We start from the raw sequence: 57,671 nt of genomic DNA on the forward strand, positions 1-57,671 counted from the left end.
AAGAAGCTTCCAGTAATCGTACTGCTTGAGGGCTGGGGTGCGGCAGGAAAAGGAAGTGTGCTTGGAAAGTTAATTAAGAATATAGATCCACGTTTTTTCAAGGTTGCAGTTATGGACGAACCGACAGAGGAGGAGAAAAGAAAGCCGTTCCTTTACAGACATTTTGTAAAAATTCCAGAGGCAGGAAAGTTCGTGTTTATGGACAGCGGCTGGATGTCAGAGGTTACAAGCCAGAAGTTAAGCGGCGAGCTTTCAGAGGAAGAATATAAGAAGAGGATAGAGAGTATTAAAAGATTTGAACGACAGCTTACGGATAATGGATATCTCCTGCTTAAGTTCTTCTTTAATATTGATAAGAAGGAGCAGAAGAAGCGATTAAAGAAGTTAGTGGAAGATAAGAATACAGCATGGAGAGTAAGTAAGCACGACAGATGGCAGAATAAGCATTATGATGAATGTATGGAAGTGTATGACCAGTTTCTGTGTGATACCAATCATTCGACAGCACCCTGGTATATAGTAGATGCGAAGGATAAGAAGTGGGCACAGTTACAGATACTAGAGACTATAGTACAGGGCATTGACACAGCATTTGCCAACAGTGCACTGTCAGTTCCGCTTCTTCAGAATGCATTCCCATTAAAGCCAATAAGCAGGTTAGATGAGGTTAGCCTTGATAAAAGCCTTACAGATGAGGAATACGAAAGGCTTCTTGACCTTTATCAGAAGCGTTTAAAGGAGCTTCATAATGAATTATATAGAAAGAAGATACCAGTTATAATTGCATATGAAGGCTGGGACGCGGCAGGAAAAGGCGGAAATATCAAGAGAATAACAGAAGCACTTGACCCAAGAGGTTATGAAGTGCACCCAATAGCAAGTCCTGAACCACACGAGAAATCAAGACATTACCTTTGGAGATTCTGGAACCGGCTTCCAAAGACAGGACACGTTGCAATATTTGACAGGACCTGGTATGGACGGGTTATGGTTGAACGTCTTGAGGGTTTTTGCAGTAAGAATGACTGGCAGAGAGCCTATGTTGAGATTAATGAATTTGAGAAAGAACTTTCCGACTGGGGAGCAATTATTGTAAAGTTCTGGGTTCAGATAGATAAGGATACACAGCTTGCCAGATTTAAGGAAAGAGAGAATACACCAGAGAAACGTTGGAAAATCACTGATGAGGACTGGCGTAACAGGGAGAAGTGGGACAGCTATGAGGAAGCCGTTAATGAGATGTTAGAAAAGACTAACACGTCATATGCTCCGTGGCACATACTTGAGTCTAACGATAAGAAGTATGCAAGAATAAAAGCACTTAAGACAGTAATTGAGGCAATTGAAAAGTATGAAGCTAAATAAGAAAAGATTATAACAGGCATATTAATAGCAGTATTAGTATGTATAATAGCAGGAAGTGCAATGTATGTTAATGATTGTTATCACACAGATACAGATAACTGCACAGCATATATACGATTGTATTTCTTGTAAATAATTCACTTTTTGATAGTTAATATAATTAAGTAAAAGTTAATATAATTGTAAGATTATAATGTTGACATACAATATATTGTGTGTTATTTTATCAGTGTTAAATAAATATACGAATTAATTAAAGGCAAAGGCGCCGTTACAACGAAAGTTGTTCGAGCCTTTGCCTTTTTGATTTGTAAAAAACGTATATGTGCCATACCAATGACACAGGAATGGAGGATTATTATGAAGTTAAAGGATACAGGATTGACAGCACAGGATATTAAGGACAAGGTTAACAAGTATATGATTGAAACTTATGAGCGTTTCGATTTTCTTGCTGAAACCGCAAAAGATATGTATCTTTATGATGAGAATAAGACACCATATCTTGACTTTTACGCAGGTATTGCAGTTAATAATGCAGGAAGCTGTAATGAAAAGGTTGTTGCCGCAGTTAAGGATCAGGTTGAGGACATAATGCATACATTTAATTATCCTTATACAATTCCACAGGCATTACTTGCTGAGAAGGTATGTAAGACAATTGGTATGGATAAAATATTTTACCAGAACTCAGGTACAGAGGCCAATGAGGCAATGATTAAGATGGCTCGTAAGTATGGTGTTGAAAAATACGGACCAAACCGTTATCATATAGTAACAGCTAAGGACGGTTTCCACGGAAGAACATTCGGTGCTATGTCTGCAACAGGTCAGCCAGGCAATGCTTGTCAGGTAGGTTTCGGACCTATGACTTATGGATTTTCATATGCACCATACAATGATCTTAAGGCATTTGAAGATGCCTGCACAGAGAATACAATCGCTATAATGATTGAACCTGTACAGGGCGAGGGCGGTGTACACCCGGCAACTAAGGAATTTATGACAGGTCTTAGAAAGTTCTGTGATGAACACGATATGCTTCTTCTTATCGATGAGGTTCAGACAGGCTGGTGCAGAACAGGTGCAGTAATGTCATATATGAATTATGGCATTAAGCCAGATATTGTATCTATGGCAAAAGGTCTTGGCGGTGGTATGCCAATAGGTGCTATATGTGCAACAGAAGAAGTATCAAAGGCATTTACAGCAGGTTCACACGGAACAACATTTGGTGGACATCCTGTATCATGCGCAGCAGCTTTAGCAGAGGTTAATGAGCTTCTTGACAGAAATCTTGCTGACAATGCCAAGAAAATGGGTGATTACTTCAGTGCAAAGTTAGAGAAGCTTCCACACGTTAAGGAAGTAAGACATCAGGGACTTCTTGTTGGTGTGGAATTCGATGATACAATAAGCGGCGTAGATGTAAAGCACGGTTGTTTTGACAGAAAGCTTCTTATAACAGCTATCGGATCACATATAATCCGTATGGTACCACCTCTTATTCTTACAGAGGCAGACTGCGATAAAGCATATGAAATCATCAAGGAAACAGTAGAAAGCCTTAGCACAAAATAGGCACAGATTAATATAACAGCCACAATTATATAATTGTAATTGTGGCTGTTAATAGTAATTACTTGAAAGAATGGAGAATGATAATGGAAAATGTAATTACACAGGAAAGCAATAAAGCTATAGAATTTAATTACTACCTTCCAGTTAATATTGTATTTGGTTCAGGAAAAGTTAATAAGGCCGGCGAACTTGCTAAGCCTTATGGCAAAAAGGCTCTTATTGTAACAGGAAAAAGCAGTGCCAAGAAGTCGGGGCTTTATGATAAGGTTAATGACAGCTTAAAGAAGGCAGGGCTTGAAACAGAGCTTTTTGATAAGGTATCTCAAAATCCCCTTACAACAACAGCCGGTGAAGGAGCAGCTTACGCTAAAGAAAAAGGCTGTGATGTTGTAGTTGCAATAGGCGGCGGAAGCATAATGGACTGTGCTAAGGCAATAGCATTTCTTGCAGTAAATGACGGCGATGTAAGTGATTATATATTTGGAAAGAAGTCAGGTGATAAGGCACTTCCATTAATACTTATACCAACAACATGCGGTACAGGTTCAGAAGGCAACGGATTTGCAGTTCTTACCAATCCTGATAATGGTGATAAAAAGTCACTTAGATGTAATGCAATTGTTGCCAAAGTATCAATTGTAGACCCTGAATGTATGATGACAATGCCTAAATCAGTGCTTGCTTCTGTAGGCTTTGATGCTCTGTGTCATTGTATGGAAGCATATACTTCAAGGATTGCACAGCCATTTACAGATGCACTTAGTCTTTATGCAATAGGGCTTATAGCTGGTAATCTGGTAAATGTATACAGTGATAATGCAGGTAAAGATGGCTGGGAGAAGATAACACTTGCCAGCACAATAGGCGGAATAGTTATTAATACAGCAGGAGTTACTCTTGCACACGGAATGGAACACCCTGCAAGCGGACTTCGTGATATCGTACACGGAAAAGGTCTTGCGGCTCTTACTCCGGCAATTATTGAAGCATCTTATACTGGCAATGAAAGCAAATTTGCTGATATTGCAAAGTTATTTGGCGGTAAGGAAGCTAAGGATCTGGCCTTGAAGATAAGAGAGCTTCTTAAGAGTATTAATCTTAATTGTACACTTTCAGATTTAGGAATAGAAGAAAAGGATATTCCTTGGATGGCAGAGAACTGTATGAAGGTATCTGCTGCAAGTGTTGCGAATAATCCAGTTGTATTCACGCAGGAACAGATAGCAGATATTTATAAGAAAGCATTATAAGGATATTACAATAAATAATATTGAGTATGTAATCTAAACGGATATTGTACAGCTATAACTGGATAGAATTTGTTATCCCCCACCGGTACAAAAGCTTATAGGTGGGGGATTTCTTATTTTTCTAATTTTATTGTTTTCTTGTATTATTATATTAATTCATAAGCGATTCTTTCAGAACCGTCTTTAACATATATAATTCCACACTTTTTAAAGCCATTTTTCTCTATAACGTGCTGCATAATTTTATTGTCGTGGTGAGTATCTATTCTTAAGTGAGGTATCTGGTCCTTGCAGTAATTAACAGCAATTTCAAGTACGCCGTGAATAGTTCCGTCACCAGCAATTCTGTGAATTGTGCCGTAAGGTTCATCAGACAGCCAGTGTCCATTGTCAATTACCTGATAAGTGGAATCATCACCAATATGGAAATAAAATACTGCGTGAACCTCGCCATCTGTTTCAATTACATACATTTCTTGCTTTGCAATGTCATTGTCGATTGTTTCCTCAGAAGGATTGTTATTCTTCCACTGGTTAGGATTGCCGTGTTCAGCCATAAATTGTCTTGCGTAAGCGTAGATTTCCATAATGCGTGTTTTATCATTGACCGTAGCTTTTCTTATAGTTGTCAGCATAGTTAAACCTCATTTCCTGTATTATTTTATGAAAGTTTCATATCGCCATCTTTTACCCAGCCTAATTTCTTTAAGAACATATTAATAAGTGGACATATAACTGCTGGAAGTACGAATGATATAAGTATAAGTCCAGCCCAGTCCATAGCGGTAATAGAGGCTTTAGTCCCTGCTGCCACATCATTTACCCAGCCGGAATATACACCAATCTGTCCGACAAGACCACAAGTTCCCATACCGGAAGATACGGCAGTTCCATTCATATTAAGCTTGAAGATACAGGTTGCAAGAGGTCCGGTAATTGCTGATGTTATAATAGGGGCTATCCATATTTTAGGATTCTTGATTATGTTGCCCATCTGTAACATAGAAGTTCCTATTCCCTGCGATACAAGTCCGCCCCAGCGGTTTTCCTTAAATGACATTACAGCAAAGCCAACCATCTGTGCACAACATCCAGCCACGGCAGCACCGCCTGCAAGACCAGTAAGTCCAAATGCGGCACATATTGCAGCAGATGATATTGGAAGTGTAAGTGCAATACCGACTAATACTGATACAGCAATACCCATAAGGAAAGGCTGTAAGTTAGTTGCAAGCATTATAAGTTCGCCGATTTTCATTGCAGCTTTTCCAAGGGCAGGTGCAATAAGTGCGGCAACGCCTATTCCAACACCTATAGTTATTAGAGGTGTTACAAGTATATCTACTTTGGTTTCCTTTGAAATCATCTTGCCAGCCTCGGCGGCAATAATTGCTACAAAATATACAGCCAGAGGTCCGCCGGCACCGCCAAGTGCATTGGAGGCAAAACCAACTGTTATAAGCGAGAACAGTACAAGAGGTGGGCATTTGAGTGCATAACCGATTGCAACAGCCATAGCAGGACCACTCATAGCAGAGGCAAGTCCTCCGACAGTATAACTAACGCCGCTTACAGTAGCAACAGTGTCTGTAAGGAAGCCAAGATGAAGCTGTGTACCGAGCGTATTAAGTATTGTTCCGATAAGAAGAGAGCAGAACAGACCCTGTGCCATAGCACCAAGTGCATCAATTCCGTATCTTTTTACAGATACTTCAATGTCTTTTTTCTTTAGAAATGCTTTTAATTTGTCTTTCATTGATTAACTCCTTGTTATTTTATATTTGTATTTTTAATAATACTAATAAGTGATTAATTATATAAAATAATAACTATATAATTCATGCCATATAAATTTATTGTATTTAATTACTATATTTATTAATAATATAAGTTATAAACTTCTCCGCACTGTCGGTTGTATAACTGCCTTTTTTCCATACTATGCCTATATTCTGGTTAATAACAGGACTTATAGGAATTCCTGTAGTACCAGAAAGATTTTTTTGCAGTGATGAATAAAGAAATGCACCACCAAGATTATTACATATAAAGTTCCTTATTGTATATAGCTGGCTTGCATGAAGAATGACATTCGGATTCACTCCAGCCCGCTTAAATGCGGTATCAAGTGTTTCATTCTGTACGGAGTCAGTATTATACATAATAAGAGGTTCGTTCTTAATCATCTCAATTGTCACCTCGTGGCATTTGGCAAGCGGGTGGCTTTTGGACACACAGAATACTATTTTGTCATTCATAACAGTGAAAGAATTAAGTTTGTCTATCTCATAAAAGTGCATATTAACAAGGGCAAGGTCAAGCTTGCCTTCCTGAACCATATTAGCAGCCCTTATAGAACCATATTCAAATAATTCAAATGATATATCTGGATATAATTCTTTAAAATCTGTTATTAACTGCGGAAAGAATATTGTGCTTAATAGCGGTGGTATTCCAATCTTTACAGTTGCTTTGCACTGTCCTAAGTCGTATAGCTGTTCTAAAGTATTATTATATTGTTCTAAAAGCACAACTGCCTTCTGGTAGAATAATTCCCCTTCTTTAGTAAGGGTTAAATGGTTCTTGGTCCTGTTAAACAGATTAATGGAAAACTCTTTCTCTAATTCTTTGATTGCACTTGATATGGCAGGCTGAGTCACATAAAGCTCAGCTGCTGCCTTTGTTATGCTGTGAAGTCTTGTAACAGCACAGAAATATTGTAACTGTACGATTTTCATAGAATTTTGCTCCTGTTAAATGTATTAATAAGCTCATATAGCTCATATAAGGTAATATTTATTTATAGTGTATACAGAACACATTTGTTAAGTATATATAAAATTATAATTAATTTGTTAAATATTATAGCATATATTTGGTGGTTTTGTCTAAAATTGGTTAAAAGTTATAAATTTTACTTATGAAAGTATTTCTTTTTGTAAATTTACAACAAGAAAATGTCTTTATATAATAAAATCAAGCAAAGGAAATAGAAAAGCCGGTAATAATATTTCTTAAGTAAATATATAGTAAATGGAGGAATTTTGATGAGTCACGCAACAATAACGTTAATATTTTTGTTGTTTGCAATCATAATGTTCATATGGGAGAAACTTCCACTTGGAGTAACATCAATGATAGTCTGCGTGGGGCTGGTTATCACAGGGGTTCTTGATTGGAAAACAGCTTTTTCAGGATTTATAGACAGTAATGTAATATTATTTGTAGCAATGTTTATAGTAGGTGGAGCATTATTTGAAACAGGAATGGCTAATAAGATAGGTGGAGTTGTAACACATTTTGCTAAGTCAGAGAAACAGCTCATAATTGCAATTATGGTAATTGTAGGTGTTATGAGCGGGGTGTTATCAAACACTGGAACAGCAGCAGTTCTTATTCCGGTAGTAATCGGAATAGCAGCAAAGTCAGGTTATTCAAGGTCTAAACTTTTAATGCCGCTTGTATTTGCAGCTGCTATGGGAGGTAATCTCTCACTTATAGGTGCACCGGGTAATCTTATCGCACAGTCAACTATGCAGGAGATTGGCAAGTCGTTTGGATTTTTCGATTATGCCAAGGTAGGCGTTCCAATATTAATAGCTGGAATAATATTCTTCGCATTAGTAGGATACAAATTATTACCAGATACAAAGCCAAGTGAGGACTCAGGTTATGGTAATAAGACAGATTTCAGTGATGTTCAAAAATGGAAGCAGTGGTTATCGCTTATAATACTTATCCTTACATTACTGGGGATGATATTTGAGGACAAGATTGGAATAAAGCTTTGCATAACAGGATGTATCGGAGCTTTAGCATTGATAGTAACTGGTGTAATATCAGAAAAGCAGGCATTAAAGTCAATTGATTTAAAGACAATATTCTTATTCGGTGGAACACTTTCATTAGCATCTGCACTTTCCAAATCAGGTGCAGGTGAGATGATAGCCAATAAGGTAATAGGACTTTTAGGAGATAATCCATCGCCATACCTTTTAACATTTGTAGTATTTATGCTCTGCTGTGTATTAACTAACTTTATGAGTAACACAGCAACAACAGCACTTATGGCTCCTATATGTTTATCAATTGCCACAGGAATAGGTGCTGACCCAAGTGCAGTGCTTATGGCTTGTGTAATCGGCGGCTCTTGTGCATATGCAACACCTATTGGAATGCCAGCTAACACAATGGTAATAGGTGCAGGAGGTTATACATTTAAAGATTATGCCAAGGCAGGAATACCACTTATAGTAGTATCAACAATAGTAAGTATGATATTACTCCCAATTATGTATCCATTCTTCCCTTAAGCTTAGCAGACTAAGCCAGATATTAAACAGATTAAGCCAGGTATTAAGCAGGCTAATCCAGATGTTAAGCAAATTAAGCTGAGTATAATAATCAGGCTTAAAACAAGAGAAGATTGATAAATAAAACATAAAAGATAAAACAGACTAATTAAACTAACAAAATATTTTACAGGAATTTGAAGGAGGAATTAATATGTCAAAAGAAGCACAGGTAAAACAGCTTACAGATTATATGGCAAAGTTTATTGCCTATACAGCTAAGAAATTACCAGATGATGTAATTGCGAAGCTTGAGGAGTTAAGAGATAAGGAAGATAGTCCATTATCGAAGACAATCTACAATACAATGTTTGAGAATCAGAAGTTAGCAGTAGAGCTTAACCGCCCAAGCTGTCAGGATACAGGTGTATTACAGTTCTGGGTAAAATGTGGAACTAAGTTCCCACTTATTGATGAACTTGAGGGACTTCTTAAAGAAGCAGTTGTACAGGCAACATTTGAAGCACCATTAAGACATAACAGTGTAGAAACATTTGATGAATATAACACAGGTAAGAATGTTGGTAAGGGAACACCTACAGTATTCTGGGATATTGTTCCTAACAGTGACCAGTGCGAAATCTATACATATATGGCTGGCGGCGGCTGTACACTTCCAGGCAAGGCTATGGTACTTATGCCAGGTGAAGGTTACGAGGGCGTTACTAAATTCGTATTAGATGTAATGACAAGCTATGGACTTAATGCATGTCCTCCACTTTTAGTTGGTGTTGGTGTTGCAACTTCTGTAGAAACAGCAGCATTACTTTCAAAGAAAGCACTTATGAGACCAATTGGCTCACATAATGACAATGAGAGAGCTGCCAAAATGGAAAGACTTCTTGAAGATGGAATTAACTCTATAGGCTTAGGACCTCAGGGTATGGGCGGAAAATATTCTGTTATGGGTGTTAATATTGAAAATACAGCCCGCCACCCATCAGCAATAGGTGTAGCCGTTAATGTTGGCTGCTGGAGCCATAGAAGAGGCCATATTATCTTTGATAAAGACCTTAATTATACAATTACAACACATTCGGAGGTGACTTTATAATGGTAGAGATGAGAAATGGTAAAAAGGTACTTATTACTCCTGTATCAGCAGAGGATTTAAAGGATATTAAAGTTGGTGACATCGTATATCTTGATGGCAGTATGACAACCTGCCGTGATGTTGCACACAGAAGATTGGTGGAAGAAGGAAGAGAACTTCCTGTAGATGTAAGAAATAATGCTATATTCCACGCAGGTCCAATTATCAGACCATTAGAGAATGACAAGTTCGAGATGGTATCTGTAGGACCAACAACAAGTATGAGAATGGAGAAGTTCGAGTACGAATTTGTTAAGCTTACAGGAGTAAGAGTTATTATTGGAAAAGGAGGTATGAAAGAGAACACAGAGAGAGCCTGCAAAGAATTCGGTGCTATTCATTGTGTATTTCCAGCAGGAAATGCAGTTGTGGCAGCTACAGAAGTAGAAGAAATTGTAAGAGCAGAATGGCGTGACTTAGGAATGCCTGAAACACTCTGGAACTGCCGGGTTAAGGAATTTGGCCCACTTATCGTATCAATAGATACACAGGGCAACAATATGTTCGAGGAGAACAAAGTTATATTCAACCAGAAAAAGGATAAAGCTATAGAGGAAATCTCTAAGCAGGTTGGATTTATTAAATAATTAAAATGCTAATGCAAACAACTAAACGTTAGCATAGACTGACATTACATTAAACCAAACCTAATATTTTAACAAGCAAAGGGCTGCCGCATAATAATATTGGAATAGCTTCCTGTATACATAAGTAGGAAGAAGTTCAATTTAGTGCGGCAGTCCTTGTTTAATATAAGCTGATAACTGAAGGTGAAACAGTCTTTGACGGTTAAGTATGTGCCTGATAAGTAATATAGACATTTATAAATAATCTTGATAAGATACAAAGAAAACATTACTGGAAAGGTTAAGGGATAATGGCAGTAATAAATATATTAGAAGATGATGAAGTTATAAGAGGACAGTTATCACAGCTTCTGCGTGATAAAGGGTATGAGGTTATAGAAAGTGCTGATATCAGTAGTTTTAATAAAATTGATAGTGAGAATACAGACTTATACCTTTTAGATGTGTATTTACCAGACGGAGATGGATTTAGTGTATGCGAAAAGCTTCGCAGTGAAGGCTGTGTGACACCGGTTATATTCTTAACTTCGTGCGATGATGAGGACAGCATAACAAAAGGACTTGATATAGGTGGTGACGATTATATAACGAAACCTTTCAGGGTATCTGAGCTTTTATCAAGAATAAGTGCCAACTTAAGAAGACAGGCTATGCTTGATAAGAGTATTTCCAATATGGATAAAAGCAATTCTAATATATATACATTAGGTTCACTTGTTATAAATTTTGATAATCTTACAATAAAGAAAGCTGGGAAGGATATACAGTTATCACCTACAGAATTTGCATTATTAGAGATACTTGTATGTAACCGCTGCCTTATTGTGAGAAGAGAAGTATTTTTTCAGAAATTATGGGACAGGACGGGAACATTTGTTGAGGATAATACTTTGACAGTAACAGTGAGCAGGTTAAAGACCAAGCTTGGGAAAATGGATAATTCGGACAAGAATTATATAGATACTATAAGGGGAGTGGGATACAGATGGAGAGAGCGATAAAAAAGAGATTATATGTGTATACAATAGGTATGTTTCTTGCAACTGTGGTAGTAGTATCAGTTATCACAATATATTATGAATACAGGGTAAGATATATGGCAACAACCCTGTATGGTGTCAATAAAGAAGCAGGCAAACAGCTTCTGTACATATTATTTTATGGAAGACAAGGTCACACGGGCACAGCAGATTATTCGGCTATATTGCAGGAGGCAGGTTATACAAGAAATGGTGCGTGGTATATGTTCTTATATGGCGGAGAATATATTCCATTTGCTGTAATTATTGGAATTATGGTTATACTGCTTACCTTTGCAATATATAATATTGTAAAAATCGGACATAATGATGTGTATTCATATATGAATAAATTAAAGGAAGATAATGAGAACATATCAAAAGAACTTGGTGCGTACAGAACATATATGGAGAAGCGTAACAGACAGTTACAGGATTTTACAGAAAATATAGCACATCAGATAAAGACACCGCTTACAGCGTTAAGCCTGTCGCTTGATATGATGGAGGAACAGCTTAACGTCAATATGTCACAGTTACAGATTAATTCCGATATATCAGGGGAAAAGTCAGAAGTGGAGACTGGAAAAGGGTTTACAGATACAGGTCTGTCCAATAATGAAAAGCTTATTAATAATCTGAATGAATGTTTCAGGCAGACATACAGGATAAGGGATTTTATCACAAGGCTGTTGAAATTAAGCCGAATGGAGTCGGGGAAGATTGTATTAACAGAAGATGATATTAATGTTAATGAATTTATTAATGAAGTCATATCAGAAGTGCCTGTTGTTAATAATTGTAATATAACTTCATATTGTAATGATGAATATTACTTTATTAATGCAGATGAGGAGTGGCTGTTGGAAGCATTTATTAATATAGTACAGAATTGCAGTGAAGAAGCAGAAAATGTGGATATAAATGCCGTATGCAATGCTGATAAGTGCATTATAACAATAAAAGATGATGGAAATGGAATTGCTAAGGATAAGCTTGATAATATATTTAACAGGTTCGAGAGTGGAAAAAGCTATAATTCCCTGCATACAGGAATAGGCCTTAATCTTTCAAAGCTTATAATTGAGGCACATCACGGAAGCGTAAGTGTCAATAATAATGAAGACGGCAGGGGAGTAAGCTTCAGGATAATTATACCTAAATATAATATGAAAAGAAAAGCAAAATAATAACTATACCAATATAATAACGATTGTAAGATTGCTGTAAGATTCATAGGGTATTCTAGTTATAACCTAAAAGAAAGGAGTGGCTGGTATTAATATCAGAGTAATGACGTGAATATTCTAAAAATAACATTTAAAAGCGTAAAAAGAAGATACAGGCAGATTATAAGAGCTGCACTTACAACATTATTTGCAGTATTTTTTGTAACAGCAGTTCTTATATTTCAGGAAAATATGTATCAGTGGCAGATGCAGTCCAATAAAGACAGATTTGGCGACTGGTTTATTATGGATATAGGAAGCAGGCAGCCAGATAGTAATCTTACAGACCACATTTATATTGAACAGCCGGTAAAGGTGTCAAGAAGCGTTAATGTTCTTAACGATGACTGGCAGAGTACAGGCTTTTATGTAGGAAGCTTTTCATCAGAGTTTCTTGCACAGTCACATATAAAGCTTGATGAAGGAAGACAGCCAGAAAATAGTGGTGAGATAGCAATGGACTGGAACACCCTTCTGACACTCGGTTATAACGGTGAGATTGGTGAGAGCATTAATCTTAAATATTGTGACAATAACAGCATAGGCAACAAAGAGAAAAGAAACACAAAGACTTATACACTTGTTGGTATATACAGAAATTATACTAATATATGGAATAATGGAAAGCAGATACCATCGGTAGTTGTAGTGGACAGTGAATTATCACAATTTAATTATGATACACGTTCGGTTTTCTTATATCCTATAAAGCCTTCAATAAAGACTGATGACTACAAAGCAGTATTTGACTCTATAAAGGAAAAGACATCAAAGAGTTATACATACAATTCAGGTGTATATGATTATAAGCCTTGGGGTTCAACAAGCATATATATTTATATGTATTTAATAGTTATGGCAATAGGAATAACAGCACTTTCTTACCAGCTTATTGAGTATAAGAATACAAGAAAGGCATCTTATAAGAAATATGCTTCCTTAGGTGCAGACAGTTCACAGCTTAGAAGAATGTATATTATTGAAAATGCTTTGATAATAGTTCCAGCAGCATTGATAGGAATAATTACAGCATTTTTGGCTGGAGGAATTGTAGGAGGCATACTTGAAGGAAAGGCAGGATTTTCATTTTATACAATTAATGTTTCTATTGTGTTAAAAAGTATTGCTTCTGTTGTAATAGCAGTTGTAGTTGAGGAGATAGTAGGACTGTTATCTAATGTTATGGATACAGTTAAAGAGAAGCGTCTTAAGGCAGGAAGCAAAAAGCAGATAGTTAATATTGAGGTTCGTAATAAGAATACATCAGGCAGAAAATCCAACCTTAAGGTATCTAATGTAAGCCGTGTAATTACAAGCAGGCTTATGAAGCGTGATGGTGTAGGAATGATAATAGGTGTAAGATTATTTTCACTGTTTATCTGTGTTGTACTTGTATTCAGTGTTTTGAAGATAACTACATCATTTGATAAATATAAGAAAAATAATTCACTTCCTGATATATATGGATATCTGGACGTACCATCATCTAATTATAGAACTGATATGATATATATATCTTACCTTAAAGATTTTGATAACTATCCAGCTAAGTCGTTAAATATGGACGAATTTACACAGGTTGATCTTATCAATAAAGAATACAACAGCAGGAACAGATATAATATTCCGTATGATGAATTACGCCAGTTGATATTAGACAATGGTATGACAGCATTATTTACATCTATACCATATAATTCACCAGATAGAATTATAAAGTCTAATTGTGCAATAATGAATTCGCCTTTGGCTAAAGATGGTAATAATAGCCTTATAGAAGGTGTGTCATCTGATGTTATAGATGGTTTAAATGAAATACCGGGTATAGTTTCAATTGATTATTCTATATTTGAGTCAGAAAGAACGTGGTACTGGGATAACCAGGACTATCATAAGATGGGAATTGACAAGATTATAGCTGCACAGAAGGCTTCATCTATAGCTAAAACTATGAAAGATCCGACTTATGGAAGCCGGTATTTATTTGCGACAGAATATGTAAATCCAACAAAGCAAATATATGATATAGCCAGCAAATATATTGATAAATCCAATATTAATTATGATGACTTTGCAAGTGGAAAACAGGTTATAGTATTTATACAGGATAACTGTGAGGGTGATTATGATGATACATTAAAAGCTGGTGATACATTATATTATAATTATTATAATGTTCCATTTGGACAGTGTAATAAAGGAGGGTATATTACATCAAGCAATGCAGTATATCCATATGATATTCCATTTTTCAATAAATATAATAATAGTGGAAAAATAGATTTACAGGTAGAACTGAAAGATGACGATAATCCTAATACAGCAAGTACAACATATAGTTTCACACAGACTGATTTAGAGGTAGAAACGATGTTTGGTGCCTGTGTAGCACCTCAGGTGGCAGCAGTTATTAAAGTTACAGATGAAGTTAAGGAAGATTTTAATGGTATAATGCCAGATTATGGTTATTATACAGCACTTGCAAGTACGCAACTTGCTAAGCAGGTGGTTGATAACCAGAAAGATCTTATGCTAAGAATTACGGGAGAAGGACTGACAGACGGAATAGATTTTGAATTACAGTATAATCAGATAAAGATAGATTACGACCTGTCATCAACATTTTCTGCTACTAACAACAAAGTTGCACTTTATCTTAAGAGTAATAATATAACTTATAAGTCAAATGTTGACAGCAAGAATGTATATAGAACGCAGCTTGTCAATAATATACTGCAATATGGAATAACTATAATGGCGGTAATAATTATCCAGCTTCTTATAATGGCAATAATTATAAGAAACAGGATAGAAAGCAGACACGGCAAGTTCATTCTCTTTAGAAAAATGGGGATGACAAGAGGGAAATTACTTGGAATATGTATGTGTGAAGCACTTAGGGAATCACTGTGGTGCATAGTAACACTTCCGCTTATGCTTATATTGGAAGTGCTGATATATTCAAGTAATATAAGGAAATTATAGTTATATAGGCACAGGCAGCTTATAAATATATATTTGATTAGGTAATATTAAAAATAATTATATATGGAATTACATATATGCAATTAGAGATATAGAAATGGAGGATAAGTATGGAGGCTATATTACAGGCTAAAGAGATATCCAAGACATATCATACAGGAAGTGTAGATGTTCCTGCATTAAAGCAGTGTTCCCTTGAATTCGGGAAAGGCGAATTTACAGCTATTATAGGAAAGAGTGGTTCGGGAAAATCTACATTATTAAGAATACTTGGAAGTATGGATACACCAGATACAGGCAGTATATTAATAAAAGGCGAGGACATAACACATATGAAGGACAAGAAGCTGTCAGGTTTCAGAAGAAGAAATATAGGCTTTATATATCAGGATTACAGCCTGTTTCCAGAATTTACATCATATGAAAATATAGTTATGCCAATTCTACTTGATGGAAAAAAGCCAGATGATGCAAAGGTTGATGAGATATTATCAGAATTAGAGATAAGCCATTGCAAGAATAAATATCCATCAGAAATGTCAGGTGGAGAACAGCAGAGAGTGGCAATTGCCAGAGCACTTATTACAAGTCCGGCGGTTATATTTGCTGATGAGCCTACAGGAAATCTTGATGCGGGAAGTGCAGAAACAGTTGCAAAGATGTTATCAAAAGCAAGTCAGAAATACGAGCAGACAATAATAATGGTAACACACGACAGACAGATGGCTGATTACGCAGACAGGATAATTACTATTTCAGATGGACAGATACAGTAATATTACATAGCAATAATAAATTGTGGCAGTATATTTCAAGCTATAGCTCATATAGGATTGTGAATTGCTGTTGTATGATTTGCTATTGATTATATATTATAAGTATATTTCACAATGGTATGAAAATAAGTGCTTAGTGTTAATCTATTCGGGGGAATGATAGATAACGCTAAGCACTTTATTTTAAGTGTTAGAGATTAATATACTTAAATATTTTCGTATCGTGGAAGTTCAACTATTATGGCTTCGTGGTGGACAGCCGGGAGAAACTTATCCATAACTTCGCTTGTCTTTAACTTAAGGCTTGAAGTATTGATACAAGGGTGACAGCCAAGAGAAGCTTCTTCAAGTACTTCCTTGTCAATAAGTAACTGGACGTGGTTGTCAGTATCATTCATAAGCCCCATAATAGATACTGAACCCGGTGTTATATCAAGATATTCTTTCATATATTCCTCATCGGCGAATGAAAGTCGTGCAGAGTTAATCTGCTGGCTTAAATCTTTAGTCTTAAATACTTTATCTCCCGGCATCATAAGAAGATAGAATTGTGTTTTCTGTCGGTTGCATAAGAAAAGGTTCTTGCATATAAGTGTGCCAAGAATTTTATCAATATCGTTGCATACTTCCATTGTTGTTGCTGGTTCGTGGTCGGTTCTGTAATATTCCATTCCTAACTGGTCAAGTAAATCATATACTCTGATTTCTTTATCAAGTCTGTCAGCTTCATTGGCTGGTCTGCCTTTTATTAGTTCCATAGTGTTCTTGTAGTCCTTTCTTATGATTATAGTGTATATAATTGATTATAATGTATATAATAATTTATTTTAGTATATTGATTTATTGTGGGGAATGCAAGTTATATAGTGAGGTATTAGTTGTCTGCAATATAATATAGAGTATGGTGTTTGATGTAGATAAGGTTAAAAATAATACATTGTTATAACAATGTATTGACAAAACAACAGGAAAGGCATATTCTAATATTAGAGTAAATTTATAATTTGAAAGGGATGGTAATTATGGCTAATACTAATGTGACTATGAGAATAGACGAGAATTTAAAAAGTCAGTTGCAGGAGTTAGTATCAAATCTTGGAATGGATATGACAACATTTTTTACTATGGCGGCTAAACAGGCAGTAAGAGAGCAGGCTTTACCATTTCACCCGGATATGAATGTTGGGAGATATAGCGATAAAGCATATCAAATGGCAATGGCAAATACTAATTATAATGCTGATGGTAAAGCTGTAATAGCATCAGATGATGAATGGGTAGAAGAAACTGAATGGGATGATATGTTTGAGCAAATGAAAAAAGAAAGAGAGGCAGAATGAGAAAAGGAGAAGTATGGTTTGTAGAATTTCCGTTGGAGGAAGATGCGAGTAGAATAATAAATAGACCAGTTATTGTACTTGATGAAAATGTATTAGGGGTATTATCAGTGAAGATAACTAAACATAAAGTAAGAAAGGAAGACCCTTATGATATTCCAATTATATATTGGAGTGAAGCAGGGCTGAGATTAGCTTCAACTGCTAGAGTATCAAAGGTTACAGTGCTTAATAAAGACAGCTTTATATTTAAAATAGGAAATCTTCACAATGATGATATGGATAGAATAGAAGCTATGTATAGCAAATTTCTTGAAGATAATAATATTATATAAAATATAATAAAACCAGCCATATGATGTCATTTCCCATAAAAGAGGCAGGGGATATCATATGGCTGGTTTTATAAAGTTAAACAATGAAGAATATTAATACATTTGATTAACAGATGTATCGTAAGTTAATATCTGATTACTGGAAATCACATATGTCAATCATAGCCTCAAGCATTTCCTTTTCTTCTGGCTTTTTCTTAGTAAGTCTTGCGGCGGCTACGATAGGCATCCACTTATCAACGTAACGCTTATCAGTAGAAGTCTTCTCACAGAACATTGATATGTACTTATCGGCAAGTGCTTCATCGTTCAGTTTAAGTGTAAGGTAAGTATTAGCCGCATCGGCAGAAGCATTACCTTTAGTAGCGTGTACCCAGTCAACAGCAGTAATTGCAATTATCTGGTTGTTGTCATCAGTCTGTACTATAATATTTTCTGGACAATAATCACCGTGGCATAATTTAGTATGATAAGGAAGCTCTGAAAGTCTTGAGTCCAGCTCATATTTCGTGTCAGCAGGAATATTAAGCTCATTAATCTGTCGCTCAAGCTTACTTTTCATATCGACTAAAAGAGGGTTGCTGTGCTTATTAATAGCTATCTGGTAGTCAACCATAGCCTCTATGTAAGCATCTGCATTTTCAGGGTGTTTAGCTAACAGCTCTTTTAAAGTTTCTCCTTTGGCATATTCGCTTGTGATAGTCCATTTGCCATCTACTACAGATACATTAAGAAGTCGTGGTATATCAAGTCCTGTATCTTCAACTCTTGCAGTGTTAAGTGCTTCATATAATACATCGGATTTGCTGTAAGATAGTGCAAATACTTTCTCAGCCTTATCCTTATCAACGTATACAGATTTTAGAGTTCCTTTATATATACATTTTTTCATAATAACCTCCATTCCTGCCCATTACTATGTAGGCATTCAAGTTCATACGCAGATGTCAATTCTGCGAGAGGGCAATCTTTATAAAGATTGCCACATATCCATTCATATCTTTATATAACGGGACAAGTGGTATTGTACATATAACAAGCCCGTTGTGTCTGTCAGTGAGAATAATGTTATCTGACATTGACAATATATTATCATAATAATATATATATAATTTATATTGATTATTTATATTACTTAGTCTTTATATCCTCTGGATTAACCTCTTTTCCATAGTAAGCCTTAAGATACATAGCCTTTATCTCACTCATAAGAGGATATCTTGGGTTAGCACCTGTGCACTGGTCATCAAATGCATTTTCAACCATCTCATCAAGTGTAGCAAGGAAGTCTTTTTCATCAACTCCGTAGTCTTTGATAGTCTTCTTAATTCCAACCTTATCCTTAAGCTCCTCAATAGCCTTTAAGAAGTTCTCAAACTTCTCATCATCGTTCTTGCCGGCAATACCAAGGAAGTTAGCACATTCAACATATCTTTCCTTGCAGTGAGGATAAGCATACTGTGAGAATGTTCCCATCTTAGCTGGAACTTCTGCGGCATTAAAGCGCATTACATCTGTAATAAGAAGTGCGTTAGCAATGCCGTGAGGTATATGGTGGTAAGCACCAAGCTTGTGAGCCATAGAGTGGCATACACCAAGGAATGCGTTGGCAAATGCCATACCAGCCATAGTAGAAGCGGTAGCCATCTGTTCTCTTGCCTTGGCATCGTGAGGTCCATTCTCATATGCCGCTGGAAGATATTCAAATATATTCTTCATAGCCTTAAGTGCAAGACCATCAGTATAATCTGTAGCCATAATAGAAGCATATGCTTCAAGAGCATGTGTTAATGCATCTATACCAGAAGCGGCTGTAAGTCCCTTAGGCTGGTCCATACACATATCAGCATCAATAATAGCCATCTTAGGAAGTAGTTCATAGTCAGCAAGAGGATACTTTATGCCAGTCTTTTCATCAGTGATAACTGCGAAAGGTGTAACCTCTGAACCAGTACCAGAAGAAGTAGGAATAGCTATAAAGTAGGCTTTTTCGCCCATCTTAGGGAATGTGTAGATACGTTTTCTTATATCCATAAATCTCATAGCCATATCCATAAAGTCAACTTCAGGATGTTCGTACATAACCCACATAATCTTGGCAGCATCCATAGCAGAACCACCACCGATAGCAATGATACAGTCAGGCTCAAAGCTGTTGATAGCCTTAGTTCCTTCAATAGCACATTCTAATGTAGGGTCTGGTGCAACATTGAAGAAGGTTGTGTGTGTTATGCCAAGTTCATCAAGCTTGTCGGTAACGCACTTAGTGTAGCCATTCTTATATAAGAACTGGTCTGTAACAATAAATGCTTTCTTCTTGCCTAATACAGTCTTTACCTCGTTAAGTGCAACAGGAAGGCAGCCTTTCTTAAAGTATACCTTTTCAGGTGCTCTGAACCACAGCATATTTTCTCTCCTCTCAGCAACAGTCTTAATATTAATAAGGTGCTTTACGCCTACATTTTCAGATACAGAGTTACCGCCCCACGAACCACAGCCAAGTGTAAGAGAAGGTGCTAACTTAAAGTTATAAAGGTCACCGATACCGCCTTGTGAAGAAGGTGTATTAATAAGAATACGGCAGGTCTTCATAGCTTCCTCGAACTTAGCAAGCTTGTAGTTTTCAGTTGCAGAATTAATATATATAGAAGAAGTATGACCAAATCCGCCATCAGCTATTAGACGCTCAGCTTTACTTATGGCATCATCAAAATCCTTTGCCTTATACATAGCAAGAACAGGAGATAACTTCTCGTGTGCGAATTCTTCTGAAAGGTCAACAGAAGTAACTTCGCCAATGAGAATTTTGGTGGTTTCAGGTACTTCTATGCCGGAAAGCTTTCCGATATTATAAGCACTCTGGCCAACTATCTTGGCATTTAACGAGCCATTGATAATGATAGTCTTTCTTACTTTATCAAGCTCAGTCTTATTAAGGAAGTGACAGCCGCGTTTAGTGAATTCCTCTTTAACCTGCTTATATATAGATGAGTCAACGATTACTGACTGCTCAGAAGCACATATCATACCATTATCAAATGTCTTAGAATGGATAATAGAGTTGACGGCAAGTATAACATCGGCAGTACTGTCGATAATAGCTGGAGTGTTACCAGCACCTACGCCAAGTGCAGGCTTTCCAGATGAATAAGCTGCCTTAACCATACCAGGACCACCAGTTGCAAGTATAATGTCGGCTTCTTTCATAAGAGTGTTGGTAAGTTCAAGGCTTGGAACATCAACCCAGCCGATTATACCCTCTGGAGCACCGGCAGCAACAGCAGCCTCAAGTACAACCTTAGCAGCAGCTATTGTGCTTTCCTTAGCACGGGGATGTGGGCTTATGATAATGCCGTTACGTGTCTTTAATGAAATAAGAGTCTTGAATATAGCAGTAGAAGTTGGATTAGTTGTAGGAATAACAGCGGCAACAACACCGATAGGCTCTGCGATCTTCTTAATGCCATAGGCTTTATCTTCCTCAATAACACCGCAGGTCTTTGTATCGCGGTATGCGTTGTAAATGTATTCAGCGGCATAGTGATTTTTGATTACCTTGTCTTCAACAATTCCCATACCAGTTTCTTTAACAGCCATCTTGGCAAGAGGTATTCTTGCTTTATTAGCGGCAAGGGCGGCAGCAGTAAATATCTTGTCAACCTGTTCCTGTGAATATGTTGAGAAGATACGCTGTGCCTCTTTTACAGAGCTTATAAGCTCTTCAAGAGACTGGATGTTGTCAACTACTAAAGATTTTTCTTTGCTCATAATTAGTTCCCCTTTTCTTAGATAATCATACATATACTTTGTTAGTGATGTATAGTGTTACACGAAGTAACTATCTTAATAAAAATAAGATTGATAATTAATTAACAATCATTATGGTCACACTTTAACACTTATATATGCAGATGTCAATAAATTATTGCCGTTTTATAGAAAGTTTAGAAGTTAATAATTTATCAGTTCCCAATTTAGATATGGATAATCAGGTATTTGAAGTCTGAAGGCTGAAAATATAAGTTGACAGTGCAAAAATTGATGTTACAATAGTTGCAGATACAACAATTGGAGGTGCATTTTAATGCTTAAAAGAATATTTTCTTATATGAAACAGTATAAGAAATATGCCTGTCTGGCACTTTTATGTATTGCTGTTGAGGCAGTGCTTGAACTTATGGTGCCTATGATTATGGCTGATTTAATTGATAATGGTGTTGCTAATGGCGACACAGCTTATATTTATACTAAGGGCTTGCAGATGGCAGGATGTGCGGTTCTGGCACTTATCCTTGGCATTGGAAGTGCAAGATTTTCAGCACTTGCAGGACAGGGACTTGGCGCTAATATAAGGCAGGCAGAATATGAGAAATTACAATCATATTCATTTGCCAATATAGACCATTTCAGGGTTTCTTCGCTGGTTACTCGTCTGACAAGTGATGTTACGAATATACAGAATTCGGTATCAACAGGTATGAGACCATTAGGCAGAAGCCCGGTTATGCTTATATTTGCATCGTCAGTAGCATTTACAATTAACAGAACACTTGCATTCGTGTTTTTCGTGGCACTGCCTATACTTGCCGTGCTTCTCATAATTATTATTATGAATGTCCGTCCACTTTATGGACGTATGCAGAATGCAATAGATTTAGTCAACAGAAGCATTCAGGAAAATCTTACTGCGATAAGAGTAGTTAAAGCATATGTAAGAGGTGATTACGAGGTTGCTAAGTTTGAGGAAGTTAATGCTAATCTTAAGAAAGAGTCAGAGAAAGCATTCGGTATAGCAGTTCTTAATATGCCAGCTATGCAGTTTGTTATGTATGGAACGATTATATCAATTCTCTTTATCGGCGGACATCTTATTAATGCAGGACAGTTAAAGATTGGTGAGCTTACAAGCTTTTTAAGTTATGTTCTTCTTATACTTAATTCACTTATGATGATGTCAAATGTATTTCTTATGATGACACGTTCTTTAGCCTCAGCTTCAAGAATTGTCGAAGTTCTTGATGAAAAAATAGACATAACAGATGAACAGGCAGAGGATATAAGTGTTAAAAAGGGTTCAATTGAGTTTGACCACGTATGGTTTAAATACAAGAAAGAGGCAAAAGAATATGTTCTTTCTGATGTTTCATTTAATATAGAAGCAGGACAGACTATTGGAATAATAGGACAGACGGGTTCAGCCAAGACAACGCTTGTATCACTTATTCCAAGATTATACGATGCAACCAAAGGAACGGTGAGAATAGACGGAATAGATGTAAAAAAATATCCTATGAGACATTTAAGGGATGCTATTGCAGTTGTATTGCAGAAGAACACTTTATTCTCAGGCTCACTGCTTTCTAACCTCTACTGGGGTAATGAGAATGCTTCTATGGAGGAGATAAATGAAGCCTGCCATATTGCCTGTGTAGATGAATTCTTAGACAGACTTCCACAGGGGTATGATACTGATATGGGACAGGGCGGTGTCAATGTATCAGGTGGACAGAAGCAGAGAATATGTATTGCGAGAGCTATATTAAAAAAGCCAAAGGTGCTTATTCTTGATGACTCAACAAGTGCGGTAGATACAGCGACAGAAGCTAAGATAAGAGAGGGGCTTGCTAAGAAGCTTCCTGATATGACCAAGATTGTAATAGCACAGAGAATATCTTCGGTAAAGCACGCTGACCAGATTATCATACTGGACAGGGGAAAGGTAGCTGCGATAGGCACACACGAAACACTTCTTGCCAATAACAGGATTTATCAGGAAATATATGAATCACAGAAGGAAGGGGTGGATTTATAATGGCTAAATATGTTGGATATAAAAGACCTAAAGATACCAAGAAGACATTGAAACAGTTATTCGTATATCTTGGACATTATAAATGGATGCTTATATTAGTAGCATTTCTTGTATTCATAAGTGCAGGAGCTAATGTTACAGGAACATATCTTATTAAGCCTGTTGTCAATAGATTTATTGTTCCGGGCAATATGACAGGACTTTTAAAGGCTGTTATAGCTATGGGCGTAATGTATGCGTGTGGAGCATTATCAACACTTGGATATAACCGCATTATGGTGAAAATGTCACAGAAGGTTATACAGGATATAAGAAATGATTTATTTAAGCATACACAGAAGCTTCCATTAAAATATTTCGATGCACATACACACGGCGAACTTATGAGCCGTTTTACTAATGATGTTGATACAGTTCAGGAAGCTATGAATAACAGTTTTGCTATGATAATACAGAGTTTTATTATGCTGTTTGGTACACTTACGATGATGATGGTATTAAGCATACGTCTTTCTATGATAGTTGTCGTATTTCTTATTATAATGTTCTTCTTTATCAAATTTAACAGTAAGCACAGTAAGAAATATTTTAACAGACAGCAGGAAGAGCTTGGTAAAATCAATGGATTCGTTCAGGAGATGATGGCTGGACAGAAGGTTGAGAAGGTATTTAACCACGAGGAAAAGGATTACGGGAAATTCTGTGAAATGAATGAAAATTTCAGAAAAGAGTCAACTAATGCACTGGCATTTGCTGGAATGATGATTCCTACAATAGTAAGTCTTTCTTATCTTAATTATGCAATATCAGCCTGTGTTGGCGGTATATTTACATTAAAGGGACTTATGGATTTAGGTACGCTTTCGGCTTATCTTGTATATGTAAGACAAAGTGCAATGCCACTTAACCAGTTCACACAACAGGTTAATTTCCTGCTTTCAGCCTTATCAGGTGCAGAGCGTATATTTGATATGATGAACGAAGAACCTGAGGTTGATGAAGGCAGTGTTACATTATGTAATGTTACGAAAAATGAGGCCGGGGAACTTATGGAAGCTTCAGTTAATACAGGCATATACGCATGGAAGGTTCCAGTAGCGAAAGATAAAGCAGGCTATCTTGTTGAGTTAAAGGGAGATGTGCGATTTAAAGATGTTGTGTTTGGATATGTAAAAGAAAAGACTATTCTTAATGATGTAACTTTATATGCAAAGCCGGGACAGAAGATAGCATTTGTAGGCTCAACCGGTGCAGGAAAGACAACAATAGTTAATCTTATTAACAGATTTTATGATATCCAGTCAGGAACAATAACTTATGACGGAATAGACATTAAGGATATAAGTAAAGATGATTTAAGAAGGTCAATGGCAATGGTTATACAGGAAACACATCTGTTTACAGGAACTATTGCGGACAATATACGATATGGAAAGCTTGATGCAACAGATGAGGAAGTAAGGGAGGCAGCTGTAATAGCTAATGCAGATTCATTTATAAGAAGGCTTCCAGATGGTTATGATACAATGCTTTATTCCGATGGAAGCAATCTTTCACAGGGACAGCGCCAGCTTCTTGCCATTGCGAGGGCAGCAGTAGCCAAGCCTCCTGTACTTATTCTTGATGAGGCGACAAGCTCAGTAGATACAAGAACAGAAAGACTTATCGAGAATGGTATGGATGCAATAATGGAAGGCAGAACAGTATTCGTTATTGCACACAGATTGTCAACTGTAAGAAATTCCAAGGCGATTATGGTACTTGAGAAAGGACAGATTATTGAGCGTGGAAGCCACGATGAGCTGATAGAGCAGAAAGGAAGATATTATCAGCTCTATACGGGACAGTTCGAGCTTGAATAAATCGGACATTAATATAGCTTGAATTATTGTAATTTGAAATAAATAAATAAAAAGAATATAATCAAAATATAAAAAAATAGTTAAAGAGGTGTTGGTATTGAATAATCTGATTGAGTTTTTGAAGCAGGAAGGTGTTTCTGCACAGCTTGTAGAAGAAGTCCGGCATTATTCAGAAGAACATACTGTAGATGAAGCATTAAAAAAACGTATTCCTGTACCACATTTTCATTATTATGGCAATAAGGTATGGGAAGAGGCTCTTGCAGTGCTTCTGTGTGGCAGAAATCTTTTGCTGGCAGGAGAGAAGGCAACGGGAAAAAATGTGCTTGCACAGAATCTTGCAGCAGTTTTTGAACGTCCGGCATGGGATATTTCCTTCCATGTTAATATGGATGCGGCTGCGCTGATAGGTTCTGATACATTTCACGATGGCAGGGTTACATTCAGACCCGGACCGGTGTATTGCTGTGCACAAAGTGGCGGCTTTGGGATTCTCGATGAAATCAATATGGCAAGGAATGAAGCACTTGCAGTCTTACATTCTGTACTTGATTTCAGACGTGTAATTGATGTTCCAGGATATGACAGGATAGAGGTTGCAGATGATACACGTTTTATTGCTACGATGAATTATAATTATGCAGGTACAAGGGAATTAAATGAGGCACTTGCCTCAAGATTTGTAGTTATACAGATGCCGCCACTGGCAAAGGAAGATCTTGAGAGACTGTTAAAGGATCAGTTCCCTTCACTGGTTACTAAGTATAACAAACAGTTTGCACTTTTATTTAATGAACTTCAGAAAAAATGTGAAAATGGTGAACTTACAGAGAAAGCTTTGGATCTGCGTGGATTAATTGATGCTGTAAGTCTTATAAAAAAGGGTATTCCAATCAGGGATGCATTGGATCTTGGAATTACCAATAAGATATTTGACAGCTATGAAAAAGAGCTTATACGTGATGTCATAGCTTCAAGGTTTCCTTTAAAGCTGCATAATACGGAGGTGTTTGAATAATGCGTACCATTTCTTATACTGCTAAGGAAAGACGGGCTGCTAATCAGGTATGGAATGCGGCGGAACGCTATAATTTTGATCCATTGTTTCTGGCTGTTGAAACAGGGGATTTAGATTCAGATTTATATATGAATCTTATAATTGGACTGGCATATAAGTATTATGGTGAAAAGGCAATCAGCACTTTATTTGGTTATTGGAACGGAGATATCAGTCAGGCTATGCTGGATGATCTGACATGGCTTTATCTGGAACATGTACTGTATACAGAGGAAGCATTAAAACGTCCGTCTATGACTGATTTACGGGTTTATTATGGAAAGGCTTTTTTTGCAGGTGAATATAAGCTGTCGAGGCAGGAGTGGATGAGTAAAAACCGGCTTGTATATAATATGCAGTCAGCCAGATGGAGCAGTGTGTCAGGGAAAAAGAAGGTTCTGCTGACACCAAATGAACAAAAGCTGTATGCAGAACTGACACCACAGATAATGCCTGAAACAGACCGGTTGATAGATGCTGTGCTGGCAATTTATCGCAAATTTAATCTTTTTGATGGCGTAAAACATGAAAAAAAAGCGTTGCGACTGCATTTTACAGGGGCATTTGCCCGGATAATGACAAGAATAATGCCTGTCAGCTCTGTAAGAAATAATAATGTAATGGTTATGCGTTCTTCTGAGGCGGACAATATGACTGGTGAAGCAGCTTACAGTAAAAAGAAAGATAATATAACATATAAGAAAGAAAATGATGACTGCTCTTATATTGAGAATTGTTTTGGAAGATCTGTTATATCAGAGCAGACTCTTATTAAAATAGAAAAAGAACTGTGTACAGGCAGTCATACAGGATGCCATTTATGGTTTACAGATGGAAAATATATAACAAAGAAAAATATACCGAAGGAATTTCTTCATTTAAGAGAACAGTCACAGCTGCAGGTTGAAAGAAATCATTCATATTATAATAAAAATGTACGGCTTTATGATAGTCTTATTGCACATATAGTCGAACAAATCCGTAATAGCGAATATATAAGTCAGAAGACAGATGTAATATCAGGTCAGAGAGGAAGGCTTGATACAACCAAAGTATGGCGTGCAGAATATATAGAAGATAACAGGATTTTTCACACATATGAAGATGATAATCAACCGTCCTTTACAGTGGATCTGCTTCTTGATGCATCTGCTTCAAGGCTTCAGTATCAGGAAATGCTTGCTGCGCAGGGAGTAATTATTTCCAAAAGCCTCGTGAAATGTAATATACCGGTCAGGGTAACAAGATTTTGCAGTGTTAGAGGATATACAGTTTTTCATATATTGAAGTCTTTTAGGGATAAGAAGTGCGACAATATTTTCAATTATTATGCTGCCGGTTGGAATCGTGATGGTCTTGCTTTTCGGGGAATTGGTAAAATCCTTGATATGAACCCGGGGGTGGCTGACAGGCATCTTGTGATTATTTTAACAGATGCTGCGCCTAATGACAGCCAGCGTATTCTGCCATCACAGGACAGCCCGTTTGGACATGATTATAGCGACGATATTTCTGTTAATGATGCAGCCGAAGAGGTACGTGCACTGCGTGCTAAAGGAATACATGTATCAGCCGTTTTTATGGGAAATGATGCGGCGGCCAATAGCGCAGAAAAGATTTATGGAAAAGAATTTACAAGAATACGTCGTATTGATGAGCTGGCAAAGGCGGCAGGAAGACTTATACAAAAAGAGATTCAGTCGTTGACAAGATAATTGCAAATGTGTATGTGATTAGGAATGGAGATAATAGGGTGTTGGTATTTTATATTTTTATATAATTGTGAAAATGTATATATACATAAAATGACAACTAATATAAAATAAAAAAACAAAAGAAATGGAGAATGTAATGTACTGTAAAAATTGCGGAATGAAACTGGAGAATGGGACTAAGTTCTGCGGCGGATGTGGAATGCCAGTCGATAATGAGATTTTTGAATGAAAAAATACTTGATTATATGGAGAGGACAATAATTAAGAAAAGAGGGTCATTATGAAAAGTAAGCAGAATGTAAGACATTACCTGTTTGACGTGGAAATGCTAAGACGAAGATTATTAAGACCATATTTTATAGAACTTGGACTGACAGTTGGACAGGGGCAGCCACGCATATTATATGAGTTAAGAAAATGTGATGGAATGAGCCAGAAAGAATTGTCAGATGCCTGCCTTATAGAGGTGACTACGATGTCAAGAACGCTTGACAGATTAGAGAGTATGGGACTTATTAAAAGACAGAATAATCCAGAGTGCAGGCGTTCGTGGATTATATCTTTAACAGAAGAAGGAAAGGAAAAAGCTGACAGGGTATCTGATATATTTGATATGGCTGAGGAAGTGTTCCGCAAAGGTATAGGCGAAGAAGAGCTTAACAGTATGTGTGCAACGCTTGAAAAGATAGAGAATAATCTTAATGAAGCTATAGAGGAGCAAAGCACGGAGGGGAATAATTAACAGGTAATAGTATCTGATAATAGTATTCAATTATATTATTTTCAAATTATATTGCAAAGTAGTATTATTTGTATTACAATAACTAATACAAATAATACTACTTTTTTATTTGCCTTATTAATAAGATTGTGAAAAGGTTATATTTGTTTAATGTAAGGTTCATAAGATATCGGTTAGGTCAATTCTATGTTGTGAATATTGTGTCAGGAAAGGAGTTAATACAATGATTATTGAATTAGATATGAATAGCAGTACACCTATATATGTCCAGCTTCGTAATCAGATTGTAATGGGAATTGGACGTGGTGAATTAAAGCTTGGCGAGAGCCTGCCAACGGTAAGACAGCTTGCACAGTATATTGGAGTTAATACAATGACAGTGAATAAAGCGTACCAGATATTAAAGACAGAAGGATATATTAAAATTGACCGCAGGCACGGAGCAATAGTATCAGATAATATTGATATGGATATTGTATTCAGGGAAAAGCTTGAAAATGAACTTGAATTATTATTAGCAGAAGCAGCTATCAATGGAATGGATAAGAACGATTTTCTTAGTATGTGCAATGAAATATATTCAAAAATCAAAGTGTCAGGTGACAGTGAACCAAAGACAACATAAATACAAAAGTAAAAGCATTTTGGTGATTGGACGGGGAGGATAATATTATGGAAATAGCATTGTTTATGATAGCTTTAGTAACCAATATATTTACAATTTTAATTCTGAGATTTGGATTTATAGGCAATTATGAATATAAGCAGGGAATGATTCTTGGTGTTCATATACCACAGGAGAATATTGGTGATGAAGAAGTAGTAAGCCTTATGGAAAAGGCAAAGCGTAATTATAAAATATTCCAGAATGTTAATGTGGTTCTTGGTATAGTGATATGTTTTGTGAATTTTCTTAATATGATAATATTTGTGCTTATCTGGTGTGTGTGGCTGATTGGTTATGCTGTAGGCATAGAATTACTGATTATTATGCCACATAGGAAAATGTATGATATAAAGATTAAGAATAAATGGGTTATAGAAAGCCAGAAAAGGATATATGCAGATACTTCCCTGTCAGCGGGCAGAGGAGAAGTTAAGCTGTATTATCATTTAATACCGATATGTTCTGAGATTGTTACAGGTATTATTCTGTGGGCAGTAAAGGGTGGAACAAAGGATTTTAATCAGGCACTTATATTATTACTTATTACATTGCTTGTATCGTTGATATCATTTGTATTTAATGTGGCATTTAATAAAAGAGAAAGAACTGTATATAGTAAAGATTCAGCTGTTAATCAGGCAGTCAACAAGACTGTTAAAAAATATATATTTAAAGGATTGCTAATAACTAATATAATCACTGCTTTCTCGTGGATATATATATTTATTGAATATATCGGACATAGCAGAATAACAGATGCAGACTATTATGTGTATATGGGAATTCAATTTATGTATACACTTGTTATTTTATGGATGATTATTGTTATCGGAAAGAAGAAAGAGGAGATACTTAACAGAGATAACGAGCCGTTATATGTAGATGATGATGAGTATTGGAAAACTGGATTCTATAATAACCCTGCTGATCCTAAAGTATTAGTCAAGAACAGACTGAGTGATACGAATTATTCATTCAATCTTGGTAATAAAGCTGGAAAAGCAATAATGTGGTCGCTTGAGGCTGTCGTTGCCGGATTTATTATATGGTTTGTGGCTATTATGATACCATATATTAATGTCCATATAGATACAGAAATTAAAGATAATTACTTCACGGTAAAAGCTGTGGGATATGAGTTCTCAATCAATATTGATGATATTGAGGAAGTACAGCTTATGGATAAAATGCCTAAAGACAGCTTTACAAGAACTAATGGCGGGGCAACAGAAGAGTATAATATAGGTAATTATAAAGGCAATACATATGGAAAATGTATGCTTTTTATATGGAATGGATATGGACCTGTGGTTATGATAAAGGGAGATAACAAGACAGTATTTGTTAATTATAAGGAAGATGGGGAAGCATTAAAGCTTTATGAGCAGTTGTCTGGTGCAGATAAAATATGACTACTTCGTAGTCACTTAGAAGTTTCTTCGAAACTTCGTATGCGTGGAAAAGCTGCGCAAAAAATAAGATATAATGAGCATATCAAAATTGCATTTTACATTTAATGATAAAAGATGTATAATCTGTGTTAATGAAAACCTAATTAATAAATATCGCGATAGATTAGATTTCACTATTTATATTTATAAGGGAGGAATCTGATATGCTATTTAAGAAGGATATTAACAAAAAAATCGAACATCTTGTAAAGAAGAATGATTTCTATGCAGTTGCAGATTATGTATATGGAACTAAGGAAGAGAAGCTTGATCTGGCTAAAGCCTTAGGAACTAACGATAATAACAGCAGTGTTGATTTATTGTTAAGACTTGTTGATGATAAAGATGATGATGTTGTATATGCAGCTTGTGAGGCATTAAGAAATGTCGGATCAGAACACAATACTGCGGATTTACTTGAGAAGCTTAATAATCTTCCAAAAGAAAAAGAGCATTTAAGAGAAGAAATCAGCAGGACTGTACAGGAATTACATCATAGAAATTAATATAAACGATATATAAGACTTATTGAAATATATCAGAAAGATAAAATATATGTAAACTGTATAAAAGTGTATGGTGGTTGTATAATGAAGTTTATAGATAGCTGATAACGTTATAATAAAAAGAAAGGGTACTGGAATTATGTTTTCAGTACCCTTTTTTGAGTTTGGTAATTGATCCCCTTTATTAGTTATTGTTGGTTATGGACGCTGTCCAAGTCCACCCTCAAGTGTGAGAGTTTCACCTGTCATATACTTAAAGTCTGGAGATGCAAGCTGTACGCATACACGTCCGATTTCAAGCTCAGCATCACCGAAATGGCCTGCTGGTGGAGTATGAACATTTTTATCAAATGCCTCTGGATAAGCGTTCTTGAACTGCTCAAGCTGTGATGTCCACGCAAGAGGGCATATAATATTAACATTAATCCCATCTTTAGCCCATTCAGTTGCAGCAACTCTTGTAAGGCCTCTTATACCTTCCTTAGCGGCGGCATATGCACACTGTCCAAAGTTACCAAAAAGTCCAGCACCAGAAGCAAAGTTAATTACAGAGCCATTACTTTCCTTAAGATAAGGATAGCAGGCTTTCATATAATAAAATGCGGCATAAAGACCTGAATACATAGCAAGATTGAACTGCTCTGTAGTATGTTCAGCAAGTGGAACTCCGGAAGCAGAGGCCTGTGCGTTATTGATAAGCACATCAATATGTCCAAATGTATCAATTGTCTGCTTAACGACATTAGCTACAACAGCTTCATTATCAGCAGAGGCATTAACATCTGCCTGAATTGTAAGAACCTTGATATTGTAAAGCTTTTCTAATTCTTCTTTAGCGGCGGCAAGCTTGCTTTCATTACGTCCTGTAATGACAATATTAGCACCCTCCTTAGCATAAGCTGTAGCAATTCCATATCCGATAGAACCACATCTTCCGTCACTTAATACGGCACGGCCAGCCCCTGTTATAATGGCGGTTTTACCTGTTAAAAATCCCATAAATCTAATCTCCCTGTCTGTGATATTTACGATAATCAGGAATAAGTTAAAGCACACAATGTACTTTCGATAAATTCCAGTCGTGGATTTATAATAACATAGTCAGACTAAACAAACAATATAATTATGCGAAAATTATTATCAAAAAGAAGAAAAATACTAAAAACTATTTAAAATAACAGAAATGTTAAAAAAATATCAAAATTATATCACAAAATACTGTTAATTGATAATTTGTTAACAAAAAGTAGTTCAGCACAAAACAATGTGCAAGATACAGTAATTAGCAGAGCTGATAGAGGAGTTACCTGATATTAATAATGTGTATACATAAAAATTAATGTTGAATTAATAAAGAGGATATTAAAGAAGTCAAGAATTGAATAATATAATTAAATGGCAGAATAATGAGGTAAAATAATTAATTGGTTTACTGAACACCGGATAATATTATGTGATTCATTAGATTTATGGAAAAGAGGATAATTTTAACAAAGATGGTGAATTCTTTTTGTTTTTGACACTTATATCATATTAATGTAGAATAAAATGGTTTATTATGATAATATCTTGTATACACTATTGTTGTATAATATTCCACGGAAGCTTCATACCGGCGCGCATAGGGTATGAATGATTATGGACAGAGGATATGCGCAGAAATGAGGATTATTATGTCAGATATAAAAGGAAGAATTCATTCAGTAGAAAGTTTTGGTTCAGTTGACGGACCTGGTGTAAGATATATAGTATTTCTTCAGGGGTGTCATATGAGATGTAAATATTGCCATAATCCAGAGACCTGGAAGTTAGAGGATGGCGAACTCCAGACACCACAGGAAGTATTTGATAAGGCTTACAGATACCATAACTACTGGAAAGATAATGGAGGCATAACTGTGAGTGGTGGAGAAGCACTTCTTCAGATTGAATTTGTTACAGAGCTTTTTAAGATAGCCAAGAAAGAAGGAGTTCATACAACTCTTGATACATCAGGCAATCCATTTACATTTGAAGAACCATTTATAAGCAAGTTCAATGAGCTTATGGCAGTTACAGATCTTTTTATGCTCGATATTAAGCATATTGACGATGAAAAGCATAAGAAACTTACAGGCTGGACTAACAAGAATATATTAGATATGGCAAAATATCTTTCGGATAATAACAAGGATATGTGGATACGTCACGTACTTGTGCCAAAGGTTACAGATGATAAGGAAGATTTACAGGCACTTTCAGATTTCGTTAAGTCATTAAAGACAGTTAAGAGATTTGAAATTCTTCCATATCACACACTTGGTGTATTTAAGTGGCACGATCTTGGTGTGAAATATGAGCTTGAAGATATTATGCCTCCAACTAAGGAAGAAATACAGAGAGCTGACGATATACTTCATACAGGTGATTACAAGGGATATCTTGAAAAATGAGGAAAATACCGTGAACAAAGAGGAACTTAACAATTTATTGGAAAATGTTGCCTCTGGTGCTATTTCTCCGAAAGAGGCGGCAGATAGTATTAAATTAGAATCATTTAAGGATTTAGGCTTTGCCAAGGTTGATACCAACAGGGAATTAAGACAGGGAATGTCGGAAGTTATATATGGCAAAAGCAAGACTAAAGAGCAGATTGCCGGTATAGTTGGTGCAATGCTTGAAGAAAAAGAAAAGACAATCCTTATAACCAGAATGAGCAGGGAAGCCGCTGATTATGTGGCACAGCAATATAACCTGAATTATGATGAATTATCGCAGATTGGAATAATTGGCGATATGCCAGAAAAGAATGGCAAGGGCAGGATTGTTGTAGCAACAGGCGGAACAAGTGATATACCAGTTGCCGAGGAAGCAGCCAGGACAGCAGAAGTATATGGCAATGAAGTTGTAAGGCTGTATGATGTTGGCGTTGCAGGAATGCACAGGCTTATGAACCATATTGATGCTATAATGAATGCAAGAGTTATAATTGCAATTGCTGGTATGGAAGGCGCACTTGCAAGTGTCATAGGAGGTATGGCTGACTGCCCTGTTATAGCTGTTCCAACAAGTGTTGGTTATGGAGCTAATTTTGGCGGTTTGTCAGCACTGCTTTCAATGCTTAATTCCTGTGCAAGCGGTGTAAGCGTTGTTAATATTGACAATGGCTTTGGTGCGGGATATCTGGCGAGTATGATAAATCATATGTGATGTGGATTATACAATGTAGATTATATGTGATGGCAAGTGGTATCGGTCGGTGCCGGTGTGATTGCAGGTAGTATTATATATTATTTTTGTAATTAATTATAATGCATATCATATAGTGAAACCGAGTTATATATTATATATAAGACATAATAACCCCCAAGCAGATTATGAAAATGTTTATTCATAATTTACTTGGGGGTTGTTTGATGAAAATATTAATATTTAAGCTTCAGAGTTTCTTCTGCTTTATTAAATATAAGCTAGATGACCTCCGGGTCAACATCATCAGACTGATACTGAGAATAAATAGCTTCTATATTTTTTTTGTAAATGTTCTGGGTAATATTAAATAGATTTCTTACATCATCATTATAAAATGTATATTTGTCGGAATCAAGTATCTGAATAAGATTTAGAAATTAAAACAATCATAAGTGTTCATACTAATTCAATTAAATAGTATAATTCCACATAAAATCCTGATAATAAATCTTATATATGTACAATCTGCACAAAAAAGAATATGAATGTTTGTGAATGATAATAATTGATTATGAATGAATATGGAGTTATTATAATGATAACAAAAGGAACGTGACCAGAAGGGAGGGATATAAAGTGATATATACCGTAACATTTAATCCATCACTTGATTATATTGTATCTGTTAAAGATTTCAGACCAGGTATGACTAACAGGACGAGCAGTGAGTTAATGCTTGCCGGAGGTAAAGGAATTAATGTATCTATAGTTCTTGGCAATCTTGGAATAAAGAGTACAGCGTTAGGTTTTATTGCTGGATTTACTGGAGATGAGATTGTAAGAAGACTGCATAATGGTGGCATTAATTCAGAATTTATCAAAATTAATGACGGAATTTCAAGAATTAATATTAAATTAAAGTCGATTGATGGAACGGAGATTAATGGACAAGGACCACATATAGATAGTTCTCATATTGAACAGCTTATGAACAGATTAAGAAGACTTGAAAGCGGTGATGTTCTTGTTCTTGCGGGTAGCATACCGGCAGGCATATCAGATAATATATATAAAGACATTATGGATATGTTAAAGGACAAAGGTGTTCAGATTGTGGTTGATGCAACAAGCAGGCTGTTGACTAATGTATTGGAATATAATCCATTTTTTATAAAGCCTAACCAGCACGAGCTTGGAGATATATTTAATGTGACACTTAATACACAGGAAGAAGTTATTCCGTATGCTTTGGAATTAAAGAAAATGGGTGCTGTTAATGTATGTGTATCAATGGGTGGAAAAGGTGCAATACTTGTAGCAGATGATGGCAATGTGTATAAAGCAAAGGCTCCGGACGGGATACTTAAGAATTCAGTGGGGGCAGGAGATTCGCTTGTAGCGGGCTTCCTTTCAGGCTGGATTGAAAAGAAAGATTATGAGTATGCGTTCAGGAAAGGTGTTGCAACAGGGAGTGCCAGTGCATTTTCGGAAAGATTGGCAACTAACGGAGAAGTTAATGATCTTATAGGTAAAGTTACTATAATCAGATAATTATTACAGAGTGTTTAAACTTATTATAAATATGGAGGTATGTATATGAGGATTACCGATTTATTAAGTGCTTCAAGTATAGATCTTAATGCAAAGCCTTTAAATAAAAAAGAGGCAATAGAGCAGGCTGTGAAGCTTATGGCGGCCAGCGGTAATATTACAGATATTGAAGCGTATACGAAGCAGGTTATTGCAAGAGAAGAAGAAAGCACAACTGGTGTTGGAGAGGGAATTGCCATACCACACGGCAAATGCAGTGCGGTAAGCAGACCGGGACTTGCAGCTATGATTATAAGGGATGGAGTTGATTATGATTCATTAGATGGTGAACCTGTTAATGTATTGTTTCTTATAGCAGCTCCGGATAGTGAGGATAATGTTCATCTAGATGTATTAAGCAAGCTTTCGGTGCTTCTAATGGATGAAGAATTTATCAGAAAGTTAAAAGCAGCTAAGGATATTGGGGAATTTCTTGAAGTTATCGATAATGCAGACAGTGAAAGCAAGAGCATTGATGAAAGATTGCAGGATACAGGCACATATAATGCTGGCAATAGTGATACGAATCCGGCTGACAGGTATATAGTGGCTGTAACTTCGTGTCCTACAGGTATTGCACATACGTATATGGCAGCTGAGGGTCTGGAAAAAGCAGCTAAAAAGGCAGGCTGTACAATTAAGATAGAGACAAGAGGTTCAGCAGGTGCTAAAAATGTGCTTACAGATGAAGATATAGAAAAAGCGGAATGTATAATAGTTGCGGCAGATGCCAAAGTGCCAATGGCAAGGTTTGAAGGACATAAGGTTATAGAATGTCAGGTATCAGACGGAATTAATAAAGCTGATGAATTAATAAGTCAGGCACTTAGCGGTGATGTTCCCGAATATCAGGTACATGGGATGGGCAGATCTTCTGATGATAGTCAGGCAGCTGCGGTTAAGAAGAATAAATCAGGCGGAGTTGGACATCAGATATATACACAGCTTATGAATGGTGTTTCGCATATGCTTCCATTTGTAGTTGGCGGTGGTATTCTGATTGCCATAGCATTTCTTATTGATGGAATTAATGTTGATATGAACAGTCTTTCTGAAGCTGAAAGAGCTAATTTTGGTACTATAACACCAGTTGCAGCTTTGTTTAAGAATATAGGTGGAGCAGCATTTGGATTTATGCTTCCTGTGCTTGCAGGATATATTGCAATGGCAATAGGTGACAGACCGGCACTGGCACTGGGTTTTGTCGGAGGATATATTGCAGCTAATGGAAAGTCTGGATTTTTAGGTGCTTTAGTTGCAGGCTTTGCGGCTGGATACATTATTTTAGGTTTAAGAAAATTGTGTGACAAGCTTCCAGAAGCACTTGAAAAGATTGCACCTGTGCTTATATATCCGGTTGTGGGAATTCTTGTTATAGGACTTGGAATGAACTATGTAATAGAGCCTGTTATGGGGGCGATTAATACAGGGCTTAATTCATTCCTTGTTGGAATGGGAAGTTCAAGCCGTATAATTCTTGGATTTGTGCTTGCAGCAATGATGGCAATTGATATGGGTGGTCCATTTAATAAAGCAGCATATGTATTTGGAACAGCTTCAATTGCATATGGTAATTACGATATTATGGCAGCAGTTATGATTGGTGGTATGGTTCCACCTTGTGCTATTGCACTTGCTACAATGTTATTTAAGAATAAGTTCACTAAGGAAGAAAGAGAGGCAGGACCAACCAACTTTATTATGGGACTTGCATTTATAACAGAAGGTGCCATTCCATATGCGGCGGCAGATCCGCTTCACGTTATACCAGCATGCCTTATTGGTTCTGGAATAGCAGGAGCAATAAGTATGTTATTTAAGTGCACGTTAATGGCTCCACACGGTGGAATATTCGTGTTCCCGGTTGTCGGCAACCCATTATATTATCTTTTAGCATTAGTTGTTGGAACAATCGTTTCTTGTTTCCTTCTTGGAGTATTAAAGAAGAAGGTTAATGAATAGATTTGTTAATAAAATATAATTTTAAAATAAAGTATATGACTGTAGCCTGGCGTATCTGGTATGGTCCTGTTAAAAACACAATATATAAATATAAAAAACACAAAATATACCAAAACGAAACGTTTAAAATAAAAGATACGCAGAAAAGAGGTTTATTATGAAAGAATTTAATTATACAATTACAGACAAAGAAGGAATCCATATGAGACCAGCAGGTGAACTTGTAAAAGCAGCTAAGCAGTTTGAGAGTAGTATATTAATTAAGAAAGACGGAAAGACTGCTGACTGCAAGAAGGTATTTACAATAATGTCATTAGCAGTAAAATGTGGACAGGAAGTAACAGTAAATGTAGAAGGTACAGACGAAGAACAGGCAGCTGCAAAGATTGAAGAATTTATGAAAGCTAATATGTAAATTAAAGTGCCAGGGTTAAAGTATATAAATTAAAATACCTAATTAAAGGGCTGAAATTAAAGAAAGGAGGGGCTGTTATGTATGAATATAAAGGAAAAAGCGTGTTTGGCGGGATAGCCATAGGCAGAATTAAAGTGTACAGTAAAGAACAACAGCAGGTTAAGCGGATGCATATTGATGATTGTGAGAGCGAGAAGCAAAGATATATTAATGCCGTTGATAAAGCAGTTGAACAGTTAGGTATGCTTTATGATAAGGCTTTAAAGGAAGTCGGTGAAGCCAATGCGGCAATATTTGAAATGCACCAGATAATGCTTGAAGATGACGATTATAAAGAGTCGGTTCTTAATATAATTGATAATCAGAATGTTAATGCTGAATATGCAGTTGCACAGACCTCGGATAACTTTTCATCAATGTTTGCGGCTATGGACGATGAATATATGAGAGGCAGGGCTTTAGATGTAAGAGATATTTCTGAAAGACTTATAACTATTCTTAGTGGTGGTAAAAGCAGTACAATAGAATCTGATGAGCCGTCAATAATCATTGCAGAAGATTTGGCACCATCGGAAACTGTACAGATGGATAAAGAAAAGATATTATCATTTGTAAGTGTTAAGGGTTCGGTTAATTCACATACAGCTATACTTGCAAGGACAATGGGGATACCAGCCCTTATAGGAACAAAAGGTGTTCTTGATGAAGATATAGACGGCTTAACAGGCATTGTTGACGGCTTTAATGGAGTTGTGTATATCAATCCTGATAGCGAGACACTTGACCGCTACAAGAAAGAACAGGCGAAGTATATAGAACAGAAGGAACTTTTAAACAGACTTAAGGGAAAAGAAGATGTAACGCTTGATGGAACAAAGATAAAGTTGTATGCTAATATTGGTAATGTTAAGGATATAGCGTTAGTTCTTGCTAATGATGCGGCAGGAATAGGATTGTTCAGGAGTGAATTCATCTATCTTGAGAGAACTGATTTTCCGACAGAAGAGGAACAGTTTAATATATATAAGACTGTTGCGGAAAATATGGCTGGAAAGCCGGCTATAATAAGAACACTTGATATAGGTGCAGACAAGCAGTGTGACTATTTTAATCTTGATAAAGAGGACAATCCGGCATTAGGTGTGAGAGCTATCAGAATATGCCTTACAAGAACGGATATATTTAAGACACAGTTAAGAGCTTTATACAGGGCGAGTGCATATGGCAATATTCATATTATGTATCCGATGATTGCTAATATGTGGGAGATAGACCGCATAAAAGAGATTGAAAATGAGGTGAAGGCTGAGCTTGCGGCTCAGGAGATTAAGATAGGAAGCCCAAAGACAGGAATAATGATAGAGACACCGGCGGCTGCAATGATTAGCGATGAGCTTGCAAAAAAGGTTGATTTCTTTAGTATTGGAACTAATGATTTGACGCAGTACACATTGGCTGTTGACAGGCAGAATCCTAAGCTGGATACATTTTTTGATGCACATCACCCAGCAGTGCTAAAGATGATTAAAATGGTTGTCGATAATGCACATAGAGCCGGGATATGGGCAGGAATATGTGGAGAGCTTGGAGCTGATACAAGCCTTACACAGAAGTTTCTTGAAATGGGTGTTGATGAATTGTCGGTTTCGCCGGGGAGAATTCTTCCAATCAGAAAGATTATCCGTGACACTGATGTATCTGAATTATAATTGGTATATTGGAAAAGGTGATTGTTATGCTTGCAGAGAAAAGACACGAATATATACTTCAGGAGTTGAAACGCAAGGGAAGTATAACTGTCAATGAGATTAAAGAAGAACTTGGAATTTCTGAATCTACAATTAGAAGAGATTTGAATTTGCTTGATGAAGAAGGCAAGCTTGTCAAGGTATTTGGAGGTGCAGTATCAGCAGGTTTTGAAGTTTCAGGCAGTGAACCAAGCGTTACGCAGAAGCGTGAAATAAATATTAATGGCAAGAAGCTTATTGCAAAATATGCGGCAGGACTTATAGAACCTGATGATTTTGTATATATGGATGCAGGCACTACAACAGGTTGTATGATTGATTATATAACAGAAAAGCGGGCGGTATATGTGACTAATGCTGTTACACACGCAAGAAATCTTGCGGCGTTAGGTTTCAGGGTTATACTTATAGGTGGTGAGCTTAAGGGTTCAACAGAAGCAGTAGTAGGTGCTAATGCTATTGAAATGTTAAGAAATTATAATTTCAACAAAGGATTTTTTGGTACAAATGGCATAAGTATTAAATGTGGATTTACGACGCCTGATATTAATGAGGCAGAAGTTAAGAAAATGGCGATGTGCCATTGCAATCACAAAATAATTCTTGCAGACAGCACCAAATTCGATAATGTAAGTTCAGTGACATTTGCAAGGATTGATACAGCTAAGATAATAACTGATGAAGAAGTGCCTGCTGGTTATAGGGATTATAATATTTATAAGGTGAATGGATGATGTTATAATTAAAAAATGAACAATATTAAAAGGGACTTTTTAAGTCCCTTTTTTAGTAAGTTATTTCTGTCTGTTGCTAAGCTGTTCAGATATAGCCTGTTTAATGGCATTGAAAGACTCTTTGCTTATATCGTGTTCGATACGGCACGCATCCTCCTCGGCAGTCTGCTTATTGACACCAAGCTGTATTAACCAAGAAGAAAGTATCTGATGTCTTTCATAAATCATCTCGGCAATTTCCCTGCCAGAGTCTGTAAGGTATATATAACCTTCTTTAGTTACGCGTATATGTTCTGATTCACGAAGATTCTTCATAGCAATGCTGACGCTTGACTTCTTATAGCCCATTTCGTTGGCAATATCAATTGAACGCACAACAGGCAGTTTCTTGCTAAGCATAAGTATTGTTTCTAAATAATCTTCAGCTGATTCGTGGATGACCATAATTATTCCCCCTGACTAACATTTATGTGAATTAATAAATAATTGTAGATTATAAAGCAATTAATAAATAATTAATGTAAATATAATACTAATAAGTATAATAAGTATAACATAAACCTGGCAAATAATCAAACTTATAGTTAGTGCGAATTATCTATGCCTTTCAAAGCTGTATAAATATGTGCTATAATAAAGCTGTACATAGTGGGAGATTTGAAAAAAGCTAGAGCTGCCCTTACAAGGCACCAGATTGATATGCGTAAAATGTACGCAGAAAAGAGGATTATTATGAATATTAATATAGATAAATTACACTGCCTTATAGATTTACACGTTCACCTTGATGGTTCAGTCAGTATTCCAATGGCTAAGAGGCTGGCTCTTATTAATGGTATTGAACTTAATGAAAGTGAAGAAGACCTGAAAGAAAGATTACAGGTGTCCAAAGACTGCAGGGATTTGAATGAATATCTGGAAAAATTTGAATTTCCACTGACACTTTTGCAGAAAGCTGAAGCTATTACTGAATGTGTGAGAATGTTAATAGCTGGGCAGGATAGTCAGGGGATAATGTACAGTGAGATAAGATTTGCACCACAGCTTCATATGCAGAAGGGGTTGACACAGGAAGAGGTTGTGCAGGCGGCAATAAAAGGACTCGGTAATTCAGATTATCACAAGCTTATATTATGCTGCATGAGGGGAAGTGATAATGAGGAGCTTAATAAAGAAACGATAAGGATTGCCCATACATATTTTGGACGTGGAGTTGTGGCACTAGATCTTGCCGGTGCAGAAAAATTATATCCAACAAAGCAGTTTGTTGGAATATTTAAAGAAGCTTTGGCATATAATATTCCGTTTACAATACACGCAGGTGAAGCAGATGGAGAAGAAAGCATAAAGACGGCAATATATATGGGAGCTGAAAGAATAGGACACGGAATAAGGGCAGCCTGGTCAGAGGATATGATTAAGGAGCTGGCAGATAAGAATATTCCGTTAGAATTGTGTCCTACAAGTAACCTTAATACGAAAGTTGTTGATAATATTGCTGATTATCCAATTATGAAACTTATTAATAATGGTGTTAAAGTTACCATAAATACGGACAATATGATGGTTTCAGGCACAAGTATTAAAAATGAGCTTAAATTACTTGTGCAAACATTTCCTATAAATGGTATAATATTAAAGAATTTGCTTATTAATTCAGCAGAAGCTGCATTTGCCAAGGATAGCATTAAAGAACAGCTTAAAAGAAAGATATATGAAGAATTGGATGGGGTTACTTATGAATGAAGTTAATGAGTTATTTACAAAGGAGAATGTTGAACAGATAGTTGTTCCACAGGTTGTAAAAGATGATTTACTAAGCATTATAGAGGAAAAGCTAAAAAGAGCAGGATTTTACTACAGAATTGCATACAGGGTCAAGGCAGTTGATTCTATGGTGAATAAGCTTATATTTAAAGATTACAGACGTCCGGGTACGGAGAATGAAGATAAGAAAATGCAGGATCTTGTAGGAATAAGAATAATCCTATATTTTGTTGATGATGTAGATATATGCAGAAAGCTTTTAGATACATTATTTATATCTCCAGGAATGTGGGAGACTACGGAGAATAATGAATATGAATTCAAGGCTATGAAGGTCAATGGAATATTCAAGCTTCCAGCATATCTTAGCAAGACAATTGTCAATCCATATCTGTCAGATTATGTTGACGATACATTTGAGGTTCAGGTAAGGACGAACTCATTTGAGGGCTGGCACGAGATTGAGCACGATATGAGATATAAAGGCTCGGCGTTTGGAATAGGTAACGAAGCACTGGCAAGAAAGATGAACAGTATTCTTGCTACATTTGAACTGTGTGATGATTCGATAGCAGGGCTGCTTGAAGATTTAGGACACCAGCATTACAAAGACAAGAAATGGAATGATATGTTAAGGTGTCACTACAGGTTAAAGTTTGAGAATGAACCACTGCATCCATACATAGAGGAGCTGTTTGACTCAGACACAGAGCTTGCAAAGATATTTTATAAGGCACCAAGACAAGGGGCTATTGAACAGTTATGGCTTGATACTTCAGAGAATGGAATAGAGCTTACACTTAATAATATAGTAAAGATTGTCAATCAGATAGGCCCTGATGATGAAAGGCTTAACGAGGCATTTAGAAAGATAGAGCAGGAGCATAAGAATAAACAGGAATTCGAGGCTGGCGGTAAAAGACGCCGCTTTGAGCCATTTAAACCGCTTGGCAATTATAAGGTATTCCAGTCACATTCCTGCATTGATCTTACTAATCTTTCTATGGAGGACGCATTTAAAAAGGCAGTTAATTACATATATTCGTGGGTACATTCAAGATTTAATGAAGTATTTGATGATATGCCGGGCAGTGTGGATACATATGATAATGAAAGACCGGGGTATAAGGTATCGCTTGAATATGATAATGAGAATTTATATTTCAAGGAGATTACAACGCATCTTGATTCTAAGGTCGCTAACAGACTGTGGATATCGGTTGCTACTATTAAGAAAGATGGTGACAGGCTTTTATTTGACGTAAGTAATGAATATGCTGAGCCAGCAGATAAGTACAGAGATAATGAAAATGTATTGTTCAGCCGTCCTAACTTCTATGGAGAGATAGCAGATAATATTGGAATCTGTGATGTGGAGAGGTTAAGACAGAATGTAAGGGGTATTGATAATGAAGAAGAATACAATACATTAAAGGATCTTATTAAAGATGATAATAGGCAGTTCCCTGTAGTTGTATTTGTGGCATCAGATGATTATTGGATAGAAAAGTTTGATGTGGACTATTTTGCATATCTTGTGGGGTATTATGCACATATTAAGAGGATTACAACAGATGAACTTTCTGAGCAATTTGCTAAAGATTATGATTTGGACGAAGACGAGTTTAGGGATTCAATCACTGTATTTTATCCAGGCAGAGAACCTAACACAAGTTATAAGTCGCATATCTTAAATACTACATTTGAGGTTATAAAGATAGAGAAAAGAAAATACTGGAATGAGAATGGGTGTAGGGCGTTCAGGCGACAACTTGTTTCAGATATAAGAGAGAATAATGTCATTATGTAGATAACAGAGGGGTAGAAAGTTATGAGTAGAGGGAATAATAAAAGCAGTATTGCCGCAGAAGGAACACAATGGTATGGAAATATTGTATCAAGCACGCTTCAGGCATATTACGAGGTGTACTATGTCAATCTTTCAGATAATACCTGCAAAAGAATATATCCGTGGTATATCGAGGATAATGAGTTTATAGATTATACTAACGAGGTCAACCGCAGAATATCAGGTAATATCATATGTAATAATTCGGAGGAAGATGTGTCAACGCTTCTTGCAGTTGATAATCTTAAATGTGAATTAAAACATAAAGATAAGATAGAATACAGATACAAAAGACAGGTAACCAATGGAGTATTCAGGTGGTGTCTTGTAAGTGTTGTCGTTGAGAAGCGGAAAAATGGTGAGCCTGTAAGTGTTATTCTTATGATAAGGGACATTGAAGATGTTATAAAGAAAGAGATTGAACAGCAGCTTCTTATAGAAGAAGCACTTGCACAGGCTGAAAGTGCTAGCAGGGCAAAGGGAAAGTTCCTTTCTGATATGTCGCACGAAATCAGGACACCTATGAATGTGATTCTTGGATATGCCTCAATTGCACAGAATAATATGGATAATCGGGATCAGGATAAGGTTAAGGATTGCCTTGAAAAGATTAAAGAAGCTGGAAATCATCTGATTGGTATTATTAATGATGTGCTTGAGGTGTCAAGGATAGAGCAGGGAAAGATTAATATAGAAAATGAAAAAAGCGACATTTATGAGCTTATGACAGATTTCTATAATCTTGTAGAAATTCAGGCGGCAGTAAAGAAACAAAAGATGACAATTGATCTTGAGGGTATAACTGATAAATATGTGTATATGGATTGGACGAGAATAAGCCAGGTGCTTATTAATCTTATTAACAATGCAATCAAATATACGCCGGTTGGCGGACATATAGATGTTATTGTGAAAGAAGACTGCAATAATAATATAGGGGATAATATACATAATTATATTATTATAGTGAAGGATGATGGCAGGGGAATAGATGAAAAGGATATGCCATCATTATTTGATTTGTATACAAGGGGAGCATACGATAATGATATATCAGTAGAGGGAACAGGGCTTGGACTGTCTATATCCAAGCAGATAATTGAACTTATGAATGGAACAATAGATGTTGACAGTAAGTTAGGCGAAGGTACAACATTTACAGTAAAGTTACCGCTTCAATATGTTGTCAGGACACAGGCCGATAAAAATGTGACTGACAACGGGACAGATAATAATATAATAAAGAATAATCAGAGCCTGTCAGATATAAAGGTAATGGTTGTTGATGATAATCAGTATAACAGGGAAATTGCCTGCGAGCTTTTACGGGAAAATGGTGCTCATATAATTGAGTGTGCCAGTGGAAGTGAAGCTGTAGATTATATAAAATATCGAAATGGTATTGTGGATATTATTCTTATGGACGTGTGTATGCCGGATATGGATGGTTTTGAGGCTACACGTTTAATAAGACAGTTAGAAAAAGACAGATGGCAGGATATTCCAATTGTAGCAATGACAGCTAATGCATTTGATGAGGACAGGAAGAAGGCATTGGAGCACGGAATGAATGGACATATAGCCAAACCATTCGATATAGATACATTTGCAGAAACAGTATTAGAATATGTAAAATATTAAGTTGACATAAGTGCATAAGTAGGGTACGATTTAGTGTATTAAAGTAATAAAATATTCACGTATTAGAGAAGTGAATTGCAAGAACAGAATGGAGATTAATATGAGGAACTGTACCAACACGCGATTATTAAGGAAAATGCTTATTGTACTTTTATTATGCTCTTTTATAGCAGGTACATTTACTGCCTGTTCAGATAAGAAGCAGTCAGACGGCAAGACAACATTTACAGTGGGTTTTGATGCGGAATTTCCACCTTATGGTTACAAAGATGAGAGTGGAGAATATGTTGGATTTGACTTATCTTTAGCAGAAGAAGTATGCAGACGTAATGGCTGGGAACTTGTCAAACAGCCAATCGACTGGGATTCTAAAGATATGGAACTTTCATCTGGAAGCATAGATTGTATATGGAATGGATTTACTATGGACGGAAGGGAGTCCGATTATACATGGACAACTCCATATATTGATAATTCACAGGTTGTAATAGTAAAGTCAGATTCAAGCATTAATTCATTATCAGACTTAGCAGGAAAAGTTGTTGTTGTGCAGTCAGACTCATCTGCACTTGCAGCATTTACCGGTGAAGATGCAGAACCGGAAAATGTTGCACTTGCTAAAAGCTTTGCCTCATTACAGCAGGTTGGTGATTATAATGGTGCATTTATGAATCTTGAGGCTGGTTCAGTTGATGCGATATGTATGGATATGGGTGTTGCCAATTATGAACTTAATGCAAGAGGCGGCAGATTCAGAATGTTGTCACAGCATGTATCTAATGAACAGTATGGAATAGGCTTTAAACTTGGCAATACAGAATTAAGAGATAAAGTACAATCAACACTTCTTGATATGCTTGATGATGGAACATTTCTTTCGATAGCTGAAGAATGGGGACTTGAGGAAAGCATATGCTTAAGTGCTGATAATGTTGTAAATGATAGTGATTTAGCTGTTGATAAAGGTAATTTCTTTGTTGAACTTGGAAGCGTTGTATCCAAGCTTGCAGAAGGTATGCTTGCATCACTTGCAATATTCGTACTTACACTTGTATTCTCACTTCCACTAGGACTTTTACTTATGTTTGTAAGATTGTCAAAGGTAAATGTAATAAGATGGATTGCAAAGATATACATATCAATAATGAGAGGAACACCCCTTATGTTACAGCTTTTAGTTGTGTTCTTTGGTCCATATTATGTATTTGGAATTTCGCTTTCTTACAGTTATAGATTTTATGCGGTAATTATAGGATTTGCACTTAATTATGCGGCATATTTTGCAGAGATATTCAGATCGGGAATTCAGGCGATACCAGCAGGACAGAGTGAAGCTGCGACAGTTCTTGGTTACACAAGGGCACAGACATTTGTAAGAATTATACTTCCCCAGATGACAAGAATTGTGCTTCCACCAGTTACTAATGAAGTAATAACTCTTGTAAAAGATACATCTTTAGCATTTGCACTTGCGTATACAGAAATGTTCACGCTCGCTAAGCAGATTGCGGCGGCAAGTGCAAGCATAATGCCATTATTTATTGCAGGTGCATTTTATTATATATTCAACTTTATAGTTGCCTGGATAATGGAATATATAGAAAAGAAAATGCGTTATTAAACAGATGGAGGCAGTATGAGCAGTACAAGTTTACTTGAAATGAAACATGTAAAAAAGACATTTGGAAGTCTTGAAGTGTTAAAGGATATATCAATAGAAGTTAATGAGGGAGAGGTTGTTGCAATAATCGGACCATCAGGTTCTGGTAAATCAACATTTTTAAGATGTGCAACTCTCCTAGAGAATATGGATGAGGGAACATTGTCATATTGTGGTGAGAGTGCAACACTTAATGAGTCAGGTGCAGCACAGTATGTAGACAAGAAGAAGTTACACAGCATAAGAAATAATTTTGGACTTGTATTCCAGAATTTCAACCTTTTCCCACATTTTTCAGTGCTTAAAAATGTAATTGATGCACCAATTAATGTGCAGAAACGTGATAAAGCTGAGGTGACTGCCGAGGCACGCGAGCTTTTAAAGAAGGTTGGACTTGAGAATAAAGAAGACAGCTACCCAGGCCAGTTATCAGGCGGACAACAGCAGAGAGTTGCTATTGCGAGGGCACTTGCTATGAATCCAAAGATGCTGTTCTTTGATGAGCCAACATCTGCACTTGACCCAGAGATAACAGCAGGAATTCTTAAGCTTTTAAGAGAACTTGCCAATGAAAAGATGACAATGGTTATAGTTACACACGAGATAGATTTTGCCAGAAATGTAGCTGACAGAGTTATATTTATGGATGGTGGCGTAATAGTCGAAGAGGGTAAGCCGCAAGACGTTATAGATAACCCTAAGAGTGAAAGAACTAAAGCCTTCCTTCAGAAAATGGCATAAAAGGAATGGTATAAAAAGAATAGCATAATATGGAGATTAAGGTATGACATTAAACCAGTTAAAATATGCGATAATTGTTGCAGAGTCAGAGTCTTTTAATGAAGCAGCCAAGAAGCTTTTTATATCACAGCCAAGTCTTTCAACTTCAATACATTCCTTAGAGGAGGAGATTGGAGTACAGATATTCAGACGTTCACAGAATGGTATTGCAGTAACACCTGATGGCAAGGAATTTATCGGTTATGCAAGACAGGTTATGGAGCAGTATGAGCTTTTAGATGCAAGATACATCACTAAATCAGAAGTCAAGAAAAGATTCAGTGTGTCAATGCAGCATTATTCTTTTGCGGTTAATGCTTTTGTGCATATGGTTAAGCAGTATGGTATGGACGAATATGAGTTTGCTGTACACGAAACCAAGACACACGAGGTTATAGAAGATGTGAAGAATGGCAAAAGTGAAATTGGCATACTGTACATTAACAGCTTTAATAAAAATGTGCTTGAGAAAATCTTCAATGATAATTATCTTGAGTTCCATAAGCTGTTAGAATGTGAAATATATGTATATATGTACAAGGGACACCCGCTTGCTGGTAAAAAGCTTATTAAGCTTGAGGAGTTAAAAGATTATCCGTGTCTTTCATTTGACCAGGGGGATTATAATTCATTTTATTATGCAGAAGAAGTATTAAGCACATATGAATATAAGCAGCTTATTAAGGCTAATGACAGGGCAACTATGCTTAATCTTATGGTTGGACTTAATGGATATACGCTGTGTTCAGGAATTATATGTGAGGAGCTTAATGGTGATGAATATTGTGCAGTAAAGCTTGATGCTAAGGAAGTTATGGATATTGGTTATATTTCAAGAAAAGGAATTGCGTTAAGTACGATAGGGCAGCAGTATCTTGAAGAAATATCCAAGTATAAAGCGTTGTAAATATAGGGCTTCGTGAATGTAAGAACTGGTAATTATAAAGTTTATATAAGCTTTGTAATAGTTTGATTGACAGATGATATGTATATTTTATATAATAAAATATAAGAACGTATGGTTGGAAAGTGAGCGGGTTTTATATGAGAAAGATGAGTGAAGAACCTGTATGTACAGGTTTTACAGATATACATAATCATATTTTATTTGGAGTTGATGATGGTTCGCCGGATATAAAGACAAGTATGGAAATGTTGCGAATGGCGTATGAAGATGGTATAAGAGATGTCATATTGACACCACATTTTCATCCTAAGAGAGGTATGGCACATTACAGCAAGATAGTAGAGCATTATGAGATACTTGCTGACGAGGCGGCTAAGACATTTCCTGATATGGGGGTATATCTTGGCAGGGAAGTGTATTTCAGGTCAGAGATATTAGACGATCTGGATAAGCTTGATGAAAAGACAATGTGCGGAACTGACACAATTCTTATAGAGTTCTCCTCAGGGGTTGAGCAGGACAAGGTAAGAGGAGCTGTACTTGATGTTATAATGGCTGGCTATCACCCAATTGTGGCACATGTTGAAAGATATGTGTGTACGGTTAAGGATTGGGACTATATATATGAGTTAAAGAGAATGGGTGCTGACATACAGATTAACGCAGACTCAGTTACCGGCGATAATGGCTGGGCAGTACAGAGATGTACTAAGGCACTTCTTAAAGACCATATTGTAGATTATATTGCATCTGATGCACACGATTTGAAGTCAAGAACACCTCAGTTATCAAAGTGCTATAAGTATGTTGTGAAAAAATATGGCGTGGAATATGCTGACAAGATAATGAAGGCAGATGTAACGAAGAAATTCGGTTGATATATATGATATATATTAATAAGTTATATAAAGATAATAAGATAGAAGTCTGGAATACGGCAATGTTATTAAATTAATGACACTGGCTGTAGTACAGGCTTCTTTTTAATTTAATTATTATGGATATATGGAAGGATAATACGGGGCATAATAAAAATTATAAGAATTTAAAAATTAGTGGTTGACAGATTACTAATCAGAGGATATAATGCAATCATAAAACACATTAAACATATAGGTTTATAGGAAAACGATAATAAAACATTTTCAGGAGGATTAATAATATGAGTAATTATGTAGAGAGTGCAGCAGAATTAGTAGGAAAGACACCATTACTTAAGCTTAATGGATATTCTAAGAAGGCAGGGGTTACAGAGGCTAACATATTTGGTAAGCTTGAATATCTCAACCCAGCAGGTTCTGTAAAGGACAGAATTGCATTAGCAATGATTAAGGATGCAGAAGATAAGGGCTTATTAAAGCCTGGTGCAACAATCATCGAGCCAACAAGTGGTAATACAGGTATTGGTATTGCCTCAGTTGCAGCAGCTAAGGGCTATAGAGCAATTCTTACACTTCCAGATACAATGTCAGTAGAAAGAAGGAATCTTTTAAAGGCTTATGGTGCTGAACTTGTTCTTACAGAAGGTGCTAAGGGTATGAAGGGTGCTATTGCAAAGGCAGAAGAACTTAACAAGGAAATCGAAGGCTCTATCATCTTAGGACAGTTTGATAATCCGGCTAACCCAGCAGCTCACAAGGCTACAACAGGTCCAGAAATCTGGGAACAGCTTGATGGTAAGGTAGATATATTCGTAGCTGGTGTTGGTACAGGAGGAACAGTTACAGGTGTTGGTGAATATCTTAAGTCACAGAATCCAGATGTTAAGATTGTAGCAGTTGAGCCAGCAACAAGTCCGGTTCTTTCAAAGGGAACAGCAGGTGCTCATAAGATTCAGGGTATCGGTGCAGGATTTGTTCCTGCAGTTCTTGATACAAAGATATATGACGAAATAATTGCAATTGATAATGATGATGCATTTGCAGAAGGCAGAGCATTCGCAGTAAGTGAAGGTGTACTTGTTGGTATTTCTTCAGGTGCAGCTTTAAAGGCAGCTACAATTCTTGCACAAAGACCAGAGAACAAGGGTAAGAATATCGTTGCATTACTCCCAGACTCAGGTGATAGATATTTATCAACAGCATTATTTGCTAATAACTAATCGCTTGTTGTGTGATGTGAATAACAGGACTAGTGGCTGGTATTCACATCATCATAATAATATACATTTCTCCTTATAAATTTTAATACCGGTGTCAGTTAATAGCTGGCACCGGTATTTTATTGTGTGTTTATTATGTAATATATGTTACAATATATAACAAATGTTACAGCAGATAACAGCAATTAATAATCATCAGTCAGTCAAACTGTAAGCGTATGAACTGATTATGAATACAGGCGGCGGGATTTGTATGAAGAACAATATATTTAACATAATTCAGATTGGGGATAAGAGCAACCGCATAAGCAGGGCTTTTGATATATTTATAACGATAACAATATTTTCTAATATTATAGTGACATTTTTGCAGACCTTTGATGAGCTTGCATTTATGGGTGGATTTTTTAAATGGGTTGAGTATATAACTTTATTTATATTCTGCGTGGAATATATTCTTAGGATATGGACGGCGGATCTGCTTTATCCTGAATGTAAAGGAGTAACTGCAAGGTTTAAGTTGGAAGAATTATGGCGATATGCATAGCCTATCTTGGAGTTGGTGCGGTGGCTATACCAACAGGTATTATTAGTGCAGGTTTTGTTGAATAGTATCAGAGAAAAAGCAGCATTTCTGATATTAAAAATGCAGATATAAAAGAGATAGCAGAGATAAAGATTGATAAGACACAGGCAGGAAAGACAGTAGAGGAGATTGAAGAAACAGATTTTGTGTCAATATATCTTATATTTAGAGATGATTTATCGATTCTTCCACAGAAGGATACTATGCTTAAGCTGAATGATATAATTATAATTCGCGATGGGAATTAGGAATATTTTCTAAACATATTGTTATGCGTGCCGATATATAAAATATGGATATCCACGGAGGGAATTATATATCCTGGTGCGATTGCACGGAAAGGAAGATAAAGTGAATATTTCTACACAATCTACTACTCTTCTTGATATGTTAAATAGTAGTAGTTCAACAGGCAAGTCAAAGAGTGCCGCAGATTCTTATATTGATGTTCTTATCCAGAATAACAACTTAAGATATCAGCAGAAGATGAAAGAAGTTCTTGGATATGATACATCAAGTTCTTCTAAGGATGCACAGTATGAGAAGGTTGCATCTTCAGCATCTAATCTTAACAGTGTAATAAGTTCATTATCTAACGAATCGCTCTGGAATGAAGATTCAAGTGATTATTCTAAAGATAAGGTATATGATACTGTTAATAATTTTGTAAGTGCTTATAATACACTTATTACTAACATTAATACAGTTGGAAGCACAATTGAGAATACTTACAAGACTAAGCTTGATAAGCTTGTAACAGACAATAAGGAGGCACTTGCGGCAGTAGGTATTACTGTTGATGATAATGGCAAGCTTTCAGTTGACACTGATAAGTTAAAGAGTGCAGATATGTCTGAATTAAAGAAGATGTTAGGAAGTGAGTCTGAATTAATGAAGGGAATTAAAGAACAATCAGGTTCAGTTAATAATATTGTATCAGAAGCATTAAGCATACAGAAAAGCCTGTCAGGTCTTTATAATTCTTCATCTTCAAGTGTTGATGTGTCAGATTTATTATATGGAACATCTTACGATTCGAAGGGGTAATATAAAGTTAATATTTTTGAGGTGAGTGTTGGAAATAGAGCAGCATAATCTCAGAATATGAATTAATTGAAATTAGAATACTATTCTTAATAAAGCAGGACTGCTATGTATATGTCACCTTACTGTTAAGTAGGGGGCATATATATGGCAGTCCTGCTGTTTTATGGTAAGCACTTACGTTTTATGACTATTGGTTTTATATTAATTATGTATTAATTATATAAATTTATGTCTGATTTAGTCAATTAATAGTATTACTATAACATTAATCAGCCACAGATGTATCATCTTTAGCTACAAAATATTTCTTATAAGCTACTATGAATAATACTATAGATAAAGCTGTTGCAATATAGTCAGTTATAGGCTGTGTCATAGCAAGGTTAACAGGCGTGTTGTTCACAATGCTTGTTGTAATCAGTATCGGAAAATAGATTATTCCCTGACGGCTTACTGAAAGTATAAGCGATGGTATCGCAGCACCCATTGACTGTATTGCATTGATGAATACGAATAGTATTCCAAGCACAGGCCCAGACATTATGTATATTCTTGAAAATGCAAATGCATATCCAAATGCTTCCTCATCATCAAGAAATGCTTTTGCAAGAGGAGCTGCACCAAGATAACATATGAGTGTCATTATAATACTTAAGCATATTGCAAAACATAAAGAGAATTTTAAAACTGAGCGGTAACGCTTGCTATTTCCAGCACCGAAACAGTAGCCGAGCAGAGGCTGGATACCAGTTCCAACACCAATAAGAAGCATAACTGCAATCATATTAACTTTCATAGCAACACCAAGACCGGCAAGTTGTAAATCACCATGTTTTGCCATAAATGAATTGATCATAATATTGGAGAAGCTCATAAGTATGCTGTTAAGTGAAGCTGGAATTCCGATTGAAAGCACACCGAGAGTAATTATCTTTTTAGCGGAATAATCTTTAGGTTTAATCGATAATATCGACCGCTTGGAAGTAAGGTGGATAATATAAAATACGGTTGAGAAAATGTTACCAAGAACTGTGGCAACAGCTGCACCTGCAACATACCATTTAAAACCAATAATCATAACAGGGTCAAGTACAATGTTAATCATATTACCGATAATCATTCCAGTCATAGCAACTGTAGCATGACCTTCTGAACGAATGATATTACTAAAGGAGTTACTTACAATAAGAAATGGTATTCCAATGGCAACGATTGAAAGATATTGTGAAGCGTATCCTATTGTAGCATCACTTGCACCGATAAGACGGCATACGGGAACTGAAAATATTGTCATAATTATCATAGCTATAACGCCTATTGAAGCACCTGTCCAAAAACAGAATGCTGAAATATGTTTGGCCATATCACGCTTTCCTTCGCCAAGCATTCGGCTTATCATAGAAGTACCACCAATTCCAAATAACATACCGACAGCCATGAATATAATAAATGCTGGTGTAGCAATGGAAACAGCAGCAACCATAAGTGGGTCTTTAGTCTGACCAATAAAAAATGTATCCGCAAGATTGTATACAAGAACCATAAGCATACTTATTATAGATGGAATTACGTTAGTAAGTACGGCTTTAGGTACTGGAGCATCGCGGAAAATCTGTTGTGTTTTATCTTGCATAAGTAGGGTCCTTTCTTTACATAATATTTTTAAAAGGGGGATAAATAACAATGTTATAGACATGGACGATTGGGGTGGGCTGATATAAGCAACGAAGACCCGTTTGCACTGAGTGTCGCTCGCAGCGGTACTAAGCTGCCAGTTGGCACTGCCAGCTAAGGACCGGCGGCTCCCCATCGTCTTCTTATGCTTATATCAGCCCACACCAATCTGACAGTGGCACTTGGTTGCGATGGGGTAACCTTGGTGATATCATTAAAGGTAGCGGTGCGGTATTGTGAGATATGCACAGTTGTGGCGATGAGCTTTGTGGGTGGTGCTATATCGACCTTTATTATTTATAAAATGGTATTTATCGACCTTTTTGGTGGGTGATTTTTGGGTTAAATCGGTCTGGAGGACTGATTTAATTGGGGGTTTTTTATAGATTTGATATAACTTATGTAACTTTATTATGATATACTTAAATATAGTTGTAGTCAAGAGCAGCGTTGTGAGTGGAGAGGAAAGATACGGTGGATATGTTAGGAAAGGGATTGGGACTATGGAATTAGAAGTTGATGAAATGTTAGTGGAGCTTAGGCAAAATGCGGAGTACACAGATAATTACGATATAGCTAGTGACAACCATTTAGTATAGATAGGTATGTCTAAAATCGAAAGCAGTAACAGAAACTACTGTCGAAAATATATAGTGAAAATAACAGATATGTGCTATCATTTAAACATATAAAACTGACACAAATTTATAGAACACCAGTTGTGTGAGGGCTTAATATTGCAAGCTGGGTACTTTTGAAACCGCCGGCACTTAGCGGCTGTATTTTAGCCGCTTATGTGTCCGTTACGGTTTCAAGTAGCGAAAGCGTGTCCAGCGGTAATATTAAGCCCTCACACAATGTCCGTGCGACAAAATCTATGAAAGTCCACAGCGAAACTATGAAGATAAGCAATAAATATGTCAGTTCAATTAAAAACAAACAAGCAGATGTATAAGTCGTGTAAAGTAATTACAAAGAGGAAGAAAGGCAGAATTATGAATATTTATTTAGCCGGCGATTCAATCGTCCAGAATTACACAGAAGAAGAATTTATAGCAGGTTGGGGACAATACCTTAAATATTATGTAACTCCTGATACTAAAGTATTTAATTGCGCCAAGGGAGGCAGAAGTTCAAGGTTATTTCTCAATGAAGGAAGATTTGATAAAATAGATGAAAGTATACAGGCAGGAGATTACCTTTTGATAGAATTCTGCCACAATGATGATAGTTCTAAAGGTTACAGCACTATGTTTAACCGTATGACAGAGCTTGGAATACCTGATGAGGACGGAAGATATCCGGTTATACCGGGCGAGAGAGTGCCTAAAGATTATATTCCTAAAGAATATATAGATGCTTTAATGAAAGATGACTCAATAGCTGATAAGGAAGCAGTGCTTGCAAGCGTTAAGGCATTTAATAACACTTACCCTAATGATACATATTATCCATATTCACCTAATGGTGAGAAGGGCAGCTTCAAATGGTTCATAAAGCAGTATATTGATATGGCAAGAGAACATAATGCTGTTCCAGTGCTTGTAACAGCACCGGCAAGAACAGCATTTAACAAGGACGGAACAATTAAAGATGGTCCGGGACTTCACGGCGGTGATAATTTCTGCTATATAAGGGCAATGAAGCAGATAGGAGAGGAAACACATACTCCCGTGATAGATTTATTTAGTTATACGGTAAAGCTTTTTGAGAGTATAGGCGAAGCTGATATTCACAAGTATACATCTATCAAAAAGGGTATCAATAAGGGCAAGTGGCCAGAGGATTTTGTTAATGAACTTGCTAAGAAAGACACTGTATCAGAGAATACACATTTTAATAAATATGGTGCGTGGCTTATAACAAAGGGTCTTGTCAATTTAATAAAAGAGTGTGATAATGAGCAGGTTACAGCATTAAAAAATGTTATTGTGAATTCAGATTATAAAGTTGCATCTCCATTAATATAATGATAACAGGAGGACATATGAGAAAGAAAAGATTAACAAGAAAACAGAGGATTATGAGAAAAAGAATTACAATTGCCGCGTGTATAGCAGTAGTAGTTGTTGTGATTATTGTAGCAGTAGTATTGTTATTAAATGCTAACAGGAAAAAGTCAACGGATACTAATGATAATACAATAGTTACAACAAGCGATAGCAGTAATAACACAGAGTCTAAGGCAGGTGATAGTATTAATTCATCTAATAACAGCACAGATACAGCGAGTAAATCTGATGCTTCAAATGTTAATAGTTCAGATGATAAGAGCACAGAGAGCCAGCAGACAGATGATAAAAAAGGGTCATCAACAG

The 57,671-nt window shown here is 36.3% G+C and carries 51 protein-coding genes (2 of these 51 only partly in view); 42 read left to right on the top strand and 9 right to left on the bottom strand.

Translation table 11 applies throughout. From position 1 onward, the window contains the following. The 3 genes from pap to C7390_RS03655 form a co-directional block, all read left to right on the top strand. A protein-coding gene (gene pap, locus C7390_RS03645; protein WP_055175622.1) for a polyphosphate:AMP phosphotransferase crosses the window boundary here: on the top strand, positions 1–1,365 show its 3' portion. Its footprint begins 108 nt before the window's first position; 1,365 of the gene's 1,473 nt are visible here — the last part of the coding sequence; the start codon falls outside the window, past its left edge; it ends in the stop codon at positions 1,363–1,365. Between the two features lie 360 nt (positions 1,366–1,725). Beyond that, positions 1,726–2,946 carry an aspartate aminotransferase family protein gene (locus C7390_RS03650; RefSeq protein ID WP_090139437.1) on the top strand — a complete coding sequence of 407 codons (1,221 nt, stop codon included), beginning with the start codon at positions 1,726–1,728 and terminating at the stop codon, positions 2,944–2,946. 83 nt (positions 2,947–3,029) lie between these two features. Beyond that, positions 3,030–4,196 (top strand): iron-containing alcohol dehydrogenase, encoded by a 1,167-nt coding sequence (locus C7390_RS03655; protein WP_318295549.1) that lies wholly within the window; start codon positions 3,030–3,032, stop codon positions 4,194–4,196. A gap of 146 nt (positions 4,197–4,342) precedes the next feature. On the opposite strand, the gene C7390_RS03660 is transcribed toward C7390_RS03655, so the two are convergent. The 3 genes from C7390_RS03660 to C7390_RS03670 form a co-directional block, all read right to left on the bottom strand. Then, positions 4,343–4,831 (bottom strand): N-acetyltransferase, encoded by a 489-nt coding sequence (locus C7390_RS03660; RefSeq protein ID WP_116443628.1) that lies wholly within the window; start codon positions 4,829–4,831, stop codon positions 4,343–4,345. Positions 4,832–4,857: 26 nt separating this feature from the next. After that, the gene (locus C7390_RS03665; RefSeq protein WP_116443629.1) at positions 4,858–5,952 is read right to left on the bottom strand and encodes a PTS transporter subunit IIC; all 1,095 of its coding nucleotides are present in this window, start codon (positions 5,950–5,952) and stop codon (positions 4,858–4,860) included. A 106-nt stretch (positions 5,953–6,058) separates the two neighbouring features. Next, positions 6,059–6,934, bottom strand: coding sequence for a LysR family transcriptional regulator (locus C7390_RS03670; RefSeq protein WP_055175613.1), 876 nt, complete (start codon positions 6,932–6,934; stop codon positions 6,059–6,061). A 309-nt stretch (positions 6,935–7,243) separates the two neighbouring features. On the opposite strand from C7390_RS03670, the gene C7390_RS03675 reads away from it, so the two are divergent. The 7 genes from C7390_RS03675 (at position 7,244) to C7390_RS03705 (ending at position 16,237) form a co-directional block, all read left to right on the top strand. Then, a complete protein-coding gene (locus C7390_RS03675) occupies positions 7,244–8,509 on the top strand; it encodes an SLC13 family permease (RefSeq protein ID WP_022502941.1) in 1,266 nt (421 codons plus the stop codon). A 193-nt stretch (positions 8,510–8,702) separates the two neighbouring features. Continuing rightward, positions 8,703–9,602 (top strand): L(+)-tartrate dehydratase subunit alpha, encoded by a 900-nt coding sequence (ttdA, locus tag C7390_RS03680; RefSeq protein ID WP_022502940.1) that lies wholly within the window; start codon positions 8,703–8,705, stop codon positions 9,600–9,602. After that, positions 9,602–10,228, top strand: coding sequence for a L(+)-tartrate dehydratase subunit beta (gene ttdB / locus C7390_RS03685; protein ID WP_022502939.1), 627 nt, complete (start codon positions 9,602–9,604; stop codon positions 10,226–10,228). Before ttdA ends, ttdB begins: the two co-directional genes overlap by 1 nt. A 290-nt stretch (positions 10,229–10,518) precedes the next feature. Beyond that, entirely contained in the window at positions 10,519–11,229 is a 711-nt protein-coding gene (locus C7390_RS03690) for a response regulator transcription factor (protein ID WP_116443630.1), read from the top strand. Next, entirely contained in the window at positions 11,214–12,437 is a 1,224-nt protein-coding gene (locus C7390_RS03695; RefSeq protein WP_116443631.1) for a sensor histidine kinase, read from the top strand. The genes C7390_RS03690 and C7390_RS03695 overlap by 16 nt, the downstream gene beginning before the upstream one ends. A 108-nt stretch (positions 12,438–12,545) precedes the next feature. After that, complete coding sequence (locus C7390_RS03700) at positions 12,546–15,461, top strand: ABC transporter permease (RefSeq protein WP_116443632.1); 2,916 nt, start codon at positions 12,546–12,548, stop codon at positions 15,459–15,461. 110 nt (positions 15,462–15,571) lie between these two features. After that, a complete protein-coding gene (locus C7390_RS03705; protein ID WP_022502935.1) occupies positions 15,572–16,237 on the top strand; it encodes an ABC transporter ATP-binding protein in 666 nt (221 codons plus the stop codon). 206 nt (positions 16,238–16,443) lie between these two features. On the opposite strand, the gene C7390_RS03710 is transcribed toward C7390_RS03705, so the two are convergent. Continuing rightward, positions 16,444–16,995, bottom strand: a complete 552-nt coding sequence (locus C7390_RS03710; protein WP_022502934.1) for a prolyl-tRNA synthetase associated domain-containing protein — start codon at positions 16,993–16,995, stop codon at positions 16,444–16,446. Positions 16,996–17,259: 264 nt separating this feature from the next. Here C7390_RS03710 and C7390_RS03715 point away from each other — a divergent pair, with 264 nt between their 5' ends. Both C7390_RS03715 and C7390_RS03720 read left to right on the top strand, forming a co-directional pair. After that, complete coding sequence (locus C7390_RS03715) at positions 17,260–17,577, top strand: type II toxin-antitoxin system RelB/DinJ family antitoxin (RefSeq protein WP_022502933.1); 318 nt, start codon at positions 17,260–17,262, stop codon at positions 17,575–17,577. Continuing rightward, positions 17,574–17,909, top strand: coding sequence for a type II toxin-antitoxin system PemK/MazF family toxin (locus C7390_RS03720; protein WP_022502932.1), 336 nt, complete (start codon positions 17,574–17,576; stop codon positions 17,907–17,909). Before C7390_RS03715 ends, C7390_RS03720 begins: the two co-directional genes overlap by 4 nt. Positions 17,910–18,045: 136 nt before the next feature. Here the strand turns inward: C7390_RS03720 and C7390_RS03725 are convergent, their stop codons facing one another. Together C7390_RS03725 and adhE are read right to left on the bottom strand one after the other, a co-directional pair. Beyond that, positions 18,046–18,801: a phosphotransferase family protein gene (locus C7390_RS03725; protein WP_055175601.1), complete on the bottom strand. Its 756-nt coding sequence runs from the start codon at positions 18,799–18,801 to the stop codon at positions 18,046–18,048. 239 nt (positions 18,802–19,040) lie between these two features. After that, a complete protein-coding gene (gene adhE / locus C7390_RS03730; RefSeq protein ID WP_116443633.1) occupies positions 19,041–21,677 on the bottom strand; it encodes a bifunctional acetaldehyde-CoA/alcohol dehydrogenase in 2,637 nt (878 codons plus the stop codon). Between the two features lie 316 nt (positions 21,678–21,993). Between adhE and C7390_RS03735 the strand changes: the two genes are divergently transcribed. From C7390_RS03735 to C7390_RS03775, 9 genes are all read left to right on the top strand, one after another. Further along, positions 21,994–23,721, top strand: a complete 1,728-nt coding sequence (locus C7390_RS03735; RefSeq protein WP_116443634.1) for an ABC transporter ATP-binding protein — start codon at positions 21,994–21,996, stop codon at positions 23,719–23,721. Further along, positions 23,721–25,583, top strand: a complete 1,863-nt coding sequence (locus C7390_RS03740; protein ID WP_116443635.1) for an ABC transporter ATP-binding protein — start codon at positions 23,721–23,723, stop codon at positions 25,581–25,583. The genes C7390_RS03735 and C7390_RS03740 overlap by 1 nt, the downstream gene beginning before the upstream one ends. Before the next feature lie 97 nt (positions 25,584–25,680). Then, the gene (locus tag C7390_RS03745; RefSeq protein ID WP_022502928.1) at positions 25,681–26,601 is read left to right on the top strand and encodes an AAA family ATPase; all 921 of its coding nucleotides are present in this window, start codon (positions 25,681–25,683) and stop codon (positions 26,599–26,601) included. Then, the gene (locus C7390_RS03750) at positions 26,601–28,355 is read left to right on the top strand and encodes a vWA domain-containing protein (RefSeq protein ID WP_116443636.1); all 1,755 of its coding nucleotides are present in this window, start codon (positions 26,601–26,603) and stop codon (positions 28,353–28,355) included. Before C7390_RS03745 ends, C7390_RS03750 begins: the two co-directional genes overlap by 1 nt. 136 nt (positions 28,356–28,491) lie before the next feature. Next, on the top strand, positions 28,492–28,584 hold the full coding sequence (locus tag C7390_RS03755) for a zinc-ribbon domain-containing protein (protein ID WP_022502926.1): 93 nt from the start codon (positions 28,492–28,494) through the stop codon (positions 28,582–28,584). Positions 28,585–28,635: 51 nt separating this feature from the next. After that, on the top strand, positions 28,636–29,097 hold the full coding sequence (locus tag C7390_RS03760) for a MarR family winged helix-turn-helix transcriptional regulator (protein WP_022502925.1): 462 nt from the start codon (positions 28,636–28,638) through the stop codon (positions 29,095–29,097). A 223-nt stretch (positions 29,098–29,320) separates the two neighbouring features. Continuing rightward, entirely contained in the window at positions 29,321–29,722 is a 402-nt protein-coding gene (locus C7390_RS03765; protein ID WP_116443637.1) for a GntR family transcriptional regulator, read from the top strand. 47 nt (positions 29,723–29,769) lie between these two features. Beyond that, positions 29,770–31,176 carry a hypothetical protein gene (locus tag C7390_RS03770; protein ID WP_116443638.1) on the top strand — a complete coding sequence of 469 codons (1,407 nt, stop codon included), beginning with the start codon at positions 29,770–29,772 and terminating at the stop codon, positions 31,174–31,176. A 203-nt stretch (positions 31,177–31,379) separates the two neighbouring features. Next, the gene (locus tag C7390_RS03775; RefSeq protein ID WP_022502922.1) at positions 31,380–31,721 is read left to right on the top strand and encodes a HEAT repeat domain-containing protein; all 342 of its coding nucleotides are present in this window, start codon (positions 31,380–31,382) and stop codon (positions 31,719–31,721) included. Positions 31,722–31,919: 198 nt separating this feature from the next. Here the strand turns inward: C7390_RS03775 and C7390_RS03780 are convergent, their stop codons facing one another. Next, positions 31,920–32,720 (bottom strand): SDR family NAD(P)-dependent oxidoreductase, encoded by an 801-nt coding sequence (locus C7390_RS03780; protein ID WP_090139463.1) that lies wholly within the window; start codon positions 32,718–32,720, stop codon positions 31,920–31,922. A 674-nt stretch (positions 32,721–33,394) separates the two neighbouring features. Between C7390_RS03780 and pflA the strand changes: the two genes are divergently transcribed. The 7 genes from pflA (at position 33,395) to C7390_RS03815 (ending at position 41,341) form a co-directional block, all read left to right on the top strand. Continuing rightward, a complete protein-coding gene (gene pflA, locus C7390_RS03785; RefSeq protein ID WP_022502920.1) occupies positions 33,395–34,153 on the top strand; it encodes a pyruvate formate-lyase-activating protein in 759 nt (252 codons plus the stop codon). 10 nt (positions 34,154–34,163) lie between these two features. Then, positions 34,164–34,910 carry a nickel pincer cofactor biosynthesis protein LarB gene (gene larB / locus C7390_RS03790; protein WP_055175578.1) on the top strand — a complete coding sequence of 249 codons (747 nt, stop codon included), beginning with the start codon at positions 34,164–34,166 and terminating at the stop codon, positions 34,908–34,910. Positions 34,911–35,528: 618 nt separating this feature from the next. Next, positions 35,529–36,443 carry a 1-phosphofructokinase gene (pfkB, locus tag C7390_RS03795; RefSeq protein WP_022502918.1) on the top strand — a complete coding sequence of 305 codons (915 nt, stop codon included), beginning with the start codon at positions 35,529–35,531 and terminating at the stop codon, positions 36,441–36,443. 45 nt (positions 36,444–36,488) lie between these two features. Next, positions 36,489–38,444, top strand: a complete 1,956-nt coding sequence (locus tag C7390_RS03800; protein ID WP_055175576.1) for a PTS fructose transporter subunit IIABC — start codon at positions 36,489–36,491, stop codon at positions 38,442–38,444. Positions 38,445–38,601: 157 nt separating this feature from the next. Further along, positions 38,602–38,859: an HPr family phosphocarrier protein gene (locus C7390_RS03805; RefSeq protein WP_022502916.1), complete on the top strand. Its 258-nt coding sequence runs from the start codon at positions 38,602–38,604 to the stop codon at positions 38,857–38,859. Positions 38,860–38,936: 77 nt separating this feature from the next. Beyond that, positions 38,937–40,568, top strand: coding sequence for a phosphoenolpyruvate--protein phosphotransferase (gene ptsP / locus C7390_RS03810; protein ID WP_022502915.1), 1,632 nt, complete (start codon positions 38,937–38,939; stop codon positions 40,566–40,568). A gap of 26 nt (positions 40,569–40,594) precedes the next feature. Then, complete coding sequence (locus C7390_RS03815; RefSeq protein WP_022502914.1) at positions 40,595–41,341, top strand: DeoR/GlpR family DNA-binding transcription regulator; 747 nt, start codon at positions 40,595–40,597, stop codon at positions 41,339–41,341. A gap of 60 nt (positions 41,342–41,401) precedes the next feature. Here the strand turns inward: C7390_RS03815 and C7390_RS03820 are convergent, their stop codons facing one another. Then, positions 41,402–41,785 (bottom strand): metal-dependent transcriptional regulator, encoded by a 384-nt coding sequence (locus C7390_RS03820; protein ID WP_022502913.1) that lies wholly within the window; start codon positions 41,783–41,785, stop codon positions 41,402–41,404. Between the two features lie 213 nt (positions 41,786–41,998). Here C7390_RS03820 and add point away from each other — a divergent pair, with 213 nt between their 5' ends. The 11 genes from add (at position 41,999) to C7390_RS13575 (ending at position 53,679) form a co-directional block, all read left to right on the top strand. After that, positions 41,999–43,087 carry an adenosine deaminase gene (gene add / locus C7390_RS03825; RefSeq protein ID WP_318295550.1) on the top strand — a complete coding sequence of 363 codons (1,089 nt, stop codon included), beginning with the start codon at positions 41,999–42,001 and terminating at the stop codon, positions 43,085–43,087. Beyond that, a complete protein-coding gene (locus tag C7390_RS03830) occupies positions 43,014–44,918 on the top strand; it encodes a nucleotidyltransferase family protein (RefSeq protein WP_242854133.1) in 1,905 nt (634 codons plus the stop codon). The genes add and C7390_RS03830 overlap by 74 nt, the downstream gene beginning before the upstream one ends. Positions 44,919–44,939: 21 nt before the next feature. Further along, positions 44,940–46,598 carry an ATP-binding protein gene (locus C7390_RS03835; protein ID WP_116443639.1) on the top strand — a complete coding sequence of 553 codons (1,659 nt, stop codon included), beginning with the start codon at positions 44,940–44,942 and terminating at the stop codon, positions 46,596–46,598. A 100-nt stretch (positions 46,599–46,698) separates the two neighbouring features. Beyond that, positions 46,699–48,219 carry an ABC transporter permease subunit gene (locus C7390_RS03840; RefSeq protein ID WP_318295551.1) on the top strand — a complete coding sequence of 507 codons (1,521 nt, stop codon included), beginning with the start codon at positions 46,699–46,701 and terminating at the stop codon, positions 48,217–48,219. Between the two features lie 15 nt (positions 48,220–48,234). Beyond that, the gene (locus tag C7390_RS03845; protein ID WP_090139467.1) at positions 48,235–48,999 is read left to right on the top strand and encodes an amino acid ABC transporter ATP-binding protein; all 765 of its coding nucleotides are present in this window, start codon (positions 48,235–48,237) and stop codon (positions 48,997–48,999) included. Positions 49,000–49,042: 43 nt separating this feature from the next. Further along, the gene (locus C7390_RS03850; protein ID WP_055175564.1) at positions 49,043–49,945 is read left to right on the top strand and encodes a LysR family transcriptional regulator; all 903 of its coding nucleotides are present in this window, start codon (positions 49,043–49,045) and stop codon (positions 49,943–49,945) included. Positions 49,946–50,082: 137 nt separating this feature from the next. Further along, positions 50,083–50,823: a CpsB/CapC family capsule biosynthesis tyrosine phosphatase gene (locus tag C7390_RS03855; protein ID WP_022502906.1), complete on the top strand. Its 741-nt coding sequence runs from the start codon at positions 50,083–50,085 to the stop codon at positions 50,821–50,823. Positions 50,824–51,107: 284 nt separating this feature from the next. Next, a complete protein-coding gene (gene cysK / locus C7390_RS03860; protein ID WP_055175561.1) occupies positions 51,108–52,046 on the top strand; it encodes a cysteine synthase A in 939 nt (312 codons plus the stop codon). Between the two features lie 253 nt (positions 52,047–52,299). Beyond that, positions 52,300–52,593, top strand: coding sequence for an ion transporter (locus C7390_RS13570; protein ID WP_055175558.1), 294 nt, complete (start codon positions 52,300–52,302; stop codon positions 52,591–52,593). 131 nt (positions 52,594–52,724) lie between these two features. Beyond that, positions 52,725–52,880 carry a TrkA C-terminal domain-containing protein gene (locus C7390_RS13865; RefSeq protein WP_456362871.1) on the top strand — a complete coding sequence of 52 codons (156 nt, stop codon included), beginning with the start codon at positions 52,725–52,727 and terminating at the stop codon, positions 52,878–52,880. Between the two features lie 103 nt (positions 52,881–52,983). Next, positions 52,984–53,679, top strand: a complete 696-nt coding sequence (locus C7390_RS13575) for a hypothetical protein (protein ID WP_022502903.1) — start codon at positions 52,984–52,986, stop codon at positions 53,677–53,679. Positions 53,680–53,944: 265 nt separating this feature from the next. Here the strand turns inward: C7390_RS13575 and C7390_RS03875 are convergent, their stop codons facing one another. After that, the gene (locus tag C7390_RS03875; RefSeq protein WP_116443640.1) at positions 53,945–55,312 is read right to left on the bottom strand and encodes an MATE family efflux transporter; all 1,368 of its coding nucleotides are present in this window, start codon (positions 55,310–55,312) and stop codon (positions 53,945–53,947) included. A 493-nt stretch (positions 55,313–55,805) separates the two neighbouring features. On the opposite strand from C7390_RS03875, the gene C7390_RS13580 reads away from it, so the two are divergent. The 3 genes from C7390_RS13580 to C7390_RS03885 form a co-directional block, all read left to right on the top strand. Further along, positions 55,806–55,952, top strand: a complete 147-nt coding sequence (locus C7390_RS13580) for a hypothetical protein (RefSeq protein ID WP_156331050.1) — start codon at positions 55,806–55,808, stop codon at positions 55,950–55,952. A 396-nt stretch (positions 55,953–56,348) separates the two neighbouring features. Beyond that, on the top strand, positions 56,349–57,323 hold the full coding sequence (locus tag C7390_RS03880; RefSeq protein WP_147581232.1) for an SGNH/GDSL hydrolase family protein: 975 nt from the start codon (positions 56,349–56,351) through the stop codon (positions 57,321–57,323). A 17-nt stretch (positions 57,324–57,340) separates the two neighbouring features. Then, positions 57,341–57,671: the start of a M15 family metallopeptidase gene (locus tag C7390_RS03885; protein ID WP_022502900.1), read on the top strand. It continues 614 nt past the right edge of the window; the window shows 331 of its 945 coding nt (coding positions 1–331); the start codon lies at positions 57,341–57,343; its stop codon lies beyond the right edge, outside the window.

The sequence above is a fragment of the Bacteroides galacturonicus genome (genome assembly GCF_003096855.1).
Lineage (GTDB): Bacteria > Bacillota > Clostridia > Lachnospirales > Lachnospiraceae > Lachnospira > Lachnospira rogosae.

What these genes read in the sequence shown, in the direction of transcription:
- C7390_RS03650 (WP_090139437.1), top strand. Translation starts at nt 1,726, where the DNA reads ATGAAGTTAAAGGATACAGGATTGACAGCACAGGATATTAAGGACAAG.
- C7390_RS03655 (WP_318295549.1), top strand. Translation starts at nt 3,030, where the DNA reads ATGGAAAATGTAATTACACAGGAAAGCAATAAAGCTATAGAATTTAAT.
- C7390_RS03660 (WP_116443628.1), bottom strand. Translation starts at nt 4,831, where the DNA reads ATGCTGACAACTATAAGAAAAGCTACGGTCAATGATAAAACACGCATT.
- C7390_RS03665 (WP_116443629.1), bottom strand. Translation starts at nt 5,952, where the DNA reads ATGAAAGACAAATTAAAAGCATTTCTAAAGAAAAAAGACATTGAAGTA.
- C7390_RS03670 (WP_055175613.1), bottom strand. Translation starts at nt 6,934, where the DNA reads ATGAAAATCGTACAGTTACAATATTTCTGTGCTGTTACAAGACTTCAC.
- C7390_RS03675 (WP_022502941.1), top strand. Translation starts at nt 7,244, where the DNA reads ATGAGTCACGCAACAATAACGTTAATATTTTTGTTGTTTGCAATCATA.
- ttdA (WP_022502940.1), top strand. Translation starts at nt 8,703, where the DNA reads ATGTCAAAAGAAGCACAGGTAAAACAGCTTACAGATTATATGGCAAAG.
- ttdB (WP_022502939.1), top strand. Translation starts at nt 9,602, where the DNA reads ATGGTAGAGATGAGAAATGGTAAAAAGGTACTTATTACTCCTGTATCA.
- C7390_RS03690 (WP_116443630.1), top strand. Translation starts at nt 10,519, where the DNA reads ATGGCAGTAATAAATATATTAGAAGATGATGAAGTTATAAGAGGACAG.
- C7390_RS03695 (WP_116443631.1), top strand. Translation starts at nt 11,214, where the DNA reads ATGGAGAGAGCGATAAAAAAGAGATTATATGTGTATACAATAGGTATG.
- C7390_RS03705 (WP_022502935.1), top strand. Translation starts at nt 15,572, where the DNA reads ATGGAGGCTATATTACAGGCTAAAGAGATATCCAAGACATATCATACA.
- C7390_RS03710 (WP_022502934.1), bottom strand. Translation starts at nt 16,995, where the DNA reads ATGGAACTAATAAAAGGCAGACCAGCCAATGAAGCTGACAGACTTGAT.
- C7390_RS03715 (WP_022502933.1), top strand. Translation starts at nt 17,260, where the DNA reads ATGGCTAATACTAATGTGACTATGAGAATAGACGAGAATTTAAAAAGT.
- C7390_RS03720 (WP_022502932.1), top strand. Translation starts at nt 17,574, where the DNA reads ATGAGAAAAGGAGAAGTATGGTTTGTAGAATTTCCGTTGGAGGAAGAT.
- C7390_RS03725 (WP_055175601.1), bottom strand. Translation starts at nt 18,801, where the DNA reads ATGAAAAAATGTATATATAAAGGAACTCTAAAATCTGTATACGTTGAT.
- adhE (WP_116443633.1), bottom strand. Translation starts at nt 21,677, where the DNA reads ATGAGCAAAGAAAAATCTTTAGTAGTTGACAACATCCAGTCTCTTGAA.
- C7390_RS03735 (WP_116443634.1), top strand. Translation starts at nt 21,994, where the DNA reads ATGCTTAAAAGAATATTTTCTTATATGAAACAGTATAAGAAATATGCC.
- C7390_RS03740 (WP_116443635.1), top strand. Translation starts at nt 23,721, where the DNA reads ATGGCTAAATATGTTGGATATAAAAGACCTAAAGATACCAAGAAGACA.
- C7390_RS03750 (WP_116443636.1), top strand. Translation starts at nt 26,601, where the DNA reads ATGCGTACCATTTCTTATACTGCTAAGGAAAGACGGGCTGCTAATCAG.
- C7390_RS03755 (WP_022502926.1), top strand. Translation starts at nt 28,492, where the DNA reads ATGTACTGTAAAAATTGCGGAATGAAACTGGAGAATGGGACTAAGTTC.
- C7390_RS03760 (WP_022502925.1), top strand. Translation starts at nt 28,636, where the DNA reads ATGAAAAGTAAGCAGAATGTAAGACATTACCTGTTTGACGTGGAAATG.
- C7390_RS03765 (WP_116443637.1), top strand. Translation starts at nt 29,321, where the DNA reads ATGATTATTGAATTAGATATGAATAGCAGTACACCTATATATGTCCAG.
- C7390_RS03770 (WP_116443638.1), top strand. Translation starts at nt 29,770, where the DNA reads ATGGAAATAGCATTGTTTATGATAGCTTTAGTAACCAATATATTTACA.
- C7390_RS03775 (WP_022502922.1), top strand. Translation starts at nt 31,380, where the DNA reads ATGCTATTTAAGAAGGATATTAACAAAAAAATCGAACATCTTGTAAAG.
- C7390_RS03780 (WP_090139463.1), bottom strand. Translation starts at nt 32,720, where the DNA reads ATGGGATTTTTAACAGGTAAAACCGCCATTATAACAGGGGCTGGCCGT.
- pflA (WP_022502920.1), top strand. Translation starts at nt 33,395, where the DNA reads ATGTCAGATATAAAAGGAAGAATTCATTCAGTAGAAAGTTTTGGTTCA.
- C7390_RS03800 (WP_055175576.1), top strand. Translation starts at nt 36,489, where the DNA reads ATGAGGATTACCGATTTATTAAGTGCTTCAAGTATAGATCTTAATGCA.
- C7390_RS03805 (WP_022502916.1), top strand. Translation starts at nt 38,602, where the DNA reads ATGAAAGAATTTAATTATACAATTACAGACAAAGAAGGAATCCATATG.
- ptsP (WP_022502915.1), top strand. Translation starts at nt 38,937, where the DNA reads ATGTATGAATATAAAGGAAAAAGCGTGTTTGGCGGGATAGCCATAGGC.
- C7390_RS03815 (WP_022502914.1), top strand. Translation starts at nt 40,595, where the DNA reads ATGCTTGCAGAGAAAAGACACGAATATATACTTCAGGAGTTGAAACGC.
- C7390_RS03820 (WP_022502913.1), bottom strand. Translation starts at nt 41,785, where the DNA reads ATGGTCATCCACGAATCAGCTGAAGATTATTTAGAAACAATACTTATG.
- C7390_RS03835 (WP_116443639.1), top strand. Translation starts at nt 44,940, where the DNA reads ATGAGTAGAGGGAATAATAAAAGCAGTATTGCCGCAGAAGGAACACAA.
- C7390_RS03840 (WP_318295551.1), top strand. Translation starts at nt 46,699, where the DNA reads ATGAGGAACTGTACCAACACGCGATTATTAAGGAAAATGCTTATTGTA.
- C7390_RS03845 (WP_090139467.1), top strand. Translation starts at nt 48,235, where the DNA reads ATGAGCAGTACAAGTTTACTTGAAATGAAACATGTAAAAAAGACATTT.
- C7390_RS03850 (WP_055175564.1), top strand. Translation starts at nt 49,043, where the DNA reads ATGACATTAAACCAGTTAAAATATGCGATAATTGTTGCAGAGTCAGAG.
- C7390_RS03855 (WP_022502906.1), top strand. Translation starts at nt 50,083, where the DNA reads ATGAGAAAGATGAGTGAAGAACCTGTATGTACAGGTTTTACAGATATA.
- cysK (WP_055175561.1), top strand. Translation starts at nt 51,108, where the DNA reads ATGAGTAATTATGTAGAGAGTGCAGCAGAATTAGTAGGAAAGACACCA.
- C7390_RS13570 (WP_055175558.1), top strand. Translation starts at nt 52,300, where the DNA reads ATGAAGAACAATATATTTAACATAATTCAGATTGGGGATAAGAGCAAC.
- C7390_RS03875 (WP_116443640.1), bottom strand. Translation starts at nt 55,312, where the DNA reads ATGCAAGATAAAACACAACAGATTTTCCGCGATGCTCCAGTACCTAAA.
- C7390_RS03880 (WP_147581232.1), top strand. Translation starts at nt 56,349, where the DNA reads ATGAATATTTATTTAGCCGGCGATTCAATCGTCCAGAATTACACAGAA.